This window comes from Pseudomonas sp. RIT411, from assembly GCF_003057735.2.
In the GTDB taxonomy this organism is placed as follows: domain Bacteria; phylum Pseudomonadota; class Gammaproteobacteria; order Pseudomonadales; family Pseudomonadaceae; genus Chryseomonas; species Chryseomonas oryzihabitans.
In genome coordinates, this window is the sequence record NZ_QBIZ02000013.1 from 1 (window position 1) to 53,791 (window position 53,791).

Here is a 53,791-nt window from a genome sequence, read left to right on the forward strand (position 1 = left end):
CAATACCTCTACTGACGCAGCCGCAGTACCGCGCGCGTGTGGTAAGTCGAAGCGCAATTCGTGCGGCGGTAACCCCACAGTAGCGGCCACCGATGCCGGCGGCGTTTCGAACTTGAAGAGTGCCTCCGGATTGACCAGCTTCAGACACTTTAGGGTGATCGGCTTTTCCCGCCCGACGTTGATCATGTCGATTGTCGTGTGCCAATACATCGAGCCATCGTCGGCTTTGGCGACCACACCGTGATCAAGCAGTATGCCGCCGAGGACATCCGCACTCCGGGGAATTGCCTTCACTCCCTGCGAATGAAGGTATTCCGCGACCTCCGCCGCTGACTGGGACCATACGACATAGACTTCCCCGCCGATGATCCATACCCGCTGGCCAGGCTCGTTGATCCGCCACGTTTTCGTAGCGAGGAAATGGATCATCGTATCGAGCACCAGCGCCGGTATCGGCACGCCGCTGCCCATGCCAAATTGACGGGATGCGTCCCCGCCGTGCTTCTGCATGTCGAGCTCGACAGACTTCGAGTCGCACTTTGCAACGATCGACGCGAGGGCTTTGTCGCCCTCGCGTCCGGACATGGCATTCACCATCTCGGTGTAGATGTCCGCGCCTTCAGCCCGCAGCCATATCAACAGCTCCTGAGGCAAGAAGCGCGCTATGAGCGTGGCCGCGAGGTCCCGGTGAATGCCGTGCCGATTCGGCGTCCAGCTCAGGTAATAGCGGTCGATATCGTGCTCAGCAGCCCAGACCGGGATGGATGGGCCCATGGGGTCCCAATGACGATCGCCCATTTCGTCCGCTACGACGACGTCGCTGAGTACCTTGCCCAGGTCGTGCATCAGAGCGGCCAACACCGCGGCGACGTACCAACGGTTTTCCCTCACCAATCGCTGCGCCGGATACAAGGCGTAGTCGAAAGAGGTGCATTTGCAGCTGTTGAACGCAAACATCGCCACTTCCAGCGAGTGCGCAAGTAACCCACCTGGGCCCCGGTGATGATGTGACTGGGAAGCCGGGAGCAGGTGGACGAACTCAGCTACCCCCTCGAAGACCGGGAGCAGTAAGCGATCGAAGCCTCGATTGGGCAAGCGCACGCCACTCGAGAGCTTCTGGAGGGTCGCTTTGTGAGGCTGCAGCAATACTGTCCCCGGGACACGGGCCGGCCATCCTCTTTGAAACGGCGGGTACCGGAGCAGCGCCTCATCGCCAGCTTGGATGTACTGCTGGATCTCAGGCGCGCTCATGTCGAGCAGTTGAATATCACGCACGCTGGCGAGAGGCTTCGCCGCGGTTTTTTTCGGCGCGAACCATCTTTTGAAAAAACGCATCAAGGCCTCCAAAGTTGATGTCATTTTTTCAGGTCAAGCGGGGAAGGGTTGCTGAGTTACAGCCCGAAATTGGCCAGGATTAGCCGCTAACGGGCGTGGACGGCGCCATACACTCGCTGCTCCTAAGACCGGAGCACCTTGATGACACGAAGTGGCAGAACACAGAAAAGGGGCGAACTGGAGCAGGCGTCGTTACGGAAAGCGCAGGCGAGCATCGCCCGAAACGAGCAGACATTGGGTGCCATAGCAGACATGGTGATCTTCGACGCAAGGTCGCGTCAGGCGGACGACTATCCCGATATCGCTGTTGACCTCAATCCAGAGCGGCACCGCGACGACGCTACGTCCTTGCCATGGACAAGCCAGCGGATGCTTGGTCTCAAGCTACCGATCCTGTTTCTCGCGCTGCTTGCGAGCGGAATAGCCGCTGGCGTGCTGGTAGGTTGGGTGAGTTATGGCTCTGCGCTGTACCGGTACATTGCAGGCCAGTAGGACTGCTGCGATGGCGCGCCGGCGAACGACCGGCGCCTCCCTATCACTTCGCTTGCAGGCACTTCCCGCGGAGAGAAGGCGGCACACCTTTAGGACCGCCCTTTGCCACCAGTTCCCACTCGCGCTCCGTCAGGGCCATACCGGCACCCTTGCAGAACTTTCGGTACGCGACGAGATATTCGGCCTCGCTGCCGGCAACCACCGGCTTGCTGACCGGAGCTGAAGGCGCCGGCGGCGAGAATGCCAGGGCCTGGTCGATCGCACGCCCCATACCATAGGTGACCGCGGTGACCGCCACGCTGTCCTTCGGGCCTCGGCCGTCCGGCGCAACCTGCAGATCGTGGTAATTACCATGGGTCGTCATTACAACGTCCTCGCTTCCCATCACGTGCTGATACGCCGGCTTACGTAGAGCTGCGCCGCCGCGGCCATCATGCCCCCAGCTACTGTAAAACTCGTGGGCCAGACGGGTTGGAACGTAAGTTGTCTGCGGCTGCGCCACGGTGTCCTTGTTGTGGCTCGAGCAAGCAACAAGCAAGCTCCCTGCTACCAAGGCGACGAAGAGTTTTTGCATGGGATCCCCCTTAACGTTGCAGGGACGGTACCGCGAGTTACTCGGCGCTTGGCCCAGGTTCACCCCTGGCCAGGGCATGAACTCGAGACTTGCGTTATCGCGGCCTTGCGTACATTGAGCATCTCAACAGGACATCTGCAATGAAACCGACAGCCAATCGTTCCGACAGCATCGCCTTCCTCCTTGGCTTCATAGCGGCAGCGGTACCAGGTAGCTGGTACCTACTCAGCTTGAGCTATGGGGAGAACGGCGCGAAGGTCGCGCTGGTGGTCGCGGCCGAATTCGCGGCGGGTTTCATTGCGCAATACGTCCATCGAAAGATCAGAGCACGACGTACGTAGCGCGGAGCACAAACGAGATGAACGACAGCCAAGCACCCATCGAACCAGTGAAACGCTCGATCAATAGCCTGACCGCCTTCTGCAAGGCGATCGGGGCGACAAATCCGGAGGTCGTCGGCTCCGCTACGCAAACCTGGCTCGACCCTGCGATTCTGGAAGAGGACCCCAGAAGCAAAATGCGCATCTACGAATCGCCCAAGGTGCAAGCGCATATCGCAAGCCTGGTCGAGGCCTGGATGGACAACGACCATATCCCGATGGTCGAGGTGCAAGTCGTCGACGGCCGCTGCTACATCCGCAAAGGGGTATGCCGTATCCGCGCCGCGATGATCGCTCGGGAGCGAGGCGCGATGATCAAGCGTGTGGAAGTCTACGAAGCCCGCGGTCTCACCTCACCCATAGTCCGGGCGCTCACGGCTGACCAGCGACTTCCCCTGACGCAAATCGAACGTGCGCACGGGTATCAGAAGCTGGTCGACGAAGGTTGGACGACGGAAGCCATCGGTAAAGCAATCAAGCTCAGCGGCGCCCATGTCCGGGAAAGCCTGCGTCTGCTTCGACTGCCGGAGTCGATCCAGCAGCTGATCGACCAGGGTGTCATCAAGGCCCACACCGCACTGGACGTTGCCCGCGCACACCCGTCCGATGCCGAAAAACTCATCCTCGAGGCCTACCACAATCAGGTAGCCCTCCTGGCCAAGGAAGCTGTCGCCGACGGCGGCATTGCAGGCGACGGTCAGGAACCCGGAACACCGGCTCCGAACAGGCCGGTGCGTCTCACCGAGCGTGACATCGGTAGGCCGACACGTCGCATTGGCAAACGGTTTGTTTCTCAGATGGCCTCGACTATCACCGGCTTCTCCGAGCGACTGCGAGCTACAGCTGTCCCGAACGTGGCCCAAGGCACTGTCGCAGTAGAGATTCCCCAGGCCGATTACGAGGCATTCCTCAAGCTCTCAGACGAAGCCGCCGCGCACATCGCGAAAGTCGAAGAGAAGGTCGAAATTGGCGTCGGCCATCAGATCGACGCACGCGCCGCCGCCCCCTCCGCCACACGCCACTGAGTGACACGCCCAGCAGCTCGGCTGGGCGCGTTGCATCGAATCACAGGCGCTGTCCTACCGGGCAGCCCGTGCGCTTTACGCAAGCCTTGCACACCCCGGCCGCCGGTATCTTGGGACGGGCCTTCGCACCTTGCCCTTTCAATATCCAGTAGCGGTTCCACAGGCTAATGATCACGCTGCTGGGCAGAAGCCGCACAGCCGTATAGGTGACGCCCTGTGGGGTCACCAATCGCACGTAGCCCTCCGACGCCACGGGCCAGTTAGAGCCCAGAACTGTTTGGCTCTGGCGGGAAAGAATCGCTGCGTACACGCTCAGCTGAATCACGTCTTTGAGGTAAACGCGCGCGGCCGCCCTCCGTTTTGTGTCAACGACCACCAGCCAGCCGCCGGCAAGGAATACCTGGTCTACCCGCCCGTGCATCGGCACCGGCACATCGGTTTCGATATCCCGTTCAGACAACACGACCTGTCCTCCGCGAAGAAGGGGGGGTATCGGTTCACTCCAGTTCTGGCGCATATCCTAAGTCCTTGGTTCGCTATTAAAACCAGCATACCTCTGTTATTGAAAACGCAAGCGCTCACTCGCGCTACGCTGTCTTGCGTTTTTGCTTGGTGCGATTAAGGTAAAGACAGGCAAACCATTGGAGTTGGGAAATATGAAAGGTAAGCGTCGCGAAAAGCTTTCTGTTTCTGCTACCGAGCTTTCAAAGTTAGGGCACTGTGAGGTGATGGTAGCGCTTAGGCTCGCTGACGATCCCCACCACAATCAAAAGGAAGCTGCTCTTGGTAACGCAGAACATGATCGCTTCCACTTACGAGCTGTACTCAACATGGGCACGGCGGAAGAGTTCGAAAGGCTGAACAATAGCGTGCCGCAGAAACCCCGATAGGGCCTGTTGCACAGCCGACAGGCCTATACGAACGCCTGAAGCCTCTACTGTCGATTTATCGCATATTGGCGAAACGTCTTAATACCGGAGGCACATTCGATAGTGATACTTTCAAGTGCCCAAACGACTGGCCATAGATGGATGGACTATCCGAATTTAAATCAAGCCCAACTTGGGAACCCTGCCCTATCCAACCCTTCAACGGCCCATAAAGCTGGTTGACGCGATACACCGATCCCTCTACGTCACACGACGCGGTGCAATAGCACGCCTCGTGCCATTGACCAGGAAGACCAATCACCAGGGCCAGGTGCAGCCTATCGTCGTCTGGCAGCAGATACCCCCTAGCCACATAACGGGGATACTTGTTACTTATTACCTCAAAGCACCAGCATCGGTTCCTATCTAACGGTGGAAGCGCCGTTTTTCGAAGCGGGGTCAGGTTTGGCTCTGAAAACTCTTCGGATACGACCACCGGCGTTTCCCATGCTAGTCGACATAGCCTTATGTAACCAGCCCGGTTTTTCTTGGTATCCAAATGGCGCAGTGTCGAAAGGACAAGGGTATAGGCTTCTATCGAAACCCCGAATGCCAGACCGGGCAAGGCAAAAAACAACAATAGGGGATTTGCCCAAGGAACAATATTGAGCCATAGCAACGCTGCTACTGCGTGAAGTAATAACGAGACCCAGGGTTTCGCAGCGCTATAGGCTTCTGCAAGGACCAACTTCACCATCTGGCACAGCTCCTAAGTTAGCAAGTATCGCCCTGCGGGCCCCCGCTTGTAAGCCAGCAGAAAGGTCAAAGCCTTTCGCTGCTAATTTCACGAGCTGCAGCGCCTGCATTGATTGATAGGTAGGGTTTCTATAAACCGAAAATTTAGCCCACTCGGCTGCTTGCATTAGGATGTCGGGCTCACGGCTGGCCGTGACCAAAGAGATCGCATAATCGGCGGCGGCCTGATTATTTCCTCTTTCACCGGAGTACCGCAGGAAAGGCATCGCTCGGCTCAGGTCTCTTTCAAAGGTGCCGTTGCCAAACAGGTAGAGCCGCCCTATGGCGGCTGACGCGGAAACATCCCCAGCACACGCGCGAGTGCGAAGGTTCGCGACGTTCAGAGCAATGGGATCAACCCATTCGCCGGAAGGGGTATCTGCAGGCGCCGCAGGCTCGGTGGGTAGCGCGCTCACCGCCATACCAGGTGTCAGCCAACCGCCAAGGACAAGCATCAACGCTACCTCAGCTATCACACACCTGCTTCTCATCACGGCGACGTTCGAAATGGCCTTATTGGGGTCCAGCGTACTCAACAACACCGCAGCGGTACCGTCAGTTCGTGCCCTCTACCGGCCCGAACCGCCGGCCTTTCGCCCTCCGCAGTCGATAGCATCGGGACATTGCCAGAGGAGGATGCTGCGTGGAATTTCAATGGACAGCGGAGCAGTTAGCGTTCCACGAATGCAAGGCCCCGCGGATCCGCGTGAAGGCTTTCGCTGGAGCCTCCAAAACCACCTCGCTGGAGGGCTATACCAAGCGGTACCCGAGGTTGAGATTTCTCTACGTCGCCTACAACCGAAGCATTGCCGACGAAGGAAAGGCGCGTTTCCCGTCCAACGTGAAATGCATGACTTCCCACCAGCTGGCCTTCAAAGCAGTAGGCCGGCAATTCCAGCACAAGCTTGGCGCGTCGTTGCGGCCGGCAGACATGCGCGCCGTCCTGGGAACGAATGACTGGGCATTGATCAACGCGGTCATTGCGACGGTCAACGGGTACCTTTGCAGTGACCTGGAGGAGTTCCACGAGGATCACCTGCCGCTGTACAACGGACGCCCTATGGCCGAAATGCCTCCGGCGTTCATTGCGGAAGTCTTTCTCCAGGCTAAAGAGGTTTGGCGGCGCATGATCGATCCCCAGGACACGACCGTACCCCACCTTCACGACGCGTATCTCAAGCTCTACTACCTGAGTAAACCGGACCTCAGTGACCGCTTCGATGTGATCCTCGCGGACGAGGCCCAGGATCTGAACGGCATCACGTTGGGGCTCATCAAAAATCAGTCGTGCCGAGTGATATTCGTCGGGGATCCCCATCAATCGCTCTATGCGTTCCGTGGCGCTGACAACGCTTTGTCCGATCCGGATCTGGATGACTCCGTCGATCTCTACCTGACGAAGTCCTTCCGCTTCGGGCCGGCGGTGGCCACCGTGGCCAACATCATCCTGAGCTACAAGGGCGAGCAGCTGAAGATCATCGGCGCTGGCCGGCCGACGCAGATCAAAACTCAGCTCGACGACGGCGTTCGAGGAGCTGCGTACCTCTGCCGGACGGTCTCTGGGGTGATCATGACCGCGCTGGAGTTCGCTCCTCAGGGAAAGACGCTCTACTGGGTCGGTGGCATTGAGGCGTACCAGATCGGCGACTTGGAAGACCTGGTCTGGTTCAGCCAGGGCAAGACCGACAAGGTACGGTCAAAGCGCCTCCTGAAGGACTTCGCCGACTGGACCTCCTATCTCGCCATGGCCAAGGAAAGCAAGGATCGGGAGATGGCCCGGCTCATTAAGGTGGTGGGTCTTTTCCCGGACATCGAGAAGCGACTGGCGCGCCTGCGGGCACTGACCCAGAAGGACGAAAAGGACGCCGACGTCATCCTCTCGACCGCGCACCGCTCCAAGGGCCTTGAGTGGACGCACGTCTACCTGGGCGAAGACTATCCCGACCCCCTGGATCCAGAGCTCGCGCCGGATGCGCGCCGTGATGAGCTCAACCTGCTCTACGTCGCAGCGACGCGAGCTAAGCATCAGCTGGCCATCAACTCTGTCATCTTGGGGATCATGCGGGATTTTGAGCGAAGCCGGAGGCGAGCGATCGAGCTCGCAGAGGCGGCTGACTAGCGTTGCTACTCGAGCACGCTTAGATGGGCAGAAGGGAAAAACGCGTGCCCCTGGCCAGCTCGGCGCCGGCGTGCGCTGAGAGTGAAGGTGGGCATTGCTGAGCAGCGTTGCCCGCAGGTGCATGGGCGGGCGATGGATCCGGTGCGCGGCAGGCGCTAGGGGTGATTGCGCGGCTGGGAGCAGGGGCAATCACCCTGGTTGATTACCCTGACACCCGCACCTGCCCAGCGGACCGGCTACCGGGTCCTACTGTGCTTGATCCGCTTTGGACCCAAAGCCAAGGATCTTTCGCGAAACCTCATCGCCCTGGTCTTGATGTTTCCCTTGCGCCTTGTCCGCCTCAGCCTTCGCTGCGGCCTGCTCAGCGGCCATCATCCGCTTCATGATCGTGACAAACGCGCTGATCGGTTGGGCGCCCGAAACGAACTCTTTCTCGCCGGTCAGGTTGTCGATCACTACCGTCGCAGGCGTACCCGTCGCTCCGATTTTCTCGCCCATGCGGACGTGCTCCGCTATCCGGTCCTTGACCTTCCCACTGCTGATGCATTCGTTGAATGCCTTCATATCGCCGCCGAGTCTGGATACCAAACCAGGCAGATCTTTCACGCCGGCGCCGTTACCGGCCGACTCTTCGAAGATCTGGTCGAGGATCACCCAGAAGCCCCGGTTGCCTTTCTGCTCCGCATAGCACTCAGTAGCGATAGCCTCATCGGTGGCTGCAGGGTTGTGGAAGCCGAGCGGCATATGGCGCCACTGCCAGTTAACGGCACCGTTGGACTTATCGACGATCTCTTTGAGGTTTGGGTGCAGGCGTTTGCAGAATGGGCATTCCAGATCGGAAAATTCGGCGAGGGTGAAGCGCGCCTTCAGATCCCCATAAACCCGGGCATCGTTCGGTACCTGGTCCGCCGCGCGTCCGAAGCGAGCGAACTGTGCCTCGACCCAGGCCTGCTTCTCGGCGCGCTCTTTGGCGAACACGCCAATCTCGATGCCGGCCGCGATCTTGCGGTTGAGGTACTCCTCACCGGCGAAATAGAAAAGGCCCGCAGTGATGATCTGCGAGACAGCTACGGCGGATACCAGGGTGAGGAGATGAGCTTTCAATGCTGGCTTCATGGGAGATCCATAGGTCATGGTTTCCCAAACGATAAGCAAGCCGGCCGCCGCAAAGTCTCGAGTCCCGTCCCTGTATTGGGTGGAACCCGCTTTAGAAGGTCTCCCGGTCAACAACGCGAAGCCGGACCGGACGCGATCGCGCCACCTGAAAAGCCGTCGCCCTCCTTGCAGTACTTCTGCCCCTCGCCACGGGAACTGCCAACTGCCCGCGGTGAGCCATGAGGGCAGTCGCTATCGGCCCGCTGATAGAGGCCTCCGAAGCGCTTTCGACCCGGTGCCGCAGCGCGAGCTGCTCAAGACAGCTTCCCGCCCACGCCGTGCTCGAAACAGCCTGTGGCCGTCCCCCCAAAAGTGCCATTCGTTCTTCTGGGGTGGTGTCCTTTCCGATATCGGCAAGGAGCACGACAAGCTGTTCGCCATATGCCTTCAACGTGACCGCCAGAGCCTTTAGCCTTTCCTCGAGCGCCCACTGGAGCACCTGGACATCGCGATAGGCCCTCACGTCCACCTGCGAAAGGCCTAGGCCCTGCCCTTTAGCGTCGAGAATGTTCAGCCGACGCTGCAGCTGTCGCAACTCAAGAGAGAGCGTCCAGAACTTGCAAGAGACGCAGCGAAGCTCTTTGCGTAGGACAAAGAAGCAGTTTCGAGACACACGTTCTGCCATTGGGACCTCAGATTTGACAAGTTCGCGCCGACCGTGCCCGCGCTATGCGCAGGCGTGTGGGACGGAGCAATCTAGCTCCGCCCCCCGGCCACATCAGTAAAACGCGATGGGGGTTTCGCGGTTGGGAAGGAAGAAGGCTGTGTTGCGAGGCAAATTCCTTCCTAACGCACTCCCCAAGTCGACCTGACCTACGTCCCCCACAACCCAGCCCATCCTCTTCCCGAAGCCCTCTGCCACCAGCGCGTCGAAGCCTATCGCCACCACCGTTGCCGGGTAGGCGCCACGGTCAACCGGCGCGTACCCATCGCCAACAAACACACCTTCGGTGTTGACGTAGAGCTGCGCGATCTTCTTTCCGGTTTCCGTAGCGACCGGTCCGATGAAGCGGCGTGCAGAAGTTGATTTTTCGTCCGCGCGGATAGGCTCAAACGTCCGCTCGATCATACCTAGCAGCTTGTTCCCGCAGCTCTGTACAGCGGCCGCAGCATCCTTCGTACCGGACTTGGGCTCGAAGCAAACGAAGGTACCGATCTCCGTTCGCGGGTCGAAAGAGTTGCTCCCAAGGACGGTGACCGCCAAGCCCGCAGCACCGACATTCCCGCCCAGGGCGTTGAAGGCGGCAAGCTCAGCAGCATTACGATTGGCCGGAGCCTGCCTCGCAACCGAGCTGATGTTCTGTTGGGTCTGTTCGGCGGACGTTTTCTGCACGGCCTGGATGCTAAAGGCCCCAGCGCGGACCGCTTGAAAACTCGGCATCCCCAGCACGCTGAAAATCTTTTCTGCAGCCGTTGCATCTGCAGAAAACTGAAGTGGCTTTTCATTGGCAAATTGCACCGCGTTATCGGAGCCCGGCCACACCTTCAAAGCCAGTGGCGCCGGCGTCACCGCCTTGGCATTCGGGTCCAACGCTGCAGGCTGGCCGGCACAACCGACCAGGGCGCCTACTACAGTCGCCGCAAAGACTATCTCTACATATTTCATATGCTGGATATCCGGCTCGTTAGTAGACCGCTACCGGCTGATCGCCGTTGGGGAGATAAAAGGCCATATCCTTGGGAAGCTGTTGCTTAAGCAGCTCTGCCCATTCCACTGGCCCAATCTCACCTAGTTCGGCGCCGGTCATTTTGCCTACACCGCTAGCCAGTTTTTGCTGAATAGGGATCGCTACGATTCGGGCCGGATATCCCCCGCGGTCTTGCGGGGCATAGCCGTCAGTCGCGTAGGCCTCCGTTCCAATGAAGATCTCGCCAACTTTGCTAACAGTCCCGGACCGGACGATTCCAGCGCGAACTTGGCCGAAGCCTATGTTCAGTACCCGTGTGGTTGGCTGAAACAGGCTATTCACCAGGCCAGTGACCTTTTCGCCACACTTTTGAACGGCATCATTCAGATCGGCCGTCTCGGTTTTCTTTCCGAAGCAGTATGCGAAGCCTAATTTTGTCCGGGGATCGAACGTGGCGTCCCCCAGCACTGTGATTGCGGTCCCGGCAGCGCCGATACCACCACCGATGAGGTTGTAGGCGATGAGCGACCCGTCGTTGTTGTAGCCCGCCTTGGGGCTGGTAGCGGGGCGGATAGCGTCTAGCACTTGCTCTTTGGTGGCCTGGCGCAGATAGGGATTTCGGATGCCCTTCTCTTTGACCGTGCTCAGGCTGGGCATACCAAATACTGCGAACAGCTTATCCGCGGCAGTGACACTACTCGAAAAGCGCAGCGGTTCTTCGTTCGCAAACATCAGGCTAGATGTCTTGCCGTCCCACGCTTTGAAGTGGGGAGCAACGAGTGCTGAATCGGGTACCGGCTTCGACTCCGTGTTATTGGTAGCGCAACCGGCAACGGCGGCTACTGCGGCGGCCAATGCCACCAGCCGAACAATTTTCATGGTGTTACTCCTGTGTTGGTTTTATCCATGGAACCACGCTTCCCCAAAAACGCAATGGGGTATTCCCCCCCAAACTCAACCGCCATTGGCGCGTCCGTGACGCCCAATAATTAATTTGCGTTTTTTCCTAGTCATTTATAAATGAAAAGGCTATAACGGCAGCCACCGCCTAATCTTGAGGAGATCACGATGTCCCTGATCCAAGAATACCGTCAGACCGAAGCCGCTATTGCAGAATTGCAACAGCGTCTTGAACAGCTGAATACCGACGAACGCCTGCAGAAAGAACTCGATTTCGAGAAGAAGCTGCGAGCGCTGCTCGGCGAACATAACAAGTCGCTGCGCGACGTCATTGCAATCCTAGACCCCAACGCCGGCTCTGCCTCTGGCAGCAAGTCCAAGAGCAACTCGGGCGCAGCCCCGCAACAGCGCCGGGCGCGTACGCTCAAGCGCTATAAGCACCCCGAAACTGGTGAGATCATCGAGACTAAGGGTGGCAACCACAAGCTTCTGAAAGCCTGGAAGTCCGAGCACGGTGCCGATACCGTCGAAAGCTGGCTCCAGAGCGAGTAATCACGCGGACCGACGCCGGCGGGCCTTGTGCGGCACCGCCGGCGCTGTCATCATCGGCGCTCTTAATCCAACGCCTGTGCTTTGGATGCTCCACCAGCTGCATGGCAGCACTCTCTTCGCAGCAGGCTCTTTCAGGCCCACTGCTCCTCTGTAAGATTCTTACACTCAACTCGGTTGCCGATCACTCCGCTGATCCTTGGCCGATTTGTCGCGCGCGCATCAAATGCCCACGCGCCCCCGGTTTCATACGTCCAGAAGGCGGCCACTGCCATAAGTGCTGGGAGCTCTACTTCGGTAGAGGTCCTGTCGCATAGCGAAAGAATCTTTCGCTATGCGACGGTGGGGCCAGCAGACGGTGCCCCGGGTGATCTTTACCTACAAAACAGCTGCTGTTGCAGAGATGGTGCGAGGGTTCGCTACATCCGATCAGGATCTCCTGTCGGAACGGGCGAACCCGCCTCCACCCTGCACTGCAGGGCCCAGGCGACTGGCGCATCAGGCTCCAACACTGTTCCGCGGAAGCGGAGCAGCAAAAACCCGGCTCATGGCCGGGTTTTTTTTCGCGCGCAGAAAGGCGCTATCGCGGGTGCGGGTCGGTGATGTCGCGCGCGGCTACGGCGATCAGGCAGCAGTAGAACAGCCAGCCACCGATGCTTACCAGAAGCAGCGCGACACCAAGCCAGTTGCTGGTGGCATCCAGCGCTCTCGCTGTCGCCTGCAGGGTCACTCCGCACAGCGTCAGCAGCCGCATCGGGCCGAGCACGAGCTTCTGCGATTTGCTGAGCTGTGCCTGAACGGCCCGCGCGGAAGACCATGTCTCTCGACCGGCCATGACTGCAGCCACCAGGTACGGCTCGAGCCGGCCGCCCATGATGACGAAGAGCGGCATCAGGCTCAGCTGCTGTTCCACCGCGGTGGTGTAGAGCATCACGAGCAGCGGGCGTTTCTCCGCGCTGAAGAGGTCCAGCGGCAAGGTGGTGAGGGGTAGCGCCCCGCGCTTCCAGGCGCCGATATCGGAGCCAAGCATCGCCAGGACCGCCAGCGCGTTCAGCGCAATGCCGATGACCAGGGCAAGCGGCGCCGCTACCCGAAAGAAATTTCGCCACGGTGACCCGGTGCCCACGGCCGTGCGCAGGACGGAGCGGTCTCCGAGCATCCCTGCACGCCGGAGCGCGAGCGCCAGCACCAGGAAGATCAACGGCGAGCACAGGCTGGCCAGGTGAAAGGCCGCTTTGCCCAAGATGAGCAGAATGCTCACCGTGGTGAACGCTGCCAGCAGCGTCAATGCGACAAAGGCGGGTAGCACCTGCACGAATAACGGGACAGCCTGCTTGATCCATCGCGGCCAATCCGACCACCGCGGCGTATGGGACGCCACGCTCTCTTCCATCGTTGCTGCTTCCATATCCTCTCTTCCACCCAGGTGCTGCGCTTCTCGCGCGGGGTCATGGGTAGCTTATCGATCCGCAGCCAATTGCAACCTGACTCGTCAGAGCGCTGATCGCGCCTCCGGTTCCTTAGGCGCTGCGCCGCAACTGGCCAAAGGGAAGGCAACCTAGTCAAGCCGGCGCCCAGGGTCAACAGCCCCCCTTCGAACCGGTCCCGCAAGCGGCATGAATGGCCGTTTGCATTTACCGCGGCTCGTGGATGCTGAGCAGGTTCAACTTGAGGAATCTGCTATGCACAGAAATGATCACGCGCTGCAGCTCGTCGTCACCAGCGAGCCCACCACCCAGGAGCTCTACAACCTCCTCGGTTGCTACTGCCTACCGTTCGAGGACCTGGTGCTGACCAACATGCGCCAGGTGCTGGGATCCGGGTACCGCAATGGCGCCTATCAGATTCGCCGCTACTTCAACGGGGCTTTCGCCCTGGTGCTGCCTGTCGAGGGCGGGCTTGTGACGGCGACCCTGGGCCAGGTCGAAGAATCCCTTTCGCTCGAAGCAGCCAGCTACCTGTGCTCACTACTGGCGCTGTCGCAGCTGATCACCGTCGCGCACAGCCGCAACGACCACGACGACCACTCCCGGCTCCATTACCTCTACTACGGATTGCTGGAGGTCCTGAGGGCCGACCCGACGTTCGCTGCGACCGCGACCGCGCCGCACCATCGTCCCCTGACCGACGAGGAGATTCGCATCGGCGGATCGCTCGCGCCGTTCGCCTACCAGCCGGCCCTTGAGCGCCTACTGGATTAGGCCACGCCCTTGCATTTCCGGTACGCCTGGAAAGATGAGGCGTATCCCTCCACCTTGAGCCGTCCTCACCATGGTCCAATCTCCACAGCTCGACCTCTTCCCTCTCGTCGAAGCGGCCTTCCGGAACTGTCCGGATCGGCCGCTGGCCAACGCGGAGCTCTACCGCCTCGTCGGCGCCGCCGCAGGGCTCAAGGACCGGGAGGTTCACGCCAAGCAGCCAATTGGCGCGGCCGGTCAGCCCCGCAGCCCCGTAACGCGCGAGATTCGCTGGCATCAGCAGACCCTCAAGGCCTGCGGCATCCTCGAGCGCGTTCCACATGAACGAGGGGTGTGGCAACTGACCGAAAAGGCGAAGCGCGGGATGCATCGAGCGGCGCCGCAGGTCACGCTGCTGGGGTTCAGCACGTCGCTGGGCCTGGCGCTGTTTGGCCATTCGCCGCGGGCGCTGCAGGGGCTGGAAGAGCGCATCGACCTCGTACTCACCTCCCCACCCTATCCTCTGCAGCAACCACGGGGATACGGTAATCCGAAGGCGAGCGAATTCACCGACTTCATCTGTCGCACGATCGAGCCCTTGCTGGGCAACCTTGCCAGCACCGGTAGCCTGGTCCTGAACCTGTCCAACGACATCTTCCTTCACCGATCGCCGGCGCGTTCCACGTATCTGGAGCGTCTCGTCATCGCCCTGGAAGATCGTCTTGGCCTGCACCTGATGGACCGCCTGGTGTGGGAGAACCGCAGCAAGGCACCGGGCCCCCTCCAGTGGGCGAGCCTCAGCCGGCAACAGCTCAACGTTGCCTGGGAGCCATGCTACTGGTTCTCGCCTGATCCGCTTCGATGCAAAGCGAATAACCGGCGGGTCCTGGTACCGCATTCTGATCGGCAAGCCAGGCTCATCGCGGCCGGGGGCGAGACGCGCCAGACCTCCTATGGCGACGGCGCCTACCGCCTGCGCCCGGGTAGCTTCGCGGCGCCCACAGAGGGTGCCATACCGAAAAACGTGCTGCAGATTGGCCACAGCTGCAGACGCGGCCGTGAGCACCGGAAGGCGCTGGTCGAAGCCGGACTACCAGCGCACAGCGCGCCCTTCCCCTTCGCCTTGGCGGACTTCCTCATACGGTGGCTGACTGAGGCGGACGACCTGGTGGTGGATCTGTTCGCCGGCCGCATGATGGTCGGGCGGGCCGCCGAAGAAGCCGGGCGACGCTGGATCTGCGTCGAGAACATCCTCGAGCACGTGATGGGCGCAGCGGCACTCTTTCGCGGGTTCGACGGCCTGTGGGTCAACCCTGCGCTCCAGCCTACATCGCAGCTTTGAACGCCCGGCGCTGGGTCGAACTCAGGCTTTTCGAAGACTGGCCCTGGCTACCCTGCTGCTGTCGATCAAATCGGAGCTCGGCAGCATGCACCTTCTTCAGCGAATCACCCAGGGCACCACGAGCGGGACGCTCCTCGCAGTCGGCTTTTGCGGCGCCATCAGCATCGCATTTTCCGCCGGCCCGCTGAGCCGATCGCTGTCCGGGGGCAACGCCGTCGACGGCTGCCCGATGTCAGCGGATCGGGCGTCGAGCTCCCAGCAGCTCGACGCCGCCAGCCTGGCAGCTTCGCACCCGAACCTGCTGAACGAGCCACCGGCCTCGCCGGACTGGCTCGATCACTCCTTGGCGGCTCTCTACTGCCACGCCAAGTAGCTCAGCTCAGGCGCGCTCTGGCCGCCTGTGACTCTCATCGATCCTGTCTCGAACCGCGCCCGCTATCCGCCGCCGAGGCTTCTGTTTGCGCTTGAGGTACTCGGCCCGGCACTGGGCGAACCACTCGCTGGCCAGGCGGACGAGATGTCGGTGCTGTGGCGCGGTAATCGAACCGACATCGAGCAGGGCCAGGATGTATCCCTCCAGCTGCCCGTAGAGGCGAACCAGGTGGCCAAGGCCCATAACGGCCATCTGCTCAATCAGCGCGACCCAGCGCAGCCGCGCTTGCTGGGGAAGAAACTCAAGGTCTGCCATAACGCCTCCTTAAGGTCATCGTACTACTGTAGACCGTCTCGGTTCGGCCGCCAGCCCGGTAGTAGGCGTCACCACCCCACAAATGCAGGTACGCCGGCATGACGTTCTCTCCGGAGCAGCACATCCAGTTTCTGCTTGCCGTGATCGTCCAGGCGAAGCGGCTGCACGCCGACTCGGCCGACGGACACCATATGGATTGGCCTGAGCTTGATGATCTGCAGCAGCAGGCGTGGGCGTGGAGCGCCTGTCAGAGCCTGGGCCACCCTCTTCAGCGGTGGCGCGCGGCGATAAGCGCCACACGGCAGCCAGGTCAGACGGTGAAGCACCTGCTGTCGATGCTCGACGGCCCGGGTGCCGAAGAACTCCGAGCTGTTCAGCGCGCAGGCTAGTCCCGGCGCTGGTGGAGCGCTTGGACGTTGCGGCACAGGGTGGTCAGCTGACCGAACGACCACGGCTTAGGAAGGAACGAGGCCTTCGGTAGCTCCGGTGTCGCTGAGACATCGCCGGACGATACGACGATCGAAGTTGCTGGCCAGCGCGCCATCACCTGCTTGGCCAGGGCCAACCCATCCATGGCTCCGGGCATTCGCACATCGGTGAACAAGAGATCCGGCGCTTGCGCCGCGGTCTGCAGGTGCCGCCAGGCATCGTCCGCCGTCGCGAAGGCAGTGACGTCGAGGCCTTCGGACTCGAAGATCTCGGTCAGCATCTCCACAAGAAGCGGCTCATCTTCAGCAATCACTACCAGGCACATCGAGGCCACCGCTAGAGGAAACGCATGCATCACCAGATACGGACGGCGAGTCATTCGTTCGGCTGATCCGATGAAGGGATAGCTCGCCAGACAAATACCGCCAATAGTGCGCAGTAGACCCCCTTATCGCTTATCGCGCGCTTAATTCACCAGCGGGGTGCGGCGCACCTGCGGTTCCGGCTCAGCCCCAGGTTCAGCACCTGACGCAGCACCGCGGCACAACGCGTGGCCAGCCTCATCGGAGATGGCCACGAGCTGCGGGACCTTTTGGCCTGGCCGTACCCCCCACAGGCAGCCCCGAGCGTCCTGCAGCACAGCGCCGCGGCCGATCGGGATGGCCACCGCCTCCAGGCGATCAAGCAGGGGGAGTTCGTCCGGCGTTTCGGCCGCAACGGCCCCGGCCAGCGGCAGACTGGCAAACGCGGCCAGCAGCAGCCCCTTAAGCAATCGTGCACCAGAACCAGTCATTCTGAGTCTCCCCCTTCATCTTCAGCTGAACCAACATGGTCTTCGTCGGGGTCACCCAGGCCAGGGCGTCCTCCCGCAAACGAAGCTTGGTGGCGCTCTGGCGCCAGTACATCTCATCGATGCCGAGGACGATCTTGGTCGCAACGGATGCGACGAAGTCCTCCGGAAAATGCGTTGGGCTTTGCGAGGCAGCCACGAGCATCAGGCCGAATTTGCGCGCCTCCTTGGCGATGCGGTTGATCGGGCTCTCGGGGTCGTCGTCGGCGTAGATGTGGGCCTCATCCAGGATCACGACGTCGACGATGTGGTCTTGCTCACCGCGCTCTACAGCCGCCAGGAACAGCTCCTCCAGCCGGAAGAGCACGATCAGCTTGCGCTCCTCCATCGACAGGGCGTGGATGTTGTAGCGCCATACCGGATTGGTGGGGTCGAAGGGCGGAATCCCCGACTTGAAGATGCCGATCGCCTCGAGGTTCTGCAGCCGATCGACCACCGACTTCAGCACGTCGGTGCTGTCGTAGCGCATCAGGCTGTCGAGCTCCTTGCCGGTGGTGATCGCATCGATGTAGGCGGTATAGCTGTCGATGGCCTTGCGTTTGCTCTTATCGAGCTCCGACTTCTCCGCTTCTTCGTCGAACTGGCTTTGGCCTTTGCGCAGAGCCTGGATCACCTTCTTGCGGTGCCCCTGGGCGGCGCGGTTGGCCACCTCCAGGTACGTGACGGCCTCAGCGCCGGAGCCCAGAAACGACTGCTGCAGGATGTTCTGCGCCATGCGCAGCGCGTCGCGGATACTGGGATGAGCCCGGCCCATGAGCTTGGGCGGCCAGCGCGTGATGGCGCCCTGGTACTCGATCTGCGGTACCCACCAGCTGTACAGCGGCGCACTCGACCAGCGCGCGCCCAGGGCCTTGGCCTCGTCCTTCTCGCCCTTGGGCACGTCGATGAACAAGCGATCGTCGTTGCCGTCAGTCATGACCACCGCGGCGCCCTCCTCCACGATCCAGGTACTCGGATCCTCCTGCCTGAAGCCGTACTGGGCGTAGACGTCGTTCAGCACATTGCGCAGGCAAGCCTCCTGCTTGGGCCCCATCTGGCGCATGCTGCGATTCATGGTGGCGAGAAAGGATTGCACGCGCTTTCGCACACCACCGAAGTGCGGATCGGGGTTCACGCGAAGCGGATTGAGGCCGTAGTTGGTGCGCTCGGAAAAGCGAACCTCCGACGCCCCGGGAATCGACAGATCGCCGTGCACGTCGAAGATGTGGATCCGCGGAATGTGCCCGCCACAGGACTGCAGCATGTGGCTGATCATCTTGCGCAAGGTGTAGGTCTTGCCCGAGCCGGACATCCCCACCAGGAGGGTGTGGCCGTTCACCAGTTTGTCGCTGTCCCACATGACCGGGACCTGGCGATTCTTCTTTTGCTCAGCTGCGTCGATACCGAAGATGATCTGCATCAGGAGGCCTTGTTACCGCGGTCGACTTCGATGGCCTGGCCTGCAGGTGGTGGCGACACGCACATCAAATCGTCGCGCGGTGCGGCGCGATGTTTCTCACCCTTGAGCGTACGCTGCTTCTCGCTTCTGGCCAGGCCAAGCAGCGCGAGGCTCACCAAGCCCACTGCCAAGCCGTAAATCAGGCGTCCTTTCCAAAGCGCTGCGGCGGCATCGGCAAAGGCGATCGCCCCGAGCCAACCCAGGACTCCCGGGCGAGGTAAGTGTCGCCTCCAACCCAGCTTCTGACGGTGCGCGGCTTCCAAAGCAGCCAGGGTCCGCATGCATTTCGGCGTGGTCTGCCGCAGATTGGACTGGTCCAGCGTCTCGTTGATGAGCTCGAGCACCTGATAGGTGCGACCGTCATGGTCGCCAGCGCTACGATCGTCGACGTGAGCGTAACGTAGATGACCAGCCTGATAGAGCTGCTCAGCTCTGGTGCGAACACGCTCCATGCGCGCAGCTAAAAATGCGGCCTCTGCATCCGAGCGTAGCGCTTTGTCCGCCATGCGCCGGACCAATGCCGGAGCTCCCGGTACTCGAAGCTTTGTCAGTATCCGAGTTGACGCGCCGAGGTCGACACCTTCGCTGATCGCAAGGTAGCCGTCGGCATAGGGCTCAGTGAGCAGCCGCTGCAACAGACGATGCATCTGCTTTGGCGAAAGCTCGCTGTCAACTGGGCACCAGGGGAAGGGTTCGATACCAGCGCGCGATAGCGCGGCAAAGACTGCAGCTGTGTTCATGGACGTAACTCCTTGGCTTTGCACAGCATGGCAAGGCCAAGGAGCTCGATGGTTTCGATTCCTACCGCGTTGAGGGATGAACCTAACTTTGCGAATCCGGCACTTCAGTTCCATCGCTCGCCTGACCGAGCAACGCGACTGCAAGCGCCGGGATCGCCGTGCGACAGATCCGTATGTTGTAGGTCGCACCGGATCCGTCACTGAGGTTGAGATGAACGCCGCCGTCGGCTGATTTCACTTCCGCGAGCACGCTTTCTGCCATGTGAACGCATGACAAAGTCACTTGCCCAGTTGGATGAACGAGGGTCACGCGCTTCTCAATTTCCGGATCGGAGCTGAGGGATAACAGGTGCACTTTCGTCTCAGCAGGTAGCGACGAGAAAAGCACTTCAGTAATTTCGAAGCGGGAACGGAGTACCCACCGTTGAGCAATTGCGTGCCGGCGGATAGCGGTAAAGCGTCCCTGCAGTCCAGGCAAACCGACGAGATCGCGTAGGGGCAACCAGAGCCCTGTCCGAAGGCTGAGTCGATCATATTCTTCGATAGTACGCTCCGGCTGCTCCGCAGCGTCGCTCCCCTTGACGATCGCTTCGCCATCCTTGTGGTAACGCTCAGGCCATATGGCCTTTGGCGCGACGCCCAGGCATCGCGCGATCATCCGCTGCAACTCGACATGGGGCGTTTTGCCCAGACCATCGAGCGCGCTCCGGCGTGCACCAGCATGATGGGCAAGGTGCTCAAGCACAAATTGACGTCGACGCAAACTGGACTTGATCCAGCGCAGGCGCTCCGGCTCCGAGCCTGGGCAATCCGCCAAATCAACCGGCCGCGTCTCCCACTGGGCAACATGTATCCCAAACCCTTTCATTCCAGCCTGTGCGGCAGTGGCTCCACCCAGACGATCGAGAAGCTCATCGAAGGTGTTCTGGGCATGCTCCGACCAGACGACTCCATATCGCTCCGGGAAGAGCGCCTCGACGGTCACCCCAAGTGCTAGCGCGATAGCGCTTTCCGCGGCGGGGAAAGGCGTTCTCGCGGCAGTGCGCAAATTGGATAGCTGGTTGGCTTCGGCCAACTGAGTCAAGTTGGTGCCACGTCGGGTCAAGGCACGACGGATGACAGTCCATCGCCTTTCAAGCCGTTGCGCTTCAAACCACTGGTTCGTCATATCTACTACCTCTGTTGGGGTAGATCGACGGTCCCACGAGTTTTCAAAATGCAAGTTTGCGCTCCAGATACCGGGCTAGAGGCGTTAGAGCTTCGCTTATTGCGCTTGTGACTTGCGTATTTCAAAAGGCTGACAGGGTAGGCATTTTCCGAAGCGAGTCGCCGACCATGCCCTCCCCTTTCACCTGGAATATCGCGTTCCATTCCGGCTTCACCGCCGACAGCGACCTTCAAGCCGCACTCGACGTCGGGATAGCAACAGGGGTGGTCGCCGATCGAGTGACGCTCAGGCAGCAGCTGCGGGCTCTGCCTGATCACTTGGACAGGGGTGGGAAAGTCTTCGTTGATTCAGGCGCGTTTACCGCCTTCCGCCGGCAGTTAGCCATGGATTGGCCCCGGGTTCTCATGCTCTATCGCGCCTTGTGCACCACGACCCTGCGGCCGGAGAACCTGAGCGTCGTCGCCCCAGACGTAGTGGGCGATCAGCAGGCGACCCTGCTCCTTTGGCACCGGTACGCGCGGGACATACGGAGCTGGATAGACGCCGGCGCCAGGGTGATCATTCCCCTGCAGGCTGGATCGCTATCAGCCGGCGAGCTGCTGCAGGAGGCGATCGGCCTTTTGGGTACCAAGACATTCTGCGCCGGTATCCCTTCCAACCTCGCCGCAATGACCGCCGCCGACTGTCGTACGCTTGAGCACAACGACTTCCACATCCTGGGACGGGTGGTCATGACCGAAGAGCTACGAGACAAGGTCGAGGCCCTGCTGACCTGCAACGCTGGGGCCACGATCAGCTCTGACGCCAACTGGCTGAGATCTCGCACGAGGCAGATTGCCGGCGCAGTGGAGATGCTGCGCAGCACCCCGAACTTGCTGCAGACCCGCCGCACCCGCGCGGTGAAGGCTCTGCTGATGCAAGATGCGTTTGGAAGCCTCGATCAGTTGGCGCCGCGGTAGAAGGCCGGCGCGGAGGCTAAAAGGATAGGCCTACGCTTCGCTGAGCCTTAGCCGTACGAACGCGCCAGTCAACGCGCCGCCAAGCGGCGCCCTGCTCCCGACCGCACCGTGTCATAAGCGACCAGACCGTAGGCCAGGGCCACCCCGCCCGGCGCCACATACATCACCGCCTGAGCCATCAACTGCGCCATAGCCTCTAGCTGCTGTTGCATCCGCTCGACCATATCGCCGGTGGCGTGCACATCCATCATGCCCACAAACCCGACGCTCATGACGAGCCCGATCGCGATGACGAAGGCCAGCATCCAAGCGGCGTGCTTACGGACGGTATCGAAGCCGACCAGCAGGCCTACACACAGTCCCATGCAGATCGTGTAGTACCAGAACGTCCAGGCGGTGAAGCCAAGCTCCTCCCCGCCCTTGCCGATCAGCACGCTGAAAAACGCGATACCGGTACCCAGGAAGGAGCCTGCTACCAAACTCCAAAACAAACGGCTAATCGCTTTCATCTACTTCTCCAGTTTCGGGGGGAGTCATCCGCGCCGCATAGGTGCGTGAGTGACGGAAAAATTCAGGTAAAGCTTGACCAGCAGTCACCGCTCTTGGGGTGAAAAAGACACACGAACTTAACTACGCAGCGTCCTGCTTCAGCGCCGGCCTGTACCGGATGGCCTCAGTCACGCAACGGTGAGCTTGCGAACTACTCTGGCCTTGGTCGCTAGAAACGCAATCAGACCGTAGGCTACGGCCAGCGCCCCTGGTGCTATCCACATGAAGACACGAGCAACGACGCCGGCTGAGGCTTCGAGATCATGCTGTAGCCGCTCGGCAACGATATGGGCATCTGGCACATCGGCGAATTTCTGTATACCCAAAGCCATCAGTAGCCCGCCCGCTATGGCGAACGCCAAGATCCACAGAACATGGTTCCTGGCCGTACCGATACCGATCACCAACGCGGCGTAACCTCCGAGGCAGACACAGACGATGAAGTACCAGTGTGCCGAGTAGGTGAAGCCGATCGGCTTCATACCGTCGCCGATCAGCGCGCCGACGTGATAAATCCCGACGCCACCGAAAGCAATCAATGCGATCGCGACAACGAAAGCAGCTGCCCACGTTGCCTGTCCGCGGACGTCTTTGAAACCGACAACAAAAGCACTGCAGATACCGAGGCAAATCCAGTAATACCAGGACGCCCAAGCGATGGCTGTGCCCTGCACACCGCCGCCTGCCAGGGTGCTAAGTGCTCCGATACCTAACCCACCCATACATCCGGCTAGCAGACAAACTCGAAAGCGGTGAATGGCGCTCATTTAGATCCTCCGATGCGCACACGCCCGATGCCAGCTCACTGGATGAAATCGGCTGTTGCTCGCTGCGTGCCGGTTTTACCGTACCCACCTTGGGCTCGGCCGCCGCGAGGAGCTAACTGCCAAAAGGCACTGCGTGTCGCGGCAAGGAAATGATCAGCGGTAGTAAGGCTTAGTCGATGGCTTATTTGCGCCCCAAAAGGGGGTGAACCTGCCCATCGTGTTGCTAGGGCAATGCCAAGGTATGTCAGTAAGCCCGTGCGGCCGTATGCAGGCGCCGGCGATTCCTCAACAACCCGGATCGATACACCCCAAATGAAAGCTCCCGAAGCGCAGTGCCTATTCCTCTCCCGTGGCGACGCGGAACGATTCCGGCCAGCCGCCGGTAGCCACCTGGTGTCTATCTCCGATGGACCCGAGGACCCGGCAGCGATCGACGAAAACCATTGGGAAAGCGTCAGCTACCACCACTTCATTGACGCAGGCTTCGATGAGGAAACCATTGCTCTGTATGGCAGCAATTTCGAACGTACCTTCCGGGACTACCTGCTGATGCCCAAGGCAGAGGAGTTGCGAACTCGATTAGATACTCTGGCGGCGCAGCGCGTATTCGTGGTGATCAACTGCCAGGCAGGCAGGTCGAGAAGCGCAGCAGCTGCTGCCTATCTCCGGGATCGACACGGGTACCATCTCGAAAAGCCGACGCCGGATGCGAACATGTGCGTGCTCCGAATGCTCTCCCGCGACGCCTCCCTGATGGCAGCCTACCGCGAGGCCTCTAGGCAGACCGAGTCCGAGCCCGCGCCTGGTGGCTTCCTGTCGGCTATCAGGTCGCTGCTATCCAGGCTATAGGTCATGAGGCTCTACCGACTGGAGATGCCGGCGCGCCTAGCCAAACGGCCGCCCACGATCAATCGCCGGCGGAGCCCCGTCCGCCCCTGAAAAGCTGCTCCCGGAACATACGGTCTAGCAGCGCGCGGTTCCGGACCGCGGCGGCCAGGTAGCGTCGGGGGATCCTGTCTTTAACCAGGCGATAACCCTCAACGGCCTCTCGGTGAAGCCAGACGTACGCGGCGATCTGGAATGACAGAACTACCGAAGGCAGGATCGCCATCCACCAGCGCCAGCCGCCGGCGACGCTGACCATCACGCTTAGAGACATTAGGACCAGCCCCCATGCCAGCAGACCCTGGCGGCCGGCGACGAAAGGCCTCGCCGATAGGTAGGCGTGGATAGCGCCGACGCCCAGCGCTTCGCGCCGATCCAGAGTCTGCAGCTGTTGCAGCACTCGCTCGAGGTCCTGTTCGGCTGGTTCGTTCTTGAAATCGGGAAGCATCCCATGGCTCTCGTTGGGGGCAGATGTGGTTTGCGAGAACAGCGCGTCCCGCTGAGAGCGTCAGTGACGCCCGCTCAATGACGGACTCCCGTTGCCGACCCCGGCGTCGCCGCACGGTATTCGGCGAGGCAAGGCGTGGGTGATCCGGAAACGTGGATTGTACCCGCCCGCTGTGTCGCGGCGATCGATGGACAACCGGCCCAGGCTCTGGGGCCGCCGGCGTAGAAGTCACTGCATACGTCAGGAACATGGGGTTCACGCCCCCAGCCGGGGCGAACTCGGCCTTGCATTTCCACGGGAGGCGGCAAGCTTGGGTCTAGCAGCGCCACGCTGCAAATTGCCACCGCCAAGGAGCGATGCATGCCCTCACCGAACTGGACCCCCTCCACGCTTTACGCCGCGCTGGCATCTGGCGTTTCTGTCAGCAGTTTCGCCTTCGACGTCACCCTCCTGGACCAGCAAGACGCGATTCGCGTCGTACTGCCGGCTATGGGCGACCTCGAGATCTACATCGCTGTCGTCAACGACGTAGTCGTGGTCGACTCGGCCCTCGTCCCTGCTGAGGCGGTCAGCGACGCCCAGGCCTTCAATGCTGCGGTCCTTTCATCCCGCAGCCTATTCCCGCTTTCCGCTATCGGCCTCGAGACCAACGCTGATGGCGCCGGCCATTACGTGATGTATGGCTCGCTGCATGCCGGCTCCGACCTGAACACCGTACTGACCGAGATCTTCACGCTGGCCACCAACGTGCAAACCGCGGCCGCGACCTTCCAATCGTTCTTCAAGCAGCAGGACTCCCTATGACCAGCCCCTCCATCCTCTCCAAACTCGTCACTCTGTTCCGCGGTAAGGTCACCGAGGCCGGTACCGCGGTGATCGACGCCAACGCTACCACCATCATCGACCAGGAAATCCGCGATGCTCGGGCAGCGATCGATCAAGGCAAGCGCGAGCTGGCTACCCTCATGGCCCAGCAGACTCTCGTGCAGCGCGAAATCGAGCAGCTGGAGGCGTCTATTCAGCAGGACGAGAAGGCGGCCCGCGCCGCGCTGGAAAAAGGCGCTCAGGACCTGGCAGAAGAGGTAGCAGGCCGGATCGCACGCACCGAGACCGCCCTCGAAGGGAAGCGCAGCATGGCTGCGGACTATGCGCGCAACATCGCCTCCATCAAAGGCAGCCTCGATACCTCGGCCGGCACCATCCAGCAGCTGGAGCAGCGTATCCAGGTTGCAAAGGCGCACCAGGTCACCCACAGCGCCCGGGCGAACGCCTCCCTGGCCAGCGGACAGGCAAATGGCCGGATGAAGACCGCGGTCGACTCTCTCGCACGCATGGAGCAGCGCCTGCAGCAGCAAACGGCGACTCAGGACGCTGCCGAGCAGCTGGCCAAGGAGGCGTCGGGTGCTGATCTCGACGAGCGCCTGAAGAATGCCGGCATCACACCCGGCAAGCAGAGTGCAGCCGCCGTGCTGGAACGACTGAAGCAGCCGTCCGCCTGACGCCAGCTGTCCCGACGCGGGATCAGGTATCCGGGCAGATGCTTCTGCCTGGGCTACCTGACGCTCTAAATCCCTCCACGTTCGGCATGGCCCCATTCCAAAGAGTGGAACCTCTGGCGAAACTTTTTACGACGCGAATGTGAGTGGCTCTTTCCCAACTTATTCGTTTCGGGCGGTTTAATTTATGAGTGTTGCGCATAGTGAAGACCTTGTACAAGCCCGTCGTGAGGAGCTGACAACGGCTGCTCGAACGAGCCTTTGGTTTATTCCTTTTACCCTAGGGACAATGATCGCAGCTCTGTACGAGATAAATCATACAGAAGGTCTCATGCTCTCATTAATGACTCTTTGCGTGAAAATCTGTTTTTGGACGACGCCGGGTTTCGCTATGTTCGCCGTGTTTTTCCGGTTGCTGCTGCTTGCGCATATGCAAGAGGCCAGAACACCTTTGACGAAGATCACGCGTGCCAATCCAGATTTCGTTGGCCCAACGATGAACCGCTCTAGCAGGCCTTTTAGCTAAAAACGGTCAAGCTTTAACATCACTTTTTATCTTAGGACTCATCTATATGCCTGCTGCTCTCTTGATGCTTCTCGCCTGCTTCGTCTTGGTGTTCACTATCATTCCACTGCATGATGTCCAGTCAATCGAGCAATTTTTCAGCATCCTTATTACCTACGTCTGGGGTGCGGCCTGCATCGTTGCGGTCATCGCCGTAGTGGGCATCTATCTTTTTGTATGGATCGAAAATCGAAAAGATGCAAAGGAAGCAGAGGAGAAATCCAAGCTGGCAGGTAGGGAGTAACGCCGAGATGATCCTAAGGGTGCTCATCGTTATCATCTGCACGATAGCGGTACCGACTATCGTAGTGCTGCACGACATTCAATCTGCAGAGCAGTTTGTCCGGATTTTCACCATATACATGCTGGCGGCGATACTGGTTCCAGCAGTGCTTTACGGTATCGCTCGCTGTGCACTCGCTTGGCTAGACAGGTAGACCAATCCACGCGTCGACCAAACCGGTCTGCGCTATCTCACGCCTGGTCGCGCTGGGCTGCATGATGCCCCGGTGATCGTCACTCGGTTCACGCCCTGTCTCGGGGCGAACTCGCCACCCCTTCGGAACTTGCATAATTACCTTTGCCGGTAGCGTGATCCTGCCGGCGACGCGTAACGGACCTTGCCGGCGGCCATCAGCCATTCCCACCGTCACGAGGATCCTCAATGTCTCTCTTGCAACGTATCCGCAGCGCACTGGGTTTCAGTGCCATGCCTACCGGCCAACTCGCCGTAGGTTATCCCCTGGGTTTGCGCGAGGGTCTTCCCCTCACCATCGACCCCCAGCTGCCCAGCGCCATGACTGGCCTGACGCTGGTCACCTTCCCCAGTGCACAGCCAATCGAGAACATCGGCGTCATTGACCTCGGTGCTGGCGCGCAGCTCTACCGGGTCTACCTTGCCGATGAGGACTACTGGCTCCAGGTGCACACAGAGCACGGGCAGGTCGAGTCGATCGTCCTGTTCAATTACCTCAGCTGGGTGCCCATGGAATCGCAAGACCACCTGCTGCAGACCGCCGGCCCGGCTAGCCCCATCGGCCGCCCTACCTACCTTCTCGACGGCATCACCTTCAGTCGCGACTGGGGTACCGCCGGCAATCAAGCAGAGCTCCAGAGCTTTACCGAGCGCTTTCCTCCAGCAAATTTCGAACGGGACCAGGTGCAGCACCGGGCCATGCTCTACAGCCGTGACCTCGGCATTCCTGGCCGGCGGGAATTTCTGCTGTTCTCAGTCGAGGAAAACGCCCTGGGCGAGGTTTCCGTTTCAACCTCGCGCGGCCTGACGCTCTTCGCTCACGACCTCATCTGAATCAAGGACTGACCCATGCTCGACGCTCTGCAACTCACCCTGACCCTGTCCCTGAATCCGACCGCCCTGCTGGGGTTCGTCCTGTACGTGGCCACCGCCTGCGTCCTCCTGGCGCTGTTCCAGTTCGCCTACACCAAGGTAACCCCACACAACGAATGGGCGCTGATCCGGGCAAACAACACCGCAGCGGCCGTCGCCCTGGGCGGCGCCATCATCGGATTTGCCTTGCCGGCCAGCAACGTCATCGCCTATTCCGTGAATCTCCTGGACTTCGTCGTCTGGGCGGTCCTGGGCGCCTTCATCCAGCTGGGCGCGTTCTTCGCGACCTCACTCGTGCTGCGGCCGCTGCGCACCCGCATCGAAAACGGCGAAATCGCAGCCGGCATCTACGTCGCGGCAGTGGCCATTGCCGTGGGCCTGATCAACGCCGCCTGCATGACGCCCAGCGCTTAAGGAAGACCGCCATGAAACGCAGTTCACGTGTCCAACTGTCCTTGCTCGCCGTAGCCGTCGTATCGGTCAGCGGCTGCGATGCCCCGGAGAAAGGCCAGGTCCTCAACAAGGTGGCGTCCTTCGACTCCGTGAAGCAGTGCGTCGACGCGCGCATTCCGGAGAACATCTGCGCCGAGTCCTACATGGACGCGCTGGCCGAGCACAAACGGCGCGCGCCTACCTATGACACCCAGGCGCAGTGCGAGGAAGACTTCGTCGCCGGCTACTGCGAAACGGCTGATGCCGGCAAATTCGCGCCGAAATTTGGCGGCTTCGAGATCGCCGCCAGCGGACGTGCTACCGAATCGCAGATCGCCGCGGCGCAAGCGGCGGCAAACACCAGCCATGCGGGCGGCTCGAACGACGGCCTGCTCACCGGTCTGCTGATCGGCAGCATGCTCAACAACGGCGGCACCAGCCGCTTCAGCGAGCCGGTCTACCGCTACCGGGATGATCGCGGTGGCTTCGCCTCCTCCAGCCTCAATCGACGCATCGAGATGGGATCGCGCTTCAGCAACTCGACCCAGGCACGCACGAGCAATGCCTACACCGCGCCAGCGCCCCGGGTGAGCAGCGGCTACACGAGTCCGCCGTCTACCAGTCGCTATTCCAGCTCCCCCAGCACCAGCTCTACCAGCTCGATCGGCAGTAGTCGGTCCTCCATAAACACCTCCGCCGCTACCTCGCGTGGTGGCTTTGGCGGCAGCGCCGTTGCGAGAGCAAGCGGCTTCAGCGGCGGCAGCTTCGGCGGCTAGGGAGAACACCATGCAACGCATTGCTCATCAAGAACGACCAGACTGGCAGGCCCGGGCCGAGCGCAACGGTTTCAAGTTTCACACCATTGAGGGGGAGCGCTACTGGGACGAGCGTCACTACTACGCCTTCACCCTCGACCAGGTCGAGAAGGACCTCGAGGCGCCCACCGAAGAGCTGCACCACATGTGCCTTGACCTGGTAGGCCGTGTTGTACGCGATGAGCAATTGCTGAAGCGCCTGGGGATCCCAGAGGCGTTCTTCGACCCGATCGCAGAATCATGGCGAGAGGGGCATCCGCACCTCTACGGCCGCTTCGACCTGGTCTACGACGGCAAGCGCCCGGCCAAGATGATCGAAGCCAACTATGACACCCCCACGTCGATCTACGAGGCGGCAGCGTTCCAATGGGACTGGCTCGAGGATGGCATGGCGCGCGGCCTGCTCCCCCAGGGAAGCGACCAGTTCAACAGCATCGAGGAAAGACTGGGCCAGGCGTTCCAGGCGCTGCGCCTGAAGCACCCCTTTTACTTCGCCTCCATCGACGGGTCCGAGGAAGACAAAGGCACCTGCGATTACCTGCGCGCGGTTGCCGAGAAGGCCGGCCTGCAGACCGAGCACATCTACCTGCAGGAGATTGGTCTGCAGGAAGGTCGCTTCGTCGACCTGCAGGACCGGTGGATCCCCCACCTTTTCAAACTGCACCCCTGGGAGTTCATCTTCGAGGAAGAGTTTGGCGCGGCGGTGGCCAAGTCAGACACCCAGTTCATCGAGCCCATGTGGAAGGCCATCATCTCGAACAAGGGCATGCTGCCGCTGCTCTGGGAGATGCACCGCGGGCACCCGAATCTGCTGGAGTGCCACGTCGATACGACGCGCTCTGCCCCGGTACCGCCGGGCTGGGTGCGGAAGCCGTTCTTCTCCCGGGAGGGCTCGAACATCGAGCTGCACACCGCCACCGGCGAACGCGAGGTCGTGGATGGCCCGTACGGCAATTCGCCCCAGATCCTGCAGCGCTGCGCGCCGCTGCCACGTTTCGGCCATGACTACACGCTGATTGGCAGCTGGGTGATCGGCGACTGTGCGGCCGGGATCGGTATTCGAGAGGACAGCACCTTAGTGACCAAGGATAGCTCGCGCTTCGTTCCTCATCTAATTCTCGGCTAAGGCTCTGTTTGTACTATAGACATAAAATTGAGGAACTCATGGATCTATGTTCAATACCTAGCTATTGGCCACTCACCAGATCGCTTCTGGCACTTATCTTTATGACTATTGGAGCGGTACTGCTATTAATTTGGATGACGTACATCAGCCAGTATGTCGGCAAAAAGCCCATAATTCTACGCCCCGGCACATTGCTTCGTTCGTTCATTAAAATTAATCACCAACGATGGGCTATGGCGATTATATTTTGCCTTATTGCAGTCGGCTTCGCATTTATCAAAACTCAAATAACATCTTATGATCCGTGCTTCGTATTGCCAGACACCTTCGACCCAAGCCTTTTCTTCCCTTGGTTTTTAGCCCTATATATCTTGGCAGGCGTTATGCATTCACAGGGTCTCGGCTGTCATGTCGAGGAGAATATCAAGGTCTCTTGGGATCGGGGAGATATACTCTCTTTACACCTTGCCGGTCGACCGCATGATGTATTGAAGGTCCTGAGGGGAGATATGGCTGAAAAAGTTCACTATTACGCCAAACAGTTCGAGGCCGCGGCCTTACCCTCGACAGTTCGCTTGGAGAGCTGGCTCTTTGTTCGGCATGTTAGTGCACAATCAAAAAGCGAATTGCAAACGCTGCACGCACTACTCGACTTTCCTAAGTTAACCAATGTAATAGAAAAGACTAAGGCCAAGCCTAGGCGATTCTGGCGCGTTCTGTTTATGAGACTATTGCGGCTTGCGCTACTTACGAGGCTCGTTGTTCGGTTAGGGCGAATTGATAAAACACTACTGATAATGACAATGCCGGAGTTTCCTAAGGTGACGTGTACAGCCTGCGGCGCTCCTACAACGTCGACCATATCCAAAGCGATCGAGAGGCTCCAGCTCCTAGATCCGAGTAGGCGGTTTGGCGTATTGCCGATAAGAAAATTTACTGCATGGGAAGTTATTCACCTCGTTACCAACTACCCAGCCCTCAGCAGCCAACTCGTCCCGTGGACAACAGGATTTCAATTCACGAAATAAAAAAAGCCCGGCAATGCCGGGCTTTTTTTATTGATCAACCACTAACCGTGCAAGCTCGGACAAGGCCATGAAGGCCCAACCCGATCTCATCGGCAGGCACATCGAGCCGGGCCAGCTCAAACCCGAACTGGCAGACCCGTGCGTAGCTGCTGACGCTGGGCACTGCAGGGGTTCGCAATTCCCGGCCGGAGCCGAGCATCACGATGTCCTCCGCCGGCGCCGGAGCGCCATGCGCCTTCAGCGCGTGCATCTGCTCATCAAGCGACCAGCCGAACAGCTGACCGTAGTGCTCAACGACCTCCCTGATCTGCCAGACCTCGTCCGGCCGTACAGGGAAGGCGCTCCAGTCAATCCAGCCTTGCAGCCGGAACACGATCTCCTTGGGGTTGCCCCAGGCGACCGTGCATTGCACCCGACGTAGGGCAAAGGTACCTAACGCGGCCTCGTGGACCTGGTCGCGAAGGTTGTGCTCGTCGAAGTCATGAACGTCGGCGATGCCCATCCCGACATAGGCGGTCAGCGTCGAGCCCTCGATAGGCCAGATGTTGCCGTTGGCGAAGCGTGCGTAGTACATGGGTGTTCTCCTGGATCTCCAGCTGCGTCCCATAGCGGGGCGCAGCCGTCACGTCCGTGTGATGGTCAGAGGATGATGCGACGCGCGTTTGCCGGTACCGGGCGGACGGCAGGTGCGTTCAGTTCGATCCAGTTGCACTGGTAGGTGCCGGCTATTGCCTGGCAGACCGGCACGATCCGCTTTGCCTGGACCAGGGATCCGGGTTCGGCAGGTGGTAAAGGTGCGCTGGTGCAGCCGAGCAGCGTGCAGGACGCCAACACGAAGGTGAGGAGGAACAGGAGAAAGCGAGAGTTTTTCATGAAAGGTCTCATCGATGGACGGACCTTTCCCCATACGGGGATTGGCCCGTATGGGTGGGAGAGTGCTGCTGAGCAGCTGAGGGTGGCCGAATGGCCGTCTGGACCGCAACGCATGTTGCAGATCAAGAACCTCGATTCTACGACGCGCCAAACGCTCGGTCCAGAGGCGTTCCAGGGTCACAACCAAAACGTCCGATCAGTCCAGAAAGAGCTTGCGGCCAGACTGTGCCTCCTCACCGACGACCTTCACCGCGGCCGGCGGCTTCGCCGCGGTTGGCAGCTCGGGCGGCTCGGGCGGCGGGGACCGCCTTGAGCGAGTCTGCGCCGCCGCCAAATTGGTCAGCGAGGGCGGCCCGCTCTCCACCTGAGGTACTGGAGACCGCGCCCGCGCTGCCGCCGCGTAGGCCTCAATCAGGTCGTTTTGCGAGCCACGCCGTGCGGCCACCCTTCGGCCTTCCCACCACCAAAAGCCTAGAAATGCTGCGAACAGCAGCACACTGAACGCAACTCCAATCGCGAGCATCTGCACCGCGCTTGAACGTCCAACTATATCGGCCACGGTAGGCGCGGCTACCGCGATGTCCTCCAGCGAGTGCTGCATATGCAGATCGGCTGTAGACGGATAGGCGACCGATAAAAGGAAGCCCGGGTTGTCCCTCCGCGAGCGAGTCATTTCCTTGAGGGTCCCATTGCCCCCAGAAAGACGCTGCACGGTTTCATCCAGGGTGAAGGTCTCGCCGGTGACCGTCCCGCCGAGAAAGTGATTGAGCCCATCAGGGTCTAGGACGCGGCACACAGGCCCGCTGGCGCGTTCGACGTAACGCCCTGGGCAAATTCGAACCTCGTCTGCGCCATCAGGCTTGCTTGCCACCAGGTACTGATCGTCGGCGATGAAATATGCCCTACTGGCCACGAAGCTTGGCTGACTACGTGGTGCCAGATCTGGAAGTGCGGCAAGCACAGACGACGTAGCGAAGCCGAGCAGAGCGAAACAGAAAACGTGCAGTCGGGTCACGGCTATGCTCCAGCCTCGTGATCATTTCGGGGCAGGTGCTTGCCCTGGGCCCTGATCAGCTGCTTCTCGAAGGTGATCGCCTCATGCCGCTCAATGAACGGGCCGTACCGCTTCTCGTCGACCAGAACGAGCCAGGCGCACCGCCAGGTCCTAGTCCAGGCGGCAAGCCTCGTCGACTCTCCCGCGACGCTGCGAATGGCGCCGAAGAACAGCCGTTTAAGGACGCCGGCCGGTACCACGTGAGAAACCCGCTTGCGCTCAAATGACTCGAGCTGCAGGCCGGCAAAGCTCACTTCGTCCTGGAAGCCGGTCACCGTCCCTGCGGAAATCACGATGCGCCGGGCCGCTGCAGCCCGGCCGCCGGCAGATTGCCTATGCACGGAGCGGGTCATGCTTGCGGTCCTTCATCGAGGAACAGGCGGCGCCCTACATGGCCGGTATCCATTCCTATCCCTGCAGCCGCGCGCTGTTCGCTACCGACGCGCTGATTCTCCGGTGCGATGGTAGGCTGCTGGAGCGGCTGTGGCGCAACTGGCTGAGGTGAGGCCGCCAAAGGGGTAACAGGCTGGGGTTCTCCTGCCATAGGCGTTGCGGCCTCACCAGGCCCTGGTGTCCACCAGTGATCTACAAGCGCCAAGAATAGGGATCCGAGCATCACCACTACGGCGACTACCTCGAAAAATACCATCAGCGCTGGAGAGAGATCGGTTGCTAAGCCCAGCCCGACGGCGAAACAAGCACCGGTCGTTGGAACATATATCCATCCGGAGTCGTAGTAGTGTTCTAGGCACCACACCCAGGCTGACATGCAGAAGATGCCGAACGATCCGAAGACCCACAGTCGTACATGCTGATCGATGACCGATGCAGATGGCCAGCCAAGCCAGTTGAGCGCAAGACATGCAGCAACCGGCGGCAGGGTTGCGATCCCAATCAGGGTGCAGTGGTGTCTTTTCTTCATGAGTAGGCCATGCGGTAGGTAGTCGGCGAGGTCAGTAGATGACCTTCTGGGTGCTTACGGCCTGCAGCTCGAATGCATGCTCCGGCTTCAGCTCGACCTCGGTGACCTCAGTCCCTTCCAGCCGCAGCCGATGCTCTAGGTCCTCGCACGTCTTGCCCTCGAAGCCCTGGAAGTCGGCGGTCACCTTTGCCGCTTTGATCGTCACCACTACGCGCTTCACCATACTGCCTCCTCGGCAATCACTTCCAAATGGCCGTTCTCCCGCCGGATCTCCACCTGATAATTCTCGGCGCGCAGGGCCGCGGCGTAGTGATGTGCCAGGTAGAGATCGGCCAGCTCCGCGCTAACCTGGCGCGTCCACTCTCCAACGTCGCCGTAGTCCTCTTGGTAGGGCATGTAACGGCCGCCCTCGAGGTTGAAGCCCAGGCGGAACTGAGGCTTTTCCAGGTGTTGAAGCACCAGGTCGTAGCGCTCCGTGGTATAGCCGACCGCGACTCGATACAGCCTTTCGTTGGTCAGTACGATGCCCAGTCCAGCCAGGGCTGTTTTGAAGACCACCGCGTCGCTATAGGCGACCGTAACCTTCCCTTTCACAATATGGCTCATGTCTGATAGCTCCTCTTAGCCCAGTTCCAGTGCGCGTCCGCCGTACGGCTCGACGATCGGGTCGAGTGTGTTGGCGCGGGTGAATCCGTCCTCGCCCAGGCGGCGAATGGCGTCGATGTCGGCCTTGCGGGTCTCGCTCGAAGGGCTGATGTCCTCCAACGCCTGCAGCAGCAGGGCCTGGCCTACCGAAGCGTCGCTCTCAGCCGCGAGATAACGCGCATCGGTGACGGCTTGCTCGATCTCGGCGCCGGTGTACCCGTCGCTCGCACGCACCAGAGCGGCAAGATCAAGATCCTTTGCCTCGCACTGGGCGATCCGCAGATGGATGTTCAGGATTGCCTCGCGCTCGTCCGCGCTCGGCAGGTCAATGAAAAAGCAGCGATCCCATCGGCCGGCACGCATCAGCTCCGGCGGCAGCGCCGCGACCCGGTTTGCCGAGGCAACGATGAAGACCTGCTCACGGCGCTCCTGCAGCCAGTACAGGAAGCTGCCGAGCAGCCGGCGAGAGATCTCGTTGTCCGCCTCACCACTGGCGAAGGCCTTGTCGATCTCGTCGATCAGCACAGTGACGGGTGCAATCTGCTCGATCGTCTGCAGGGCCTGACGGAACCGCTGCTCGGTCTCACCCTGGTACTTGGAGTAGAAGCGGTTCATGTCGAGGCGAACGAGCGTGGTACCGAAGACGCCGGCGGCGGCCTTGGCCATGAGGGTCTTGCCGCCGCCCGGTACGCCGGCCAGCAGCACGCCTTTGAGCGGCAGGTTCTTCTCCCAACCCACCTTGCGGCCACGCAGGAAGCGCTTGAGCGGCTCCAGGCCACCGACGGTATCGATCTCTACCGGCTCCAGGACATCCAGACCAACCTCGCGCAGGATGTGGTGCTTCTCACGGCGAATCTCCGACAGGTACTCCTTCCCGTTGCGGCGGCTGTTGGCCGCCAGGATGAAGACGTTGCGCATCTGGGTGTGGCTCAGCCCCATCGCGTGGTTCGCGACCACGCCGCGTTCCTCTTCCGTGAAGATCGACGCTTCCGTGTCGCTCCCCGTGGCGCGGCCGCCATTGAGCGACCGCTGCACGTCTTGCTCCGCGGTCTTGATGACGGCGATGACTTCAGACCTGGTCATGGGCGGCAGGTCGATGTGGTAGACGAACTCCTCCGATAGCCCCTCCCGCCCGGCGATGACGTAGCTGACGCCGTATTTTTCTAGGGCACCGAGACTGCCTTTGAGGGCAGGCAGATTTTCACTGGAGCTGCGCTGCCGGTCCTGAAAATACGGATCGAAGATCACCACGCCCCGCTTAACTTCCGGTCCTTCCGCGATCTGTTTGATCTGGTTTGGGTCGGGTACCAGCTTGAACGGCATCTCGTGGTAATGCCGGCCCAGGTCGGCGGCGACTTTCTTGACCGCGGCACGCGCGCGGGCGACTTCGAACGTCTTAAGGGCCACGACGGGAAAGGCGCAGCGAAAAGCGGCGGTAATGCGTTCGAGGACGTCGTTCTCTTGAGACACAGTCCAGGCTCCAATACACAGTAGGAATGGAGCGAGCGTGCCAGCTAGGGATCGACGAACGAGCGTAATTTGCGCCCGTAATAGGGGTGAACCGTCCTTATGCGGAGGAAACGGCTGCAGAGTTAGCGCAAAGCGGGGCAGAGCGTCGCAGCGGCTATCGAACGTTTTCTTATGGTGGAGAAAGTGGTCATAGCGAACCGGTATATCTGGCGACCTTTTTATTTCGGCTCGCTCGGAAAGCTGTACGATATTTGACCACTTCGCTCTGGTCCCAGCCTCCACGCGCACTTGCCGGGCACGACCCCCAGGATACCCCCCAGTCCCGAACAGCTTATCCACGACTTATCCACAGCCGGAAACGCGACAAACGCGACATCTAGTGGCCCTTGCAACCCCGCACCACCATATATAGCAGTTCGTCGGCATGGCCTGGGACGGCGAAACACCCCTCTGTCAAGACTGTCTTCGGGCTGTAGGTGGCCTTATGCTGTGGTCATACATCCAGGGGCTACTACGAGGCACACAGAGATCCCCACCATTGCTGGTGTAACGACACCAGAGCACCAACCGTAGGATGTGACGAAAAAGGGCCAGCTCATACGAGGTGGCTCGGCAGGGATGCGAGATATGAGGTTGGCCAAAAGCCATCCTGGGGGAAAAGGAACGGGTGGACAGTGATTACTTTCCACGGCAACACAGCCACCCGTAGCTCCGAAATGCACTCGCTGTGACACGGGTAAGCTGCACCTCAGAAGGCCGTATTTAACGCCCGACGCGATCGCCACGTCAAAGGGTTTTGATGACGGTTGAGGCAATGCTCACCCTCAATTTTTCACCACTTGAGGGTCCATCTTCATGACCAACGTTCCACGCCGCCGCCGCCGGATTCGGCGCATTCATCGCACTAAAACCGTCTACGTCCACGACTATCGGCGCTTCCGCTTTGGGCGCTGGGAGGACGTCCGCCACCACTACCGCAGCCTGCCGCAGCCGCAGCTTGTCTTCGACTTCGGGGAGGACTGAGCATGGCCAAGCACATTCGCGGCAACGGTGACGGCAAGAACGGCGAGAACCAGTCCTACACCATTCCGGGCCGGGGCAATGTCCCGCGGCCCCAACTGGTGCGGGAGGTCGAAGCGGGCAAGCACCCGGATTTCGGGATCGTGACCCGTAACGGAACGCCTTATGTTCGGGCGAACCCTGACGGGCGGAAAGGCAACAACGTCGACCAGGACTAGGTTCACTCAGGCCACGGATGGCCTACTACCTCCTCCGCGTATGGGCACCTGGCCTGCGCATGATCGGTGCAAGCCAAGGTCAAGAGCCCACTATTCACACTGGCGCGGCCTGGGCGATTCCAGGCAAGCCACCCAATGCGGTCTGCGTGAGCGCAGGCGCTGCCTCCGACGCTTCTCCTGCGAGCCGCGGCGTGATCCGATCGCTAACGTCACGCGCTAGCGTGCTGATGACCGACCAATCGGCCTGCAGCCAGTATCCGACGACGGAGCTGGCCATCGTGCGATCCAGCGGCGAAAGCCTGCCTTTCAACAGCAGCTCCATGTCGACCTTGAGCGCGTCAATGTGGAAGCCGGCCTTCTCCGAGGTGATCCAGAAGCCTGGATCCTGGATGCGAAACATCAGATCGAGGGTGAGCCGCGCCAGCTCAAGCAGAGGCTCTTGCGTGGCAGCAGCGTGGCTGCGGAAGCCCGCAATGTGAAGTTGCCGTGAGCGCCGAATGCGGTCCGCCCAGGCCTGCTGCTTGGCGGAGCCACCCCATAGGTCAGGGAGTGCCGAAACGGAGGCATCCGTCGCCGCTGGCGCACACGCCCAGGCCGATCGCAGTTGCTTGGAGCAGTCGCTGCACAGGGAGTAGCGCGCGTAGCGCTCTTCGTCCTGGCGCGCCTTGTTGGATTGGTAGTGGAAGGACGCGTTGTCGGTGTGGCCGCACACGCGGCGGGTGGCGGCGGAGAAGTGGGTGGTGGTCATGGCTTGCTCCTTGAGAAAGCTCAATCATCCCCTCACTCCTGAAAACGCAAGCGCAGACCTCGGCCCCACTCTATCCACGCCCTGGACTGGCTCAAATCGACTCCGAAAACCGCTTTCGGCGGCACCACAATGGCTCATCCACACCGCCAATCGAGCCATCAGAATGTCCAGCCACCAACAGACGCGTATGTTCGCGGGCTATCGCTACCTATTGGCCATCATCCTTTGCGCCCTTACATGGTCGGGAAGCGCGATCGCAGAGACGTGCAAGCTGGATGACCAAACGTGGTTTCTGTACGAAAACAGCAACGATGGCAACGACATCGTTTACCGATACCTCTGGATCGAGGGGCAAGAGTTATGGAGTGTCGATCAGATCGAGATCGATAGAGGCATGTATTTCACTGCCGCCAACGGAAAGCGGTATCGAATTGGTCCGGAGGTGGACCGAAACACCTTGCGCCAGCCGGTCTGTGGGGAATTCGGGCCTAACTATCAGAGCACGCAGTCAGAAACACAACAGGCGAACTGCCCAGCGACTCATCCCAGCGGTTCCATCACTCAGCAGCGCACATACGAGGTTTGGTCCGACGGCAGTCGGCGCAACTATTCCGGCTGGAACGAGATCGGCCGTAATTGCCAGGCGGTCTATAACTCGACGCAAACGGAGTCCCGCAATCAGGACTGCCCGGCGACTCATCCCCAGGGCACCATTCCGCAGCAGCAAACCTATGAGGTGTGGTCGGACGGCAGCCGCCGCAATGATTCCGGCTGGAGAACGACCGGCAACACCTGCACCGCGATCTACTCGTCCAAGGGATCAGAGAGCCGTCAGCTGAGCTGCCCGGCCGCGACGCCGAGTGGCACTTGGACCCAGAGCCGCAGCTATGACCTCTATACCGATGGCAGCCATCGTAACGAGTCTGCCTGGGGCGACACCTCCACCTGCTACAACCGGACGCCAGTTGCCGGCAACCTGGCGATCGCCAGCGACGAGGACACGCCGGCCAGCGGCACCCTGCCGGTGACCGACGACCATTCGACCTTCACCTACCAGATCGTCAACGCAGCGCCTGCAGCATCGGGTACCGCTCGCTTCGCCGGTAACACCGTCGTCTTTACGCCCGCGGCTGACTGGAATGGTGCGACGTCGATGACCTACCGCGCCCAGGACCCCAGCGGCGCCTGGTCGAACGTGGCCACCGTGTCGATCACGATCCGGCCGGTGAATGATGCCCCGGTCGCCGACGCCAAGGCCCTGAGCCTCGATGAGGACACCCAGGCCAGCGTACTGCTGTCCGCAACGGACATCGACTCCCCTGCCCCCACTGTCTTCCAGCTCGTCGCCGTGCCGCCGGCCGCGGTCGGCCAGGTCACCCTCGCCGGGCCCACCGCCACCTTCAAGCCAGCCAAAGATTGGAACGGCGCCACCCAGTTCACCTACCGCGCCCAGGATACCGCTGGCGCCTGGTCGCCGCCGGCGGCGGTCGCGGTCAACGTGCGGCCGGTGAACGACGCGCCTGCGCTGACCGATGTTTCTCTCGAGATCAGGACGAAGGAATCCCTGCCGGTGACCACACGGGCAGTAATCATCCGCTGACCGCTCCATAGGGGGAGTGACCATGATCCGTCGTTTGCTGATCGCACTGTCTGCTGGCGGCGCACTCATGTCGCCCAACTACGGCATGGCCTATCCCAACCCGCCGACGCAGGGCTATCACCCGGAGCTGATGTCAGGCGCCGATTGCTCCTACGGCTACTTCACTACCCGCTCCGCCGCGAACGGCTACACCGCGGTGCTTGGCCCGCAGGACGCATCGTGGCTGGTCTGGGATGACTGGCCAGGGTCGAAGTGGGGAGGCGATGGGTCCGCGATCATAGAGCGGGAAGGTAGGCGCTACTTCGTCGGACCATACTCTTTCTCGCAGCCAGACAGCGGAGGTACCGCGTACACCTGGTCGATCTGCCAGGCCGCAAACGTGTACTACGTTCGGACGGAGTCCGAGAGCCAGCAGGCTAACTGTCCCGTCAACCAGCCTGCAGGGTCGGTGACGCAAAGCAGAACGTATCAGCTGTGGTCCGACGGCAGCCGTCGCAATTACTCCGGCTGGAGCGAGACGAGCCGCACCTGCCAGGCCGTCTACAACTCGACCCAGACCGAGTACCGAAACCTGAGCTGCCCCGCTACGCAGCCCCAGGGCACTATCAACCAGCGGCGGACCTATGAGGTCTGGTCCGACGGCAGCCAGCGCAATGACTCCGGCTGGACTACCACTAGCAACACCTGCACCGCGGTCTATGCCTCGAGCGCATCCGAGACGCGCCAGCTCGCCTGCCCGGCCGCGACGCCGACGGGACCCTGGACCCAACGCCGCACCTACGACGTCTACAGCGACGGCAGCCGGCGCAATGAGTCCGCCTGGACCGATACCGCCACCTGCTACAACCGGACGCCGGTCGCCGGCAAACTGGCGATCACTAGCGACGAGGACACGCCGGCCAGCGGCGCCCTACCGGTTACCGATGACCACTCGACCTTCACCTACCAGATCGTCAGCGCAGCGCCTGCAGCCGCGGGCACCGCGCGCTTCGCCGGCAATACCGTCGTCTTCACACCGACAGCCGATTGGAATGGCACGACGTCCATGACCTACCGCGCCCAGGACCCCAGCGGCGCCTGGTCGAACGTGGCCACCGTGTCGATCACCATCCGGCCGGTGAATGACGCCCCGATCGCCGAGGCCAAGACCCTGAGCCTCGATGAGGACACCCAGGCCAGCGTGCTGCTGTCCGCAACGGACATCGATTCCCCTGCCCCCACTGTCTTTCAGCTCGTCGCCGTGCCGCCGGCCGCGGTCGGCCAGGTCACCCTCGCCGGGGCCACCGCCACCTTCAAGCCGGCCAAGGACTGGAACGGTGCCACCCAGTTCACCTACCGCGCCCAGGACACCGCCGGCGCCTGGTCGGCGCCGGCGGCGGTGTCCGTCACCGTGCGGCCGGTAAACGACACACCTGCGCTGACCGATGTTTCGCTCGAGATAAGGACGAAGGAATCGGTGCCGGTCACCACGCGTGCCCGGGTCATGCAGTGAGGACACGCCGGCCTTGCATTCTGGAGATAGGACATAGCCTCGACTGACCCAGTCATGTGAGGCGCCCCATGGAAGTACTACGCAGCTCTTTCACTGCCGGCGGCGAGCGGGTCTACCTGCTCTTCCAGCCAACCACCAGGCGATTTCGCCTGGCCACACGTTGGTGCTACGTCGCGAGCTTCCTGCAGCTGCAGGACGCGACGGATGCCTTCGAGGCCTTGGAGCTTTCGGATCGGCCGGCGGCTCAGCTTGGACGGCTATTGGTCCGAGCGTTGCGCAAAACACCTCGATCGATACCGGGCTCCCGCCGTCATGCGATGTGGAGGATCAACCGCATCCTCGACTGCATCGACGCCCGCGCGTCTGGAACGGCCCGTTGAATCCCTTTCCACGGCGTGAACTCACGCCCCAGGGCTATCCCATGTCCCGTTTACTTGTCCCACTCCCCTATGCCGAGGTGGCTATGCCTTCGCGCTCAACCGCACCTGCACCGATCACGATCGTCGCTGCGGCCCTACTCCTCCTGCTCAGCCTCTTCAGCGCGCTGTCCCGTGCGGACGAGGTCGGCACGACCTTCAGCCAGAACTCCTTCATCTGCGACTCGAACTCCCCCGGGTATTGGAGAGGCGGGCTCGACGCTGGCTGGAAGAACCACATCATTTCCGTCTATCGGCAGTACGGGACCAACGTGGGACGCTGCCCTGATCAAGGCGGGTGGGACTATTGGCAAGGAGACATCCCGAAGTACAACGATACCTATGCCAGCTTCAGCAAGCGGTGGAATGAAGCGGCCGACGCGGATGTCAGGTCCAAAGGTGGGCCCGCTGGCTACCAGGCAACCTTCGATAAAGAGTGCCTAGACTCTGCCCGGCAGATTTACGGAAGCTATGTCGTTACTGCGCGCTATGTTCACTACACCGGCAACATGTGTGAGATCACCCGCGTCATCCCGAACTCGCCGCCGACGGCCCTGAACTCAACCGCTACCCTGAACGAAGACACCGTAGGTCAATTCAGCCTGCAAGCGGTGGACACCGACGGCAGTATCAGCCGATACACCATTCTCCAGCAGCCGAGCGTCGGCACCATCACCCAAAGCACTTCGACCATCACCTATTGGCCGCCGGCCGACTGGTCTGGCACCACAACGCTGACATTCCAGGTTACCGACAACCGCGGTGCCACGTCGGGTACCGGTACGGTCACCATCGTCGTCATGCCGGTGAATGATCCGCCCGTTGTCCAGCCGGTTTCCCTGACCACGGACGAGGACACGCCGGTTGAGACGACGCTGTCAGGTACCGACATCGACTCGGCGCCGCCCTCCTACTTCGAGCTGGTCTCTCCGCCACTAAAGACTGTGGGCGTTGCAACCATCCAGGGCGCCAGCCTGCGCTTCGAGCCGGCCAAGGACTGGAATGGCACAGCCAGCTTCACCTACCGAGCACGCGACCCCGAGGGCGCCTATTCGGCTGCTGCAAGGGTGACGGTGCTGGTGCGGCCGATCAACGACGCCCCGACCGCAACGACACCGCTGCAGATCAAGACGATGGAGTCCAGGCCTGCGACGGTCCGCGCCCGGGTGACTACGCCTTGACTGTGGGGGAGCGAAAGGTTCTTTCCCTAGCCCGCATCTTCTGAGGGCCTACCAGCCTTACGCAGCCAGTGGCCACGTCGCCGGCCAGCTGGTGCAGGCTCGCGAATTTGCGTTTTCAGAGACGCCTGGAGGATGGGCTCAGTGAGGCGGCTGGCGCCTCGACGCACTGAGGCCCCTCCCCATGACCGCATTTCCCCGCAAGCAACCCCCTGTCGACTTCAAGACTCAGTACAGCCTGAGCTTCACCGCTCAGGAAGATGAGATCGTTGTCGACTTCTTCTGTGGCGGCGGCGGCGCCGGTACCGGGCTCGAGATGGGTCTGGGCCGTCCGGTCGCTGTGGCCAAGAACCACTCTGCAAAAGCCATCAGCATGCACACCGCCAACCACCCGGCGGCGCGGCATTTCACGACTGACGTCTTCGAGGGCGACCCCGACACCGAGTGCGGCGGCCGCCGGGTGGGCTGGTTTCACATGTCACCCGATTGCACCCACCATAGCCAGGCGGCCGGCGGCCAGCCGCGGCAGCACGAAATCCGCAACCTTTCCTGGATTGGGCTGAAATGGGCTGGCAAGAAGCAGCCGCGGGTTATCAGCCTCGAGAACGTTAAGCAGATCCTGCAGTGGGGCCCGCTGATCGCCAAGCGTGACCCTGCAACCGGCCGGGTCGTGACCCTGGACCGTATTCCGCACCCGACGAAGCCGAAGAAGTTCGTGAACCGGGTGGCCGAGATCGGTGAGCAGGTTCCGGTCCACAACCAGTTCCTGGTGCCTGACCCCAAGCGCAAGGGGCAAACCTGGCGTCGGTTCGTGCAGCTGCTGCAGGGCATGGGTTACGAGGTCGAATGGGAGGTCGGCCGGGCCTCCAGCTATGGCGCGCCGACCAGCCGCGAGCGCTTGTTCATGATCGCACGCTGCGACGGTCAGCCGATCGTCTGGCCAGCGCAGACCCACGCCAAGAAGCCGGCCAAGGGACAGAAGCCCCTGCGCGTCGCCGCGGAGTGCATCGACTGGTCGGTCCCGTGCCCATCGATCTTCAAGCGCAAGAAGCCGCTGGCTGCTGCCACGCTTCGTCGCGTCGCCAAGGGCCTGCGCAAGTTCGTCCTGGAGTCCGCCGACCCCTTCATTGTGCCGATCGCCAACTGGTCCCGAGAGGCAGCCATCTCGGTAGATGAGCCACTGCACACCATCACGGCCTGGCCACGTGGCGGATCCTTCGCGGTGGCCAGTCCGATCATCGCGCCGGCTACCCACCAGGGCGCAGATCGGGTGCACGACCCGCGTGAGCCACTGCCGACCGTAACGTGCGCCAACCGCGGCGAGCAGATGCTGGTGAGCCCCACGCTGATCGGGCTGGGAGGCCCAGCCTATGCAGGGAAGCCTGCTGACGCCGGAGCCCCGCTGGGGAGCATCCTGACCGAGAACCACCGCGCGGTGGTGGCGCCGACCCTCGTATCGGTGGGCTACGGCGAGCGCCAGGGGCAGGAACCGCGCGTACCGGGCCTGGACAAGCCGCTGGGCACGGTGATGGCCGGTGGGGGCAAGCACGCGGTCGCGGCCGCGCACCTGGTGAAATTCCGCTTCGACTCCGCCGGCGCCGCTGCCGATGAGCCGATGCCCACCATCACCAGTGGCGGTGACTGCCAGCGCCCCGCCGGCGCAGCACATGCGATGGGCGTCTGCACGGCCTTCCTGGAACAGGCGAACGGCGGTTTCAACACCACGCCTGCACACAGCGTCGAACGGCCGATGACCACCATTACCAATACGGGCAGCCAACAGCGTCTGGCGGTAGCCACCCTCGCTCATCTGCGCGGCAATTGCGATGCCCGCTCAGTCGCGGAACCGCTGCACACCATCAGTGCCTCCGGCCAGCACCACGGCGCGGTCACCGCCTTCCTGTCCCGGCAGTTCGGAGGCTCCGTTGGCCAACGCATCGACGAGCCGGCGCCGACCATCACCGCCGGCGGCGGCGGCAAGACCTCGGTAGTCGAGCTGCAGCTCTCGCCCGAAGTCGAAGCCGGTGCCCTGCGCGTCGCCGCCTTCCTGATGAGCTACTACGGTGCGGACAACACGAGCCGGCCGGATGAACCCTCCCCTACTGTCACCACGAAGGACCGCCTGGCGCTCGTCACGGTAACGATCCAAGGCACCCCCTACGTCGTGGTCGACATTGGCCTGCGCATGCTGCAGCCGCGCGAGTTGTACCGCGCCCAGGGCTTCCCGGACTCCTACCAAATCGAATTTGGCCACGACGGCAAGCCGTTCACCAAATCCGAGCAGGTCCACATGTGCGGCAACAGCGTCTCCCCGCCGCACATGGCGGCGATTGCCCGGGCCAACGACCCCTGGCGCGCCGCAGTGGCCACTCCGCGGCGAACAGCTGTGGCGTAGCGTCAAGTCACCGATTCGGCCGGTGGCGGCGCCGCCTGGCCGATCGGTGCAACACCCTTTGCTCAGGAGAAGAACGACGTGAACGACTCATTTCAAGGCGCAACGGTGGAGGCGGCGCAGCGCCGTCACCGCTTAGTGATGAACACAGCCCAGAGCCCCCGGGCGGACCAGTCATGAGCGGCGCAACGATCTACGTGTCGGCCGAGGACCTGGATGCCTTGCAGGAAGCCGACGGTATTCTGTACGCGCTTTTCGAAGCCGCCGACGCTGAGGCGACCAGTCTAAAACTCGCGCGCGATGGCCTTCGCCGCGTGATCGGAAAAACGCAGAAGGCCGCACGTGCCGCCGGCGGCCGTCGTCTCGTTCAGACCGCACTACGCTACGCGGAAACCCTTGAAGGAGAAAATCGTGCCCCAGATGGACTATGAACCGTTTGCAGGAATCATCCAGCGGGCGCTCCAAGCACGCGGTACCGCGGAGGGGGATCTCGCCCGGGATCCGAGATATCTCGCGCCCGGCTATGTCGTGCGAATGTGCGCAGCGCTGGCCCGGGCCGCCACCGAGCGAAGCGGGCGTGATGTGCCGCTGGACGACGTCATCCGCCTGGAGCGCACCTGTACCGGTGCTGACTACCACCACAAGCTGGCACTGCGCTGCGCCCAGCTCGCCGGTTGAGGGTCGGCTGCGGTCCACGATCCCGCGGCGTGTAGAACTGCGCGCGCGGAGGAGCGCCCCTCGCTATTGAGGCCCCGCCGCAGGCGGGTATTGGCGCTAGCGCGTCGACGGAGATGGGTTACGTTGGCCACTACCTGGTCCTTCGCCTCACGGGAGTAGCGAATGAGCGCAAGCTGGATCCTCACCCAGTCTGGAAAGCAATTTGACCTGCTGGCGCCTGAAGCCGACATGGTAGTGATGGATGACATCGCCCATGCACTGGCGAACATCTGCCGATTCGCGGGTTACACCCAGACCCACTACAGCGTTGGCCAGCACAGCGTATTGGCCAGCCACCTGGTACCGCCGGCGGACGCGCTTCACGCGCTGCTGCATGATGCCGCCGAGGCCTACGTCGGCGACATGGTGAGTCCACTCAAGGACCTGCTGCCAGGCTTCAAGGCAATCGAGGCGCGGATCTGGATGGCCATCGCAGCGCGCTTCGAGATCGCTGCGCAGATGCCGGCCAGCATCAAGGAGGCAGACCTGGTGCTGATGGCAACCGAGCGCCGCGACCTGCTACCCCCAGGCCCCCCGTGGCCGTCACTCGAGGGGATCCAGCCGCTTCCCAACCAGATAGTGCCCTGGGCGCCGGCCTTCACGCGGCTGGCATTCAAAAGACGCTTCAGGCAGCTGGTGCGGTCCAGTGGCAATTTCGCGCGGTTGCGCCAGGCGGCCGAGGCCTAGGCCACCTATGCACGGTGGCACGCTATAGGCGGTTTCGCCGTGTAAGAATCTTACAAAGGCGTAGCGGCAGCAGAGATCCGGCCAGGCGGTATCCAGGGAGCGAAAGAATCTTTCGCCGGCTCTCTGGCCTAGTCCTCACCACCAGCAAGGGGATAGGGATCGATCCCTTGGCCAGCGGTACCGAGCGGACAGGCCACGACGTCCTCGAGGCGTGGCGCCCGGTCTCCCAGGGACTCGTTCAGCCGCTTGAACCAATCACCCCGGTCCAGCAGCGGGACCTGGAACGACTCCTCGCGCTCGAGCAGCAGCCCGTTGCTTCCTACTCGCTGGTTGACGATCTTGTCGCGGGGCACTAGGCACGTCGCCTCCAGCCGCGGCTGGACAAAGGTCGGGATCGAATCCTGGTGCTCAATCGGCCGCCGCGGCCAGGTCGCCATCTTGTCTGAGACGACCTGGTAGGCGTCCGGCTCGCCCAGCAGCTCATAGTGCACGCGATGCACGATCAGCTGCTCCGCCGCTACCGCCCAGCGATACACCACGGTGAATGGCTGGGCTGGCCGGAGCGTATCGATCAGCAGACCTACCCGCGCCAGGCGGCCACGCTTGCTGCAGCCGATCGCCATGCGCTTGTTCGGCATCGGCCGGCGCGTGGCCAGGTCTACCCGGTCACGCAGAACTAGGCCTACTGAGTCGATCCTCAGATCGATCAGTTGGACGTGCGGCCCCGAAACTGAGCAGGTCAGGAACCGTGGTACCAGGTGGATGAGCATGAGCGGCTGCCTCTCGTGTCGGGACGCTACCCGGGCGGTAGCTGGGAGCTCGCTCGTTTGAACAGCGGATCGGCGCCCTCGAAGACATCATCCGGCGCTTCTGGCCACTCGCGGCGGATGGCGTCGAAGTCGCCTTCGTTCCAGCACCGCAGGAAGGTCATGCCCTCGTCGGTCTCCAGCGCGAAGGCGATCGCCGCCGTGGATGCGTCAGGCGCCTGGTCGACCTTCTTCAACGCGTCGTCAATCGCGGCGGCATAGCCTTCACGGTAAGCGTCATCTGGATGGGCCTTGGTGGGGCCAGCCGTGGGGATTAGTCCACCGATCATGTTGTACAGGTCGAGCATGGGGCCGTCCTCGATAGAAGTGGTCCGTCCCAGATCAACGCGCTTTCCCACTTGGCAGCAAAGGCGTCGACCCGGGCGGTCGGCCTAGTGTGCAGCTGCCGCCCTCAGCGCAAGCGGCGATTCACGCCCTTCTTGGTAGGGGATTCAGGGGTTGCCCGGGATGCTGCATCGAGCTCGGCTTGGAGTTCGCTTGGCGTGCCGGTGAGCTCTGCCATGAGCTGCCGGGCCAACGCGTGCGCATCGTGATCCGCCGCCGGCGCCGACCGAGCGCGCGCTGGCCCATCGATTGTCGGGCCCAATGCCCGTGCACGAGGTTGAGTCATGTTCACCCTCCGAAACGTGGGCCGCTGACTGTCATTCCGGTAGCACGCGACGTCAAGAGGACATCTAGCCAGCCGCCAGCACCGGGCGCCATCGACTGGCGCCGGGGGCGTATCAGGCCGGCGGCGTGTGCCGGCGCGAACGTTCCGCAGCCAGGAAGCCCTGCACGAGAACCGAGCCCCAGGTGTAGAGGGTCTGTCCAAACACCCCGTAGTAGCAGGCGAGTAGCCAGGGGCCCGGTGTAGGCGCGTCGAGCATACGTGCCAACCCGAAGGGGGCGCCGGCCAGGGATGCAATCAGCGCGAGGAAAAGGAGGTAGTCGCCCATCTGGCTGCCATGGCTCACCGGCGGAGCCACTGGTTCCGGGGCTTTAAAGGGAGTGGTGTCCCAGGTCTCGACCAGGCCCAGCGCGCTGCGGACGGCCGCCGGCGCCAGGGACACTTTCGGATCGACATCCAACCGCAGCACCTGGATGCCGCGCATCTCGTCCCAACTCAATCCGTACCCTTCTGCAGCAAGCTGCTCCAAGGCGCTGATCAGCGCGGTATGGGTCGCCTTGCCATGCCACAGCCCATCGCGGTGGTCGATCCAGATGCTCCTGGCACCTTGCGCCTGAGCGCAAGCCAGGCGGGCCTTGATGGCGTTGAGATAAATGGCCGGATCGACTGGCAGGGTGCGACCGCCCCTGTGCTCGAGCGCGTATTTCATGGCTGGAATCCCGACTGGAAGAAGGGTTCAGTATCAGCGCGCCACCCCTCTCTGGGCTGGTGATTCAAGCCGTTCCTGGGCGGGAACTGGGCCAGTACACGCCCTTTCAAGGGGCAAACTCGTGACTTTTTCGGCGCAGGTCTCGCGACACTGGCGGTCTGATACCCGCCACGAGGTTCCAATGTCCGAACACGACAACACGCTGCTTCCCGAACTCATCCGCGACCTCATCAAAGACCGGCGCGCTTCCCGCCGGCTGAAGCTGCTCAAGTATTCCTTCTGGGGTACCGGCCTGCTGCTGGTTGCAGGTGCGGTACTGGTCGAGCACCTGCAACTCGACGAGGCGGATGAAGCCAAGCAGATCACGGCCGTCATCCAGGTGCGGGGCGAGATCGCCGACGGCGCCGAGGCCAACGCCGCCGCGCTGAAGAAGGCCATCGGGCGCGCGTTCGATGACGAGCGCGCCAAGGCCGTGGTCCTCAAGATCAACTCGCCCGGCGGCAGCCCGGTACAGGCCGGCCAGGTGTTCGACGAGATCAAGCGCCAGCGCGGCCTGCATCCGAAGGTGCCGGTCTACGCCGTCATCGAGGACCTGGGCGCGTCAGGTGCCTACTACATCGCCGCGGCCGCCGACGAGATCGTGGCCGATAAAGCCTCGCTGGTCGGCTCCATCGGCGTGACGGCGGCGTCGTTCGGCTTCGTCGACCTGATGAACCGCGTCGGGGTGGAACGCCGGGCCTACACCTCCGGCGCGCACAAGGCGTTCCTGGATCCGTTCCAGCCGAAGAATCCCGAGGAGACCGTCTTCTGGAACGACGTGCTCAAGCAGACACACCAGCAGTTCATCCAGTCGGTGAAGACCGGCCGCGGCGATCGCCTGAAGGATGCCGATCATCCGGAGCTGTTCTCCGGCCTGATCTGGACCGGCGAGCAGGCCAAGCAGCTGGGCCTGATCGATAAGCTGGGGGATGTCGACTATGTCGCCCGGGACCTGGTGGGCGCCACCAGCCAGGTCGACTTCACCGTCAAGGACAATGCCTTTGATCGTTTCGCGAAGCGCCTGGGCGCCTCTGCTGCGCAGCAGGTGTCGATGGCGCTGGGCTTCAGTGGCGTATCGCTCCGATGAGTCACATGGTGAAGATGACACCAAGACTGCTTCAGGCCTCTATCGCACCAGCGCTAGCCCCAACAAATGAAGTACGTCTGGTTCAGGTATTCGATCCGATGGGCACCCAATACCCCAGCACCTCTTGGCAGCGTGCTGAAGAGCTGGTGCTCAGCAATCGAGCCGAATGGATGCCAGGTAGGGGCAAAGGCGAGCTTTCCGCACTCCAATTGACCTACGTACCGTTCATGATCGTTGCGCAGGTCGATCCTAACCAGGACCAGCTGGGAGAAACGAAGTCGGCGAGGGCCCGTCGACATAACGTAGCCACACTGCGTAAACGCGATGGGGATCTGTGCTTCTACTGCCTGAACGAGATGACGCGCGAGGAAATGACGCGCGAGCATTTGCTCGCTTCACATACGGGCGGATCTGACCGCAATGAAAATCTTGTGCTCGCTCACGCGCGGTGCAACGAGGCGGTCGGGCATCTCAGCATTGCGGAGAAAGTCCGCGTACGAGAACGCAACCTCGCCCGCATTCTGCTCACTGCCGGCCCTGACTTTACCCATCGCCTTCTGCAGCAGCTGAAGATCATGCCGGTGGAGAACTGACGGGTACCCGGACGCGACAATCGAAGACGGCGTGATCGTCGACGGCGTGGAGAATCTGAATGGGCAATTCGAAATGCTTGCCTTGGCTAATGACCTAATCGCCCCCCCCCATACAGATGCGCTACACCGCATTACAAGGCATGGCATGAGATCAGCAGCCCCAGGTAAATATCCTCTGGAAGGGGGCCTCTTAGGCGGTCAAGTTTCAAAGCGTGGCCGAATAACCCAAACAGGTAGCAAGCATAATGACGCTCGATGAAGCGATGGATGAGGAAAGAATGGTGACCCGTGAAGACGCGGAACGTGAATGCCGGAAGCACACGCTCGAACCGTCTGAAATGTTCGCAGAGCTGGGCGACCACCCCGAGTACAAAGCCTGCGATGTGCTTATCTGGCTCGGTTACTGAATCCAGGCAAAACGACTCATGGGCCGTGAACCTGCTGCATCGGCTCGTGAGCTTGATGCTAAAGGCGAGCCCGAGGACCTTGCCGCGCTACGTGTCGGTTAGTGGGCGGCGCTCCCTGGCTGCTCGCGTACTCGCGGCCGGCGACGGGAGATGGTACAGACGATCCTGGGCCACCAGCACCTCAACCACTCAAAGCCTTATTTGACGGTAGATCTGGCGACGATTCGCCGGGCATTCGAGTTGGCTGTTCGAAGTCACTCACCTTGCAGCTTGTAGCGAATTTATGTAGATTTATCTAAATCCGATAAACCTCCAAAGGTTTGTATAGCTATGGACCCTATCAGTAATCCTTATTCTCCGGGGGCCGGCACGCCGCCACCCGAGTTGGCTGGCCGAGGTGAACTTCGTGAGCGCGTGAGGATTGGCATTGCAAGATTGCGCCGAGGAAACCCGGCCAAAAGCGTTTTGATGGTCGGGTTGCGCGGCGTGGGCAAGACCGTGTTGCTCGACCAAATGCGTACAGATGCCGAGGCCGCAGGGGTTCATACGATCCGTATCGAGGCACCTGAAGGTCGCTCCCTGCCAGCGCTGCTAGCCCCCCAATTACGCCTCGCATTACTTCGGTTAAGCCGGGTTGAGGCAGCGAAAGACATGGCTCAGCGTGGCCTGCGCGCCTTGGCAGGCTTCGCCAAGGCCTTGAAGGTGACCTACAACGACATTGAGGTAGGGCTGGACTTCGACCCTGAGCCAGGCCTTGCCGACAACGGTGATCTCGAAAGCGATTTGGCTGCCTTGCTTGAGCAAGCAGGCTCAGCCGCTCGGCAAGGCGATACCGCGCTGGTCATCTTTATCGACGAACTTCAGTACGTGGGTGAAGGTGAGCTTGCCGCATTAATCTCTGCTCTCCATCGGTGCGCTCAGAGCCGGCTGCCAGTGACTGTGGTAGGTGCTGGCCTGCCTCAACTGCGCGGGCGAGCTGGTAACGCAAAGTCCTATGCAGAGCGGCTTTTCGACTACCCGGAAATTGGCCCGCTGAGCCAGGCTGAAGCGGCAATAGCTATCGTAAAGCCGGCTGATGACGAGGGTGTCAAGTTCGAAGCCGAGGCTGTGGGGCTTGTTGTGGATCAGACCAGGGGCTATCCCTATTTCCTTCAGGAGTGGGGTAAGCATGCGTGGGATGTGGCAGAGCAGAGCCCCATCACGAAGATGGACGTAGAGCGCGCCACTGGCGAGGCCGTAGCCGCTCTTGATGAGAGCTTCTTCCGGGTTCGTTTTGATCGGCTCACACCAGCTGAGAAAAAGTACCTCCGCGCCATGGCTGAGCTTGGTGCAGGGCCGCATAGGTCAGGGGATATTGCAGAAAAGCTCGGGCGACGTGTGACAGCCCTTGGGCCGACCCGCAATAGCCTGATTGCCAAAGGCATGATCTGGAGCCCTAACCATGGTGATACTGCGTTCACCGTGCCGCTCTTTGACGAGTTCATGAAGCGGATTATGCCGGGGGATGAGTGGGATGCCACGTGACACGAACCGCCTGGGCGGGCGTCCAGCAAGAGGCTGGCTGACGGGCTAGGCACTGGGCCCTTTGGGTGAATCCGGCGAGCGATGGAACAGGAGTGCAAAAGGCCCAACGAGGCAGACGCCCGACAGCAAGATCCAGAAGGTGATGAACGTCGCTTCGCCTCGTTCATAGCGCGGCGCCTCACTGCCCAGGGCGCCCTGACCACACCACAGCAAAAGGGCTCCAAACGCAAGCCCTAGCGCCCACAGTGCCGGAGCGTAGTCCTGCCGGATATCTAGGTTGATGAGGAGCTTCCACAGCCACGAACCGGCGCTGCAGACGCTGGTTATCACACAGAGCCACATCAGGGCGTACATGACGTCGGCACCGAAGGCAGGGACTATTTCCATTCTCCCCTAGCTCCCGAGCTCAGCCGTCAGCTCGTAGGAAACGAGCCAATCGCTACCCGCCTCACCGGCCTCGCCCACAATGCCGCTATCCAGCTGCTCACGCAGGCGGGCTGCAAGCTCGTCGACCGAGTCGCACCCCATGTCCTCGAGCTCGTCCGTCGTTACCTCAATGCGTACCTTCATCATTGGTCTCCTATAGGCCAGATGACCGTCATCCTCGCATAGCTCAGTACTGCCGTGGGCCAGGTTCACGCCGGCCAGGGGTGTGAACCTGCAGTTAGCTCGTCTCCGGCGCTAGCCGGCACGCTCGCAGGGCGCAGCCGTGCCGGATTGGAACGCGATGAGCGAGGCGCGCGCCTGGCGGCACGCCTCAAGGTACCCAGGAAAGGAACACGGAACATCGGCCAGCGCATCGGCAAGCGCCTGGCAAAAGTTTGCGAGCGCGAAGGGCTCGTCTATCCCCTCTCCCCCGCCGACCAGGTAGTTTGGCGCGACTTCGACGACCAGCCCGGGATTTGAATCTGCCTCGCGCTGCAGTGTGAAGCGGCCGACCGAAAGCTCGCGGATCAGCCGCCCCAGCGGTATCCGCGCAAAGCTGCGAGCGTCATCGAAGATTCCGGCGAGCTCGCGGATCCGGGCGAAAAGCGCGCGCCAGCGTCCCTCCTCCTCTGCTCGCGCTCGCGCAGCCCTCTCCAGGTACCACCGTTCGTACTCAACCACCGGTAGCCCTCGGTACAACACATCCTCGAGCTTCTTTTGCTCAGGCCTATCGATCCAGCGGTCTCGGGTCTGCGACACGTAGGCAATCAGCAGGTGCGCGCACCCATGCTGCCGCAGGCGCTCAACCTGGTGTTCAAGTGAGGCGGCCGGATCCCACATCCACGCCGGCGCAAAGCACTCGATCTGTGCCGCGAGCGCAGCGGTCGCAGCGTGCACGTCAGCCAGTACCTGGAACCAGAGCTCTGCCGGGATGGCGCCGGCCTGGTGATCGAGCGGGAGCCGAGACAGGCGGTGAGGCAGGGCCAGGGCCTGATCCACGAACCCGGGCAGCCGCCGAACGCCGAAGGTGTGGCGTTCCGCGGGGCGGTGGTGCCGCCCCCGTGCTTCG

General features: G+C 61.6%; 64 protein-coding genes (1 of these 64 cut by a window edge). 34 read left to right on the top strand and 30 right to left on the bottom strand.

Features of this window, described 5'->3' with window-relative positions:
* The coding region (gene mobH, locus DBY63_RS17030) for a MobH family relaxase (protein ID WP_177411469.1) at positions 1-1,335 on the bottom strand (1,335 nt) is incomplete at its 3' end.
* A 141-nt stretch (positions 1,336-1,476) separates the two neighbouring features.
* Here mobH and DBY63_RS17035 point away from each other — a divergent pair.
* Entirely contained in the window at positions 1,477-1,827 is a 351-nt protein-coding gene (locus tag DBY63_RS17035) for a hypothetical protein (protein ID WP_093256579.1), read from the top strand.
* 43 nt (positions 1,828-1,870) lie between these two features.
* Here DBY63_RS17035 and DBY63_RS17040 read toward each other — a convergent pair whose 3' ends face one another.
* Entirely contained in the window at positions 1,871-2,401 is a 531-nt protein-coding gene (locus tag DBY63_RS17040; RefSeq protein ID WP_108582469.1) for a hypothetical protein, read from the bottom strand.
* A gap of 140 nt (positions 2,402-2,541) precedes the next feature.
* Here DBY63_RS17040 and DBY63_RS17045 point away from each other — a divergent pair, with 140 nt between their 5' ends.
* Positions 2,542-2,742 (top strand): hypothetical protein, encoded by a 201-nt coding sequence (locus DBY63_RS17045; protein ID WP_093256585.1) that lies wholly within the window; start codon positions 2,542-2,544, stop codon positions 2,740-2,742.
* A gap of 17 nt (positions 2,743-2,759) precedes the next feature.
* Positions 2,760-3,806 (top strand): hypothetical protein, encoded by a 1,047-nt coding sequence (locus DBY63_RS17050; RefSeq protein WP_108576216.1) that lies wholly within the window; start codon positions 2,760-2,762, stop codon positions 3,804-3,806.
* Between the two features lie 40 nt (positions 3,807-3,846).
* On the opposite strand, the gene DBY63_RS17055 is transcribed toward DBY63_RS17050, so the two are convergent.
* Positions 3,847-4,323: a PD-(D/E)XK nuclease family protein gene (locus tag DBY63_RS17055; RefSeq protein ID WP_108576215.1), complete on the bottom strand. Its 477-nt coding sequence runs from the start codon at positions 4,321-4,323 to the stop codon at positions 3,847-3,849.
* Between the two features lie 139 nt (positions 4,324-4,462).
* Here DBY63_RS17055 and DBY63_RS24790 point away from each other — a divergent pair, with 139 nt between their 5' ends.
* Complete coding sequence (locus DBY63_RS24790; protein WP_108576214.1) at positions 4,463-4,696, top strand: hypothetical protein; 234 nt, start codon at positions 4,463-4,465, stop codon at positions 4,694-4,696.
* A gap of 704 nt (positions 4,697-5,400) precedes the next feature.
* Here the strand turns inward: DBY63_RS24790 and DBY63_RS24795 are convergent.
* Positions 5,401-5,925, bottom strand: a complete 525-nt coding sequence (locus tag DBY63_RS24795) for a hypothetical protein (RefSeq protein ID WP_146750263.1) — start codon at positions 5,923-5,925, stop codon at positions 5,401-5,403.
* Between the two features lie 188 nt (positions 5,926-6,113).
* Here DBY63_RS24795 and DBY63_RS17060 point away from each other — a divergent pair, with 188 nt between their 5' ends.
* Positions 6,114-7,589 (top strand): UvrD-helicase domain-containing protein, encoded by a 1,476-nt coding sequence (locus tag DBY63_RS17060; RefSeq protein ID WP_108576212.1) that lies wholly within the window; start codon positions 6,114-6,116, stop codon positions 7,587-7,589.
* A 246-nt stretch (positions 7,590-7,835) separates the two neighbouring features.
* Here the strand turns inward: DBY63_RS17060 and DBY63_RS17065 are convergent, their stop codons facing one another.
* The 3 genes from DBY63_RS17065 to DBY63_RS17080 form a co-directional block, all read right to left on the bottom strand.
* The gene (locus DBY63_RS17065; RefSeq protein ID WP_108576211.1) at positions 7,836-8,705 is read right to left on the bottom strand and encodes a DsbA family protein; all 870 of its coding nucleotides are present in this window, start codon (positions 8,703-8,705) and stop codon (positions 7,836-7,838) included.
* A gap of 757 nt (positions 8,706-9,462) precedes the next feature.
* Positions 9,463-10,350 (bottom strand): hypothetical protein, encoded by an 888-nt coding sequence (locus DBY63_RS17075; protein ID WP_093256604.1) that lies wholly within the window; start codon positions 10,348-10,350, stop codon positions 9,463-9,465.
* A 19-nt stretch (positions 10,351-10,369) separates the two neighbouring features.
* Complete coding sequence (locus DBY63_RS17080; protein WP_108576209.1) at positions 10,370-11,251, bottom strand: hypothetical protein; 882 nt, start codon at positions 11,249-11,251, stop codon at positions 10,370-10,372.
* Positions 11,252-11,440: 189 nt separating this feature from the next.
* Here DBY63_RS17080 and DBY63_RS17085 point away from each other — a divergent pair, with 189 nt between their 5' ends.
* A complete protein-coding gene (locus DBY63_RS17085) occupies positions 11,441-11,824 on the top strand; it encodes a histone-like nucleoid-structuring protein, MvaT/MvaU family (RefSeq protein WP_093256612.1) in 384 nt (127 codons plus the stop codon).
* Between the two features lie 577 nt (positions 11,825-12,401).
* On the opposite strand, the gene DBY63_RS17090 is transcribed toward DBY63_RS17085, so the two are convergent.
* Positions 12,402-13,229 carry a hypothetical protein gene (locus tag DBY63_RS17090; protein WP_143075311.1) on the bottom strand — a complete coding sequence of 276 codons (828 nt, stop codon included), beginning with the start codon at positions 13,227-13,229 and terminating at the stop codon, positions 12,402-12,404.
* A gap of 274 nt (positions 13,230-13,503) precedes the next feature.
* Here DBY63_RS17090 and DBY63_RS17095 point away from each other — a divergent pair, with 274 nt between their 5' ends.
* The 3 genes from DBY63_RS17095 (at position 13,504) to DBY63_RS17105 (ending at position 15,713) form a co-directional block, all read left to right on the top strand.
* Positions 13,504-14,022, top strand: a complete 519-nt coding sequence (locus tag DBY63_RS17095; protein WP_108576208.1) for a hypothetical protein — start codon at positions 13,504-13,506, stop codon at positions 14,020-14,022.
* 70 nt (positions 14,023-14,092) lie between these two features.
* Positions 14,093-15,340 (top strand): site-specific DNA-methyltransferase, encoded by a 1,248-nt coding sequence (locus DBY63_RS17100; protein WP_108576207.1) that lies wholly within the window; start codon positions 14,093-14,095, stop codon positions 15,338-15,340.
* An 85-nt stretch (positions 15,341-15,425) separates the two neighbouring features.
* Entirely contained in the window at positions 15,426-15,713 is a 288-nt protein-coding gene (locus DBY63_RS17105; RefSeq protein ID WP_093256625.1) for a hypothetical protein, read from the top strand.
* Positions 15,714-15,719: 6 nt separating this feature from the next.
* On the opposite strand, the gene DBY63_RS17110 is transcribed toward DBY63_RS17105, so the two are convergent.
* Entirely contained in the window at positions 15,720-16,028 is a 309-nt protein-coding gene (locus tag DBY63_RS17110) for a hypothetical protein (RefSeq protein WP_093256629.1), read from the bottom strand.
* A gap of 98 nt (positions 16,029-16,126) precedes the next feature.
* On the opposite strand from DBY63_RS17110, the gene DBY63_RS17115 reads away from it, so the two are divergent.
* Positions 16,127-16,417, top strand: coding sequence for a hypothetical protein (locus DBY63_RS17115; RefSeq protein WP_108576206.1), 291 nt, complete (start codon positions 16,127-16,129; stop codon positions 16,415-16,417).
* Here DBY63_RS17115 and DBY63_RS17120 read toward each other — a convergent pair.
* The 4 genes from DBY63_RS17120 to DBY63_RS17140 form a co-directional block, all read right to left on the bottom strand.
* Positions 16,414-16,836 carry a response regulator gene (locus DBY63_RS17120; RefSeq protein WP_256594419.1) on the bottom strand — a complete coding sequence of 141 codons (423 nt, stop codon included), beginning with the start codon at positions 16,834-16,836 and terminating at the stop codon, positions 16,414-16,416. The genes DBY63_RS17115 and DBY63_RS17120 overlap by 4 nt on opposite strands.
* A 385-nt stretch (positions 16,837-17,221) precedes the next feature.
* A complete protein-coding gene (locus tag DBY63_RS17130; RefSeq protein ID WP_108576203.1) occupies positions 17,222-18,706 on the bottom strand; it encodes a DUF87 domain-containing protein in 1,485 nt (494 codons plus the stop codon).
* Positions 18,706-19,485 carry a hypothetical protein gene (locus tag DBY63_RS17135; protein ID WP_108576202.1) on the bottom strand — a complete coding sequence of 260 codons (780 nt, stop codon included), beginning with the start codon at positions 19,483-19,485 and terminating at the stop codon, positions 18,706-18,708. The genes DBY63_RS17130 and DBY63_RS17135 overlap by 1 nt, the downstream gene beginning before the upstream one ends.
* Positions 19,486-19,567: 82 nt before the next feature.
* Complete coding sequence (locus DBY63_RS17140) at positions 19,568-20,653, bottom strand: helix-turn-helix domain-containing protein (RefSeq protein WP_108576201.1); 1,086 nt, start codon at positions 20,651-20,653, stop codon at positions 19,568-19,570.
* Positions 20,654-20,820: 167 nt separating this feature from the next.
* On the opposite strand from DBY63_RS17140, the gene DBY63_RS17145 reads away from it, so the two are divergent.
* Entirely contained in the window at positions 20,821-21,612 is a 792-nt protein-coding gene (locus tag DBY63_RS17145; protein ID WP_108576200.1) for a hypothetical protein, read from the top strand.
* A 68-nt stretch (positions 21,613-21,680) separates the two neighbouring features.
* On the opposite strand, the gene DBY63_RS17150 is transcribed toward DBY63_RS17145, so the two are convergent.
* Both DBY63_RS17150 and DBY63_RS17155 read right to left on the bottom strand, forming a co-directional pair.
* Positions 21,681-22,121 carry a hypothetical protein gene (locus DBY63_RS17150; protein ID WP_093256658.1) on the bottom strand — a complete coding sequence of 147 codons (441 nt, stop codon included), beginning with the start codon at positions 22,119-22,121 and terminating at the stop codon, positions 21,681-21,683.
* 168 nt (positions 22,122-22,289) lie between these two features.
* Entirely contained in the window at positions 22,290-22,928 is a 639-nt protein-coding gene (locus DBY63_RS17155; protein WP_108576199.1) for a hypothetical protein, read from the bottom strand.
* A 312-nt stretch (positions 22,929-23,240) separates the two neighbouring features.
* Between DBY63_RS17155 and DBY63_RS17160 the strand changes: the two genes are divergently transcribed.
* Positions 23,241-23,777 (top strand): hypothetical protein, encoded by a 537-nt coding sequence (locus tag DBY63_RS17160; protein ID WP_108576198.1) that lies wholly within the window; start codon positions 23,241-23,243, stop codon positions 23,775-23,777.
* Between the two features lie 58 nt (positions 23,778-23,835).
* On the opposite strand, the gene DBY63_RS17165 is transcribed toward DBY63_RS17160, so the two are convergent.
* The gene (locus DBY63_RS17165; protein WP_108576197.1) at positions 23,836-24,261 is read right to left on the bottom strand and encodes a hypothetical protein; all 426 of its coding nucleotides are present in this window, start codon (positions 24,259-24,261) and stop codon (positions 23,836-23,838) included.
* 360 nt (positions 24,262-24,621) lie between these two features.
* Here DBY63_RS17165 and DBY63_RS17170 point away from each other — a divergent pair, with 360 nt between their 5' ends.
* The 7 genes from DBY63_RS17170 to DBY63_RS17205 all read left to right on the top strand — a co-directional run bounded on the left by DBY63_RS17170 (position 24,622) and on the right by DBY63_RS17205 (position 30,043).
* Positions 24,622-25,065 (top strand): DUF2170 family protein, encoded by a 444-nt coding sequence (locus DBY63_RS17170; protein WP_077172040.1) that lies wholly within the window; start codon positions 24,622-24,624, stop codon positions 25,063-25,065.
* On the top strand, positions 25,062-25,760 hold the full coding sequence (locus DBY63_RS17175) for a PspA/IM30 family protein (protein ID WP_108576196.1): 699 nt from the start codon (positions 25,062-25,064) through the stop codon (positions 25,758-25,760). Before DBY63_RS17170 ends, DBY63_RS17175 begins: the two co-directional genes overlap by 4 nt.
* A gap of 569 nt (positions 25,761-26,329) precedes the next feature.
* Positions 26,330-26,566, top strand: coding sequence for a hypothetical protein (locus DBY63_RS17180; RefSeq protein WP_108576194.1), 237 nt, complete (start codon positions 26,330-26,332; stop codon positions 26,564-26,566).
* Positions 26,567-26,995: 429 nt separating this feature from the next.
* Positions 26,996-27,631: a DUF2491 family protein gene (locus tag DBY63_RS17190; RefSeq protein WP_256594420.1), complete on the top strand. Its 636-nt coding sequence runs from the start codon at positions 26,996-26,998 to the stop codon at positions 27,629-27,631.
* Between the two features lie 15 nt (positions 27,632-27,646).
* Positions 27,647-28,084, top strand: coding sequence for a DUF350 domain-containing protein (locus tag DBY63_RS17195; RefSeq protein ID WP_077172044.1), 438 nt, complete (start codon positions 27,647-27,649; stop codon positions 28,082-28,084).
* An 11-nt stretch (positions 28,085-28,095) separates the two neighbouring features.
* A complete protein-coding gene (locus DBY63_RS17200) occupies positions 28,096-28,878 on the top strand; it encodes a DUF1190 domain-containing protein (protein ID WP_108576192.1) in 783 nt (260 codons plus the stop codon).
* Positions 28,879-28,888: 10 nt separating this feature from the next.
* Positions 28,889-30,043 (top strand): glutathionylspermidine synthase family protein, encoded by a 1,155-nt coding sequence (locus DBY63_RS17205; RefSeq protein WP_108576191.1) that lies wholly within the window; start codon positions 28,889-28,891, stop codon positions 30,041-30,043.
* A 1,062-nt stretch (positions 30,044-31,105) separates the two neighbouring features.
* Here DBY63_RS17205 and DBY63_RS17210 read toward each other — a convergent pair.
* The 4 genes from DBY63_RS17210 to DBY63_RS17220 form a co-directional block, all read right to left on the bottom strand.
* On the bottom strand, positions 31,106-31,645 hold the full coding sequence (locus DBY63_RS17210) for a hypothetical protein (protein ID WP_108576189.1): 540 nt from the start codon (positions 31,643-31,645) through the stop codon (positions 31,106-31,108).
* A 65-nt stretch (positions 31,646-31,710) separates the two neighbouring features.
* Entirely contained in the window at positions 31,711-31,944 is a 234-nt protein-coding gene (locus DBY63_RS24800) for a hypothetical protein (protein ID WP_108576188.1), read from the bottom strand.
* A 196-nt stretch (positions 31,945-32,140) separates the two neighbouring features.
* On the bottom strand, positions 32,141-32,959 hold the full coding sequence (locus DBY63_RS17215) for a hypothetical protein (RefSeq protein ID WP_108576187.1): 819 nt from the start codon (positions 32,957-32,959) through the stop codon (positions 32,141-32,143).
* Positions 32,960-32,961: 2 nt separating this feature from the next.
* Positions 32,962-33,351 carry a hypothetical protein gene (locus DBY63_RS17220; RefSeq protein WP_077172051.1) on the bottom strand — a complete coding sequence of 130 codons (390 nt, stop codon included), beginning with the start codon at positions 33,349-33,351 and terminating at the stop codon, positions 32,962-32,964.
* 2 nt (positions 33,352-33,353) lie between these two features.
* Here DBY63_RS17220 and DBY63_RS24885 point away from each other — a divergent pair, with 2 nt between their 5' ends.
* Positions 33,354-33,503: a hypothetical protein gene (locus tag DBY63_RS24885; protein ID WP_158541733.1), complete on the top strand. Its 150-nt coding sequence runs from the start codon at positions 33,354-33,356 to the stop codon at positions 33,501-33,503.
* A 448-nt stretch (positions 33,504-33,951) separates the two neighbouring features.
* Here the strand turns inward: DBY63_RS24885 and DBY63_RS17225 are convergent, their stop codons facing one another.
* From DBY63_RS17225 to DBY63_RS17235, 3 genes are read right to left on the bottom strand one after another with little or no spacing between them, the layout of a single operon-like run.
* On the bottom strand, positions 33,952-34,143 hold the full coding sequence (locus DBY63_RS17225; protein WP_256594421.1) for a hypothetical protein: 192 nt from the start codon (positions 34,141-34,143) through the stop codon (positions 33,952-33,954).
* Positions 34,137-34,526, bottom strand: coding sequence for a hypothetical protein (locus tag DBY63_RS17230; RefSeq protein WP_077172053.1), 390 nt, complete (start codon positions 34,524-34,526; stop codon positions 34,137-34,139). Before DBY63_RS17230 ends, DBY63_RS17225 begins: the two co-directional genes overlap by 7 nt.
* Positions 34,527-34,541: 15 nt before the next feature.
* Positions 34,542-36,035 (bottom strand): ATP-binding protein, encoded by a 1,494-nt coding sequence (locus DBY63_RS17235; protein WP_108576186.1) that lies wholly within the window; start codon positions 36,033-36,035, stop codon positions 34,542-34,544.
* 855 nt (positions 36,036-36,890) lie between these two features.
* Here DBY63_RS17235 and DBY63_RS24890 point away from each other — a divergent pair.
* The gene (locus tag DBY63_RS24890) at positions 36,891-37,058 is read left to right on the top strand and encodes a hypothetical protein (protein ID WP_158541734.1); all 168 of its coding nucleotides are present in this window, start codon (positions 36,891-36,893) and stop codon (positions 37,056-37,058) included.
* Positions 37,059-37,060: 2 nt separating this feature from the next.
* The gene (locus DBY63_RS17240; protein ID WP_074585446.1) at positions 37,061-37,273 is read left to right on the top strand and encodes a DUF3892 domain-containing protein; all 213 of its coding nucleotides are present in this window, start codon (positions 37,061-37,063) and stop codon (positions 37,271-37,273) included.
* Between the two features lie 94 nt (positions 37,274-37,367).
* Here the strand turns inward: DBY63_RS17240 and DBY63_RS17245 are convergent, their stop codons facing one another.
* A complete protein-coding gene (locus tag DBY63_RS17245) occupies positions 37,368-38,021 on the bottom strand; it encodes a hypothetical protein (protein ID WP_108576185.1) in 654 nt (217 codons plus the stop codon).
* A gap of 163 nt (positions 38,022-38,184) precedes the next feature.
* On the opposite strand from DBY63_RS17245, the gene DBY63_RS17250 reads away from it, so the two are divergent.
* The 8 genes from DBY63_RS17250 (at position 38,185) to DBY63_RS17285 (ending at position 46,503) form a co-directional block, all read left to right on the top strand.
* The gene (locus DBY63_RS17250; protein WP_158541735.1) at positions 38,185-39,621 is read left to right on the top strand and encodes a tandem-95 repeat protein; all 1,437 of its coding nucleotides are present in this window, start codon (positions 38,185-38,187) and stop codon (positions 39,619-39,621) included.
* A gap of 22 nt (positions 39,622-39,643) precedes the next feature.
* Positions 39,644-41,113 (top strand): Ig-like domain-containing protein, encoded by a 1,470-nt coding sequence (locus DBY63_RS17255; RefSeq protein ID WP_108576183.1) that lies wholly within the window; start codon positions 39,644-39,646, stop codon positions 41,111-41,113.
* 68 nt (positions 41,114-41,181) lie between these two features.
* Positions 41,182-41,493: a hypothetical protein gene (locus tag DBY63_RS17260; RefSeq protein WP_108576182.1), complete on the top strand. Its 312-nt coding sequence runs from the start codon at positions 41,182-41,184 to the stop codon at positions 41,491-41,493.
* Positions 41,494-41,534: 41 nt separating this feature from the next.
* A complete protein-coding gene (locus DBY63_RS17265) occupies positions 41,535-42,710 on the top strand; it encodes an Ig-like domain-containing protein (protein ID WP_108582472.1) in 1,176 nt (391 codons plus the stop codon).
* Between the two features lie 181 nt (positions 42,711-42,891).
* On the top strand, positions 42,892-45,102 hold the full coding sequence (locus DBY63_RS17270) for a DNA cytosine methyltransferase (protein ID WP_108576180.1): 2,211 nt from the start codon (positions 42,892-42,894) through the stop codon (positions 45,100-45,102).
* Between the two features lie 173 nt (positions 45,103-45,275).
* Entirely contained in the window at positions 45,276-45,530 is a 255-nt protein-coding gene (locus DBY63_RS17275) for a hypothetical protein (RefSeq protein WP_093256772.1), read from the top strand.
* Positions 45,520-45,777 carry a hypothetical protein gene (locus DBY63_RS17280; protein ID WP_256563108.1) on the top strand — a complete coding sequence of 86 codons (258 nt, stop codon included), beginning with the start codon at positions 45,520-45,522 and terminating at the stop codon, positions 45,775-45,777. Before DBY63_RS17275 ends, DBY63_RS17280 begins: the two co-directional genes overlap by 11 nt.
* A 162-nt stretch (positions 45,778-45,939) precedes the next feature.
* On the top strand, positions 45,940-46,503 hold the full coding sequence (locus DBY63_RS17285) for a hypothetical protein (protein WP_007162819.1): 564 nt from the start codon (positions 45,940-45,942) through the stop codon (positions 46,501-46,503).
* Positions 46,504-46,631: 128 nt separating this feature from the next.
* Here DBY63_RS17285 and DBY63_RS17290 read toward each other — a convergent pair whose 3' ends face one another.
* The 3 genes from DBY63_RS17290 to DBY63_RS17300 all read right to left on the bottom strand — a co-directional run bounded on the left by DBY63_RS17290 (position 46,632) and on the right by DBY63_RS17300 (position 48,646).
* Positions 46,632-47,273, bottom strand: coding sequence for a DUF6012 family protein (locus DBY63_RS17290; RefSeq protein WP_108576179.1), 642 nt, complete (start codon positions 47,271-47,273; stop codon positions 46,632-46,634).
* A 26-nt stretch (positions 47,274-47,299) separates the two neighbouring features.
* Positions 47,300-47,617, bottom strand: coding sequence for a hypothetical protein (locus DBY63_RS17295; protein ID WP_108576178.1), 318 nt, complete (start codon positions 47,615-47,617; stop codon positions 47,300-47,302).
* Between the two features lie 435 nt (positions 47,618-48,052).
* A complete protein-coding gene (locus DBY63_RS17300) occupies positions 48,053-48,646 on the bottom strand; it encodes a hypothetical protein (RefSeq protein WP_108576177.1) in 594 nt (197 codons plus the stop codon).
* A 181-nt stretch (positions 48,647-48,827) separates the two neighbouring features.
* Here DBY63_RS17300 and sppA point away from each other — a divergent pair, with 181 nt between their 5' ends.
* From sppA to DBY63_RS17320, 4 genes are all read left to right on the top strand, one after another.
* Positions 48,828-49,772, top strand: a complete 945-nt coding sequence (gene sppA, locus DBY63_RS17305) for a signal peptide peptidase SppA (protein WP_108576176.1) — start codon at positions 48,828-48,830, stop codon at positions 49,770-49,772.
* Between the two features lie 5 nt (positions 49,773-49,777).
* Entirely contained in the window at positions 49,778-50,365 is a 588-nt protein-coding gene (locus DBY63_RS17310) for an HNH endonuclease (protein WP_108576175.1), read from the top strand.
* Between the two features lie 245 nt (positions 50,366-50,610).
* Entirely contained in the window at positions 50,611-50,772 is a 162-nt protein-coding gene (locus tag DBY63_RS25020; RefSeq protein ID WP_177411470.1) for a hypothetical protein, read from the top strand.
* Positions 50,773-51,102: 330 nt separating this feature from the next.
* Positions 51,103-52,296: an ATP-binding protein gene (locus DBY63_RS17320; protein WP_026083557.1), complete on the top strand. Its 1,194-nt coding sequence runs from the start codon at positions 51,103-51,105 to the stop codon at positions 52,294-52,296.
* Positions 52,297-52,341: 45 nt separating this feature from the next.
* Here the strand turns inward: DBY63_RS17320 and DBY63_RS17325 are convergent, their stop codons facing one another.
* From DBY63_RS17325 to DBY63_RS17330, 3 genes are all read right to left on the bottom strand, one after another.
* On the bottom strand, positions 52,342-52,650 hold the full coding sequence (locus tag DBY63_RS17325) for a hypothetical protein (RefSeq protein WP_177411471.1): 309 nt from the start codon (positions 52,648-52,650) through the stop codon (positions 52,342-52,344).
* Positions 52,651-52,689: 39 nt separating this feature from the next.
* The gene (locus DBY63_RS24895) at positions 52,690-52,869 is read right to left on the bottom strand and encodes a hypothetical protein (RefSeq protein WP_158541736.1); all 180 of its coding nucleotides are present in this window, start codon (positions 52,867-52,869) and stop codon (positions 52,690-52,692) included.
* A gap of 108 nt (positions 52,870-52,977) precedes the next feature.
* A protein-coding gene (locus tag DBY63_RS17330) for a hypothetical protein (RefSeq protein ID WP_177411472.1) crosses the window boundary here: on the bottom strand, positions 52,978-53,791 show its 3' portion. The gene runs 170 nt beyond the window's last position; 814 of the gene's 984 nt are visible here — the last part of the coding sequence; its start codon lies beyond the right edge, outside the window; its stop codon occupies positions 52,978-52,980.

Coding starts and splice junctions, on each gene's coding strand:
- DBY63_RS17035 (WP_093256579.1), top strand. CDS start 1,477: ATGACACGAAGTGGCAGAACACAGAAAAGGGGCGAACTGGAGCAGGCG.
- DBY63_RS17040 (WP_108582469.1), bottom strand. CDS start 2,401: ATGCAAAAACTCTTCGTCGCCTTGGTAGCAGGGAGCTTGCTTGTTGCT.
- DBY63_RS17045 (WP_093256585.1), top strand. CDS start 2,542: ATGAAACCGACAGCCAATCGTTCCGACAGCATCGCCTTCCTCCTTGGC.
- DBY63_RS17050 (WP_108576216.1), top strand. CDS start 2,760: ATGAACGACAGCCAAGCACCCATCGAACCAGTGAAACGCTCGATCAAT.
- DBY63_RS17055 (WP_108576215.1), bottom strand. CDS start 4,323: ATGCGCCAGAACTGGAGTGAACCGATACCCCCCCTTCTTCGCGGAGGA.
- DBY63_RS24790 (WP_108576214.1), top strand. CDS start 4,463: ATGAAAGGTAAGCGTCGCGAAAAGCTTTCTGTTTCTGCTACCGAGCTT.
- DBY63_RS24795 (WP_146750263.1), bottom strand. CDS start 5,925: ATGCTTGTCCTTGGCGGTTGGCTGACACCTGGTATGGCGGTGAGCGCG.
- DBY63_RS17065 (WP_108576211.1), bottom strand. CDS start 8,705: ATGAAGCCAGCATTGAAAGCTCATCTCCTCACCCTGGTATCCGCCGTA.
- DBY63_RS17075 (WP_093256604.1), bottom strand. CDS start 10,350: ATGAAATATGTAGAGATAGTCTTTGCGGCGACTGTAGTAGGCGCCCTG.
- DBY63_RS17080 (WP_108576209.1), bottom strand. CDS start 11,251: ATGAAAATTGTTCGGCTGGTGGCATTGGCCGCCGCAGTAGCCGCCGTT.
- DBY63_RS17085 (WP_093256612.1), top strand. CDS start 11,441: ATGTCCCTGATCCAAGAATACCGTCAGACCGAAGCCGCTATTGCAGAA.
- DBY63_RS17090 (WP_143075311.1), bottom strand. CDS start 13,229: ATGGAAGCAGCAACGATGGAAGAGAGCGTGGCGTCCCATACGCCGCGG.
- DBY63_RS17095 (WP_108576208.1), top strand. CDS start 13,504: ATGCACAGAAATGATCACGCGCTGCAGCTCGTCGTCACCAGCGAGCCC.
- DBY63_RS17100 (WP_108576207.1), top strand. CDS start 14,093: ATGGTCCAATCTCCACAGCTCGACCTCTTCCCTCTCGTCGAAGCGGCC.
- DBY63_RS17105 (WP_093256625.1), top strand. CDS start 15,426: ATGCACCTTCTTCAGCGAATCACCCAGGGCACCACGAGCGGGACGCTC.
- DBY63_RS17110 (WP_093256629.1), bottom strand. CDS start 16,028: ATGGCAGACCTTGAGTTTCTTCCCCAGCAAGCGCGGCTGCGCTGGGTC.
- DBY63_RS17115 (WP_108576206.1), top strand. CDS start 16,127: ATGACGTTCTCTCCGGAGCAGCACATCCAGTTTCTGCTTGCCGTGATC.
- DBY63_RS17120 (WP_256594419.1), bottom strand. CDS start 16,836: ATGACTCGCCGTCCGTATCTGGTGATGCATGCGTTTCCTCTAGCGGTG.
- DBY63_RS17130 (WP_108576203.1), bottom strand. CDS start 18,706: ATGCAGATCATCTTCGGTATCGACGCAGCTGAGCAAAAGAAGAATCGC.
- DBY63_RS17135 (WP_108576202.1), bottom strand. CDS start 19,485: ATGAACACAGCTGCAGTCTTTGCCGCGCTATCGCGCGCTGGTATCGAA.
- DBY63_RS17140 (WP_108576201.1), bottom strand. CDS start 20,653: ATGACGAACCAGTGGTTTGAAGCGCAACGGCTTGAAAGGCGATGGACT.
- DBY63_RS17145 (WP_108576200.1), top strand. CDS start 20,821: ATGCCCTCCCCTTTCACCTGGAATATCGCGTTCCATTCCGGCTTCACC.
- DBY63_RS17150 (WP_093256658.1), bottom strand. CDS start 22,121: ATGAAAGCGATTAGCCGTTTGTTTTGGAGTTTGGTAGCAGGCTCCTTC.
- DBY63_RS17155 (WP_108576199.1), bottom strand. CDS start 22,928: ATGAGCGCCATTCACCGCTTTCGAGTTTGTCTGCTAGCCGGATGTATG.
- DBY63_RS17160 (WP_108576198.1), top strand. CDS start 23,241: ATGAAAGCTCCCGAAGCGCAGTGCCTATTCCTCTCCCGTGGCGACGCG.
- DBY63_RS17165 (WP_108576197.1), bottom strand. CDS start 24,261: ATGCTTCCCGATTTCAAGAACGAACCAGCCGAACAGGACCTCGAGCGA.
- DBY63_RS17170 (WP_077172040.1), top strand. CDS start 24,622: ATGCCCTCACCGAACTGGACCCCCTCCACGCTTTACGCCGCGCTGGCA.
- DBY63_RS17175 (WP_108576196.1), top strand. CDS start 25,062: ATGACCAGCCCCTCCATCCTCTCCAAACTCGTCACTCTGTTCCGCGGT.
- DBY63_RS17180 (WP_108576194.1), top strand. CDS start 26,330: ATGCCTGCTGCTCTCTTGATGCTTCTCGCCTGCTTCGTCTTGGTGTTC.
- DBY63_RS17195 (WP_077172044.1), top strand. CDS start 27,647: ATGCTCGACGCTCTGCAACTCACCCTGACCCTGTCCCTGAATCCGACC.
- DBY63_RS17200 (WP_108576192.1), top strand. CDS start 28,096: ATGAAACGCAGTTCACGTGTCCAACTGTCCTTGCTCGCCGTAGCCGTC.
- DBY63_RS17205 (WP_108576191.1), top strand. CDS start 28,889: ATGCAACGCATTGCTCATCAAGAACGACCAGACTGGCAGGCCCGGGCC.
- DBY63_RS17210 (WP_108576189.1), bottom strand. CDS start 31,645: ATGTACTACGCACGCTTCGCCAACGGCAACATCTGGCCTATCGAGGGC.
- DBY63_RS24800 (WP_108576188.1), bottom strand. CDS start 31,944: ATGAAAAACTCTCGCTTTCTCCTGTTCCTCCTCACCTTCGTGTTGGCG.
- DBY63_RS17220 (WP_077172051.1), bottom strand. CDS start 33,351: ATGACCCGCTCCGTGCATAGGCAATCTGCCGGCGGCCGGGCTGCAGCG.
- DBY63_RS17225 (WP_256594421.1), bottom strand. CDS start 34,143: ATGGTGAAGCGCGTAGTGGTGACGATCAAAGCGGCAAAGGTGACCGCC.
- DBY63_RS17230 (WP_077172053.1), bottom strand. CDS start 34,526: ATGAGCCATATTGTGAAAGGGAAGGTTACGGTCGCCTATAGCGACGCG.
- DBY63_RS24890 (WP_158541734.1), top strand. CDS start 36,891: ATGACCAACGTTCCACGCCGCCGCCGCCGGATTCGGCGCATTCATCGC.
- DBY63_RS17240 (WP_074585446.1), top strand. CDS start 37,061: ATGGCCAAGCACATTCGCGGCAACGGTGACGGCAAGAACGGCGAGAAC.
- DBY63_RS17245 (WP_108576185.1), bottom strand. CDS start 38,021: ATGACCACCACCCACTTCTCCGCCGCCACCCGCCGCGTGTGCGGCCAC.
- DBY63_RS17250 (WP_158541735.1), top strand. CDS start 38,185: ATGTCCAGCCACCAACAGACGCGTATGTTCGCGGGCTATCGCTACCTA.
- DBY63_RS17255 (WP_108576183.1), top strand. CDS start 39,644: ATGATCCGTCGTTTGCTGATCGCACTGTCTGCTGGCGGCGCACTCATG.
- DBY63_RS17260 (WP_108576182.1), top strand. CDS start 41,182: ATGGAAGTACTACGCAGCTCTTTCACTGCCGGCGGCGAGCGGGTCTAC.
- DBY63_RS17265 (WP_108582472.1), top strand. CDS start 41,535: ATGTCCCGTTTACTTGTCCCACTCCCCTATGCCGAGGTGGCTATGCCT.
- DBY63_RS17270 (WP_108576180.1), top strand. CDS start 42,892: ATGACCGCATTTCCCCGCAAGCAACCCCCTGTCGACTTCAAGACTCAG.
- DBY63_RS17275 (WP_093256772.1), top strand. CDS start 45,276: ATGAGCGGCGCAACGATCTACGTGTCGGCCGAGGACCTGGATGCCTTG.
- DBY63_RS17280 (WP_256563108.1), top strand. CDS start 45,520: ATGGACTATGAACCGTTTGCAGGAATCATCCAGCGGGCGCTCCAAGCA.
- DBY63_RS17285 (WP_007162819.1), top strand. CDS start 45,940: ATGAGCGCAAGCTGGATCCTCACCCAGTCTGGAAAGCAATTTGACCTG.
- DBY63_RS17290 (WP_108576179.1), bottom strand. CDS start 47,273: ATGCTCATCCACCTGGTACCACGGTTCCTGACCTGCTCAGTTTCGGGG.
- DBY63_RS17295 (WP_108576178.1), bottom strand. CDS start 47,617: ATGCTCGACCTGTACAACATGATCGGTGGACTAATCCCCACGGCTGGC.
- DBY63_RS17300 (WP_108576177.1), bottom strand. CDS start 48,646: ATGAAATACGCGCTCGAGCACAGGGGCGGTCGCACCCTGCCAGTCGAT.
- sppA (WP_108576176.1), top strand. CDS start 48,828: ATGTCCGAACACGACAACACGCTGCTTCCCGAACTCATCCGCGACCTC.
- DBY63_RS17310 (WP_108576175.1), top strand. CDS start 49,778: ATGGTGAAGATGACACCAAGACTGCTTCAGGCCTCTATCGCACCAGCG.
- DBY63_RS25020 (WP_177411470.1), top strand. CDS start 50,611: ATGACGCTCGATGAAGCGATGGATGAGGAAAGAATGGTGACCCGTGAA.
- DBY63_RS17320 (WP_026083557.1), top strand. CDS start 51,103: ATGGACCCTATCAGTAATCCTTATTCTCCGGGGGCCGGCACGCCGCCA.
- DBY63_RS17325 (WP_177411471.1), bottom strand. CDS start 52,650: ATGTACGCCCTGATGTGGCTCTGTGTGATAACCAGCGTCTGCAGCGCC.
- DBY63_RS24895 (WP_158541736.1), bottom strand. CDS start 52,869: ATGATGAAGGTACGCATTGAGGTAACGACGGACGAGCTCGAGGACATG.